The 48796-nt window shown below is 68.9% G+C and carries 56 protein-coding genes and 2 pseudogenes (1 of these 58 cut by a window edge); 29 read left to right on the top strand and 29 right to left on the bottom strand.

Features of this window, described 5'->3' with window-relative positions:
• Positions 1–640: DUF222 domain-containing protein (locus ACTWP6_RS15895; RefSeq protein WP_443188199.1), on the bottom strand; the 640-nt coding region annotated here is incomplete at its 3' end.
• Positions 641–1023: 383 nt separating this feature from the next.
• Between ACTWP6_RS15895 and ACTWP6_RS15890 the strand changes: the two genes are divergently transcribed.
• Entirely contained in the window at positions 1024–1650 is a 627-nt protein-coding gene (locus ACTWP6_RS15890) for a PaaI family thioesterase (RefSeq protein ID WP_443188198.1), read from the top strand.
• Here the strand turns inward: ACTWP6_RS15890 and ACTWP6_RS15885 are convergent.
• Positions 1622–3625, bottom strand: a complete 2004-nt coding sequence (locus ACTWP6_RS15885; protein WP_443188197.1) for an FUSC family protein — start codon at positions 3623–3625, stop codon at positions 1622–1624. The genes ACTWP6_RS15890 and ACTWP6_RS15885 overlap by 29 nt on opposite strands.
• Positions 3626–3656: 31 nt before the next feature.
• Between ACTWP6_RS15885 and ACTWP6_RS15880 the strand changes: the two genes are divergently transcribed.
• Positions 3657–4376 carry an EthD domain-containing protein gene (locus tag ACTWP6_RS15880; protein WP_260752754.1) on the top strand — a complete coding sequence of 240 codons (720 nt, stop codon included), beginning with the start codon at positions 3657–3659 and terminating at the stop codon, positions 4374–4376.
• Positions 4373–5131: an enoyl-CoA hydratase/isomerase family protein gene (locus ACTWP6_RS15875; RefSeq protein ID WP_443188196.1), complete on the top strand. Its 759-nt coding sequence runs from the start codon at positions 4373–4375 to the stop codon at positions 5129–5131. The genes ACTWP6_RS15880 and ACTWP6_RS15875 overlap by 4 nt, the downstream gene beginning before the upstream one ends.
• 3 nt (positions 5132–5134) lie before the next feature.
• Here ACTWP6_RS15875 and ACTWP6_RS15870 read toward each other — a convergent pair whose 3' ends face one another.
• Positions 5135–5323, bottom strand: a complete 189-nt coding sequence (locus ACTWP6_RS15870; protein WP_260752756.1) for a (2Fe-2S)-binding protein — start codon at positions 5321–5323, stop codon at positions 5135–5137.
• A gap of 5 nt (positions 5324–5328) precedes the next feature.
• Positions 5329–5961: a fatty-acid--CoA ligase gene (locus ACTWP6_RS15865; RefSeq protein WP_443188195.1), complete on the bottom strand. Its 633-nt coding sequence runs from the start codon at positions 5959–5961 to the stop codon at positions 5329–5331.
• Between the two features lie 241 nt (positions 5962–6202).
• Here ACTWP6_RS15865 and bfr point away from each other — a divergent pair, with 241 nt between their 5' ends.
• The 7 genes from bfr (at position 6203) to ACTWP6_RS15830 (ending at position 12704) form a co-directional block, all read left to right on the top strand.
• Complete coding sequence (gene bfr, locus ACTWP6_RS15860; protein ID WP_260752758.1) at positions 6203–6682, top strand: bacterioferritin; 480 nt, start codon at positions 6203–6205, stop codon at positions 6680–6682.
• A 109-nt stretch (positions 6683–6791) separates the two neighbouring features.
• Positions 6792–8846 (top strand): MDR family MFS transporter, encoded by a 2055-nt coding sequence (locus ACTWP6_RS15855; RefSeq protein ID WP_443188194.1) that lies wholly within the window; start codon positions 6792–6794, stop codon positions 8844–8846.
• Between the two features lie 19 nt (positions 8847–8865).
• Positions 8866–9348, top strand: coding sequence for a carboxymuconolactone decarboxylase family protein (locus tag ACTWP6_RS15850; protein ID WP_443188193.1), 483 nt, complete (start codon positions 8866–8868; stop codon positions 9346–9348).
• Between the two features lie 29 nt (positions 9349–9377).
• Positions 9378–10718: a glutamine synthetase family protein gene (locus ACTWP6_RS15845; protein WP_443188192.1), complete on the top strand. Its 1341-nt coding sequence runs from the start codon at positions 9378–9380 to the stop codon at positions 10716–10718.
• Positions 10719–11831, top strand: coding sequence for an amidohydrolase family protein (locus ACTWP6_RS15840; protein WP_443188191.1), 1113 nt, complete (start codon positions 10719–10721; stop codon positions 11829–11831). It begins immediately after the preceding gene.
• 40 nt (positions 11832–11871) lie between these two features.
• Positions 11872–12228 (top strand): ArsR/SmtB family transcription factor, encoded by a 357-nt coding sequence (locus ACTWP6_RS15835; RefSeq protein ID WP_443188190.1) that lies wholly within the window; start codon positions 11872–11874, stop codon positions 12226–12228.
• A complete protein-coding gene (locus ACTWP6_RS15830) occupies positions 12219–12704 on the top strand; it encodes an SRPBCC family protein (protein ID WP_443188189.1) in 486 nt (161 codons plus the stop codon). The genes ACTWP6_RS15835 and ACTWP6_RS15830 overlap by 10 nt, the downstream gene beginning before the upstream one ends.
• A 9-nt stretch (positions 12705–12713) precedes the next feature.
• Here the strand turns inward: ACTWP6_RS15830 and ACTWP6_RS15825 are convergent, their stop codons facing one another.
• Genes ACTWP6_RS15825 through ACTWP6_RS15815 form a run of 3 tightly spaced genes read right to left on the bottom strand, consistent with a single transcriptional unit; the run spans position 12714 to position 16747 of the window.
• Entirely contained in the window at positions 12714–14477 is a 1764-nt protein-coding gene (locus ACTWP6_RS15825) for an N-acyl-D-amino-acid deacylase family protein (RefSeq protein ID WP_443188188.1), read from the bottom strand.
• A 10-nt stretch (positions 14478–14487) separates the two neighbouring features.
• Positions 14488–14958, bottom strand: a complete 471-nt coding sequence (locus ACTWP6_RS15820) for a nuclear transport factor 2 family protein (protein ID WP_443188187.1) — start codon at positions 14956–14958, stop codon at positions 14488–14490.
• Positions 14948–16747, bottom strand: a complete 1800-nt coding sequence (locus tag ACTWP6_RS15815) for an N-acyl-D-amino-acid deacylase family protein (RefSeq protein WP_443188186.1) — start codon at positions 16745–16747, stop codon at positions 14948–14950. The genes ACTWP6_RS15820 and ACTWP6_RS15815 overlap by 11 nt, the downstream gene beginning before the upstream one ends.
• A 102-nt stretch (positions 16748–16849) precedes the next feature.
• Here ACTWP6_RS15815 and ACTWP6_RS15810 point away from each other — a divergent pair, with 102 nt between their 5' ends.
• The 4 genes from ACTWP6_RS15810 to ACTWP6_RS15795 all read left to right on the top strand — a co-directional run bounded on the left by ACTWP6_RS15810 (position 16850) and on the right by ACTWP6_RS15795 (position 19924).
• Positions 16850–17794 carry a dienelactone hydrolase family protein gene (locus tag ACTWP6_RS15810; protein ID WP_260752779.1) on the top strand — a complete coding sequence of 315 codons (945 nt, stop codon included), beginning with the start codon at positions 16850–16852 and terminating at the stop codon, positions 17792–17794.
• A gap of 83 nt (positions 17795–17877) precedes the next feature.
• Positions 17878–18984, top strand: coding sequence for a glycosyltransferase (locus ACTWP6_RS15805; protein ID WP_260752780.1), 1107 nt, complete (start codon positions 17878–17880; stop codon positions 18982–18984).
• 14 nt (positions 18985–18998) lie between these two features.
• Positions 18999–19397, top strand: coding sequence for a hypothetical protein (locus ACTWP6_RS15800; protein ID WP_443188185.1), 399 nt, complete (start codon positions 18999–19001; stop codon positions 19395–19397).
• Positions 19398–19489: 92 nt separating this feature from the next.
• Positions 19490–19924 (top strand): hypothetical protein, encoded by a 435-nt coding sequence (locus ACTWP6_RS15795; protein ID WP_443188184.1) that lies wholly within the window; start codon positions 19490–19492, stop codon positions 19922–19924.
• Here the strand turns inward: ACTWP6_RS15795 and ACTWP6_RS15790 are convergent.
• From ACTWP6_RS15790 to ACTWP6_RS15775, 4 genes are read right to left on the bottom strand one after another with little or no spacing between them, the layout of a single operon-like run.
• Positions 19921–21216: a cytochrome P450 gene (locus ACTWP6_RS15790; protein WP_443188183.1), complete on the bottom strand. Its 1296-nt coding sequence runs from the start codon at positions 21214–21216 to the stop codon at positions 19921–19923. The two genes, ACTWP6_RS15795 and ACTWP6_RS15790, sit on opposite strands and share 4 nt — an antisense overlap.
• 17 nt (positions 21217–21233) lie before the next feature.
• The gene (locus tag ACTWP6_RS15785) at positions 21234–21629 is read right to left on the bottom strand and encodes a hypothetical protein (RefSeq protein ID WP_260752786.1); all 396 of its coding nucleotides are present in this window, start codon (positions 21627–21629) and stop codon (positions 21234–21236) included.
• Between the two features lie 39 nt (positions 21630–21668).
• Positions 21669–22835 carry a serine hydrolase domain-containing protein gene (locus tag ACTWP6_RS15780; RefSeq protein ID WP_443188182.1) on the bottom strand — a complete coding sequence of 389 codons (1167 nt, stop codon included), beginning with the start codon at positions 22833–22835 and terminating at the stop codon, positions 21669–21671.
• Between the two features lie 40 nt (positions 22836–22875).
• Entirely contained in the window at positions 22876–23085 is a 210-nt protein-coding gene (locus tag ACTWP6_RS15775; RefSeq protein WP_443188181.1) for a hypothetical protein, read from the bottom strand.
• A 325-nt stretch (positions 23086–23410) separates the two neighbouring features.
• Here ACTWP6_RS15775 and ACTWP6_RS15770 point away from each other — a divergent pair, with 325 nt between their 5' ends.
• The gene (locus ACTWP6_RS15770; RefSeq protein ID WP_443188180.1) at positions 23411–24298 is read left to right on the top strand and encodes a cyclopropane mycolic acid synthase family methyltransferase; all 888 of its coding nucleotides are present in this window, start codon (positions 23411–23413) and stop codon (positions 24296–24298) included.
• On the opposite strand, the gene speB is transcribed toward ACTWP6_RS15770, so the two are convergent.
• Both speB and ACTWP6_RS15760 read right to left on the bottom strand, forming a co-directional pair.
• On the bottom strand, positions 24276–25298 hold the full coding sequence (speB, locus tag ACTWP6_RS15765; protein WP_396885497.1) for an agmatinase: 1023 nt from the start codon (positions 25296–25298) through the stop codon (positions 24276–24278). The two genes, ACTWP6_RS15770 and speB, sit on opposite strands and share 23 nt — an antisense overlap.
• 52 nt (positions 25299–25350) lie before the next feature.
• Complete coding sequence (locus ACTWP6_RS15760) at positions 25351–25779, bottom strand: acyl-CoA thioesterase (protein WP_443188179.1); 429 nt, start codon at positions 25777–25779, stop codon at positions 25351–25353.
• 50 nt (positions 25780–25829) lie between these two features.
• On the opposite strand from ACTWP6_RS15760, the gene ACTWP6_RS15755 reads away from it, so the two are divergent.
• From ACTWP6_RS15755 to ACTWP6_RS15745, 3 genes are all read left to right on the top strand, one after another.
• Positions 25830–26783, top strand: coding sequence for a threonine ammonia-lyase (locus tag ACTWP6_RS15755; protein ID WP_443188178.1), 954 nt, complete (start codon positions 25830–25832; stop codon positions 26781–26783).
• Positions 26784–26980: 197 nt separating this feature from the next.
• Positions 26981–27595, top strand: coding sequence for a Pr6Pr family membrane protein (locus tag ACTWP6_RS15750; protein ID WP_260752808.1), 615 nt, complete (start codon positions 26981–26983; stop codon positions 27593–27595).
• Between the two features lie 123 nt (positions 27596–27718).
• Entirely contained in the window at positions 27719–28465 is a 747-nt protein-coding gene (locus ACTWP6_RS15745) for a L,D-transpeptidase (protein WP_443188204.1), read from the top strand.
• A 9-nt stretch (positions 28466–28474) separates the two neighbouring features.
• Here ACTWP6_RS15745 and ACTWP6_RS15740 read toward each other — a convergent pair whose 3' ends face one another.
• The 3 genes and pseudogenes from ACTWP6_RS15740 to ACTWP6_RS15730 all read right to left on the bottom strand — a co-directional run bounded on the left by ACTWP6_RS15740 (position 28475) and on the right by ACTWP6_RS15730 (position 30246).
• A complete protein-coding gene (locus ACTWP6_RS15740) occupies positions 28475–28900 on the bottom strand; it encodes a lipoprotein LpqH (protein WP_260752810.1) in 426 nt (141 codons plus the stop codon).
• A gap of 11 nt (positions 28901–28911) precedes the next feature.
• Positions 28912–29439 (bottom strand): annotated as a pseudogene (locus ACTWP6_RS15735) (peroxidase-related enzyme).
• 72 nt (positions 29440–29511) lie between these two features.
• Positions 29512–30246, bottom strand: coding sequence for a helix-turn-helix domain-containing protein (locus tag ACTWP6_RS15730; protein ID WP_443188203.1), 735 nt, complete (start codon positions 30244–30246; stop codon positions 29512–29514).
• A gap of 148 nt (positions 30247–30394) precedes the next feature.
• On the opposite strand from ACTWP6_RS15730, the gene ACTWP6_RS15725 reads away from it, so the two are divergent.
• Entirely contained in the window at positions 30395–30700 is a 306-nt protein-coding gene (locus ACTWP6_RS15725; RefSeq protein ID WP_443188177.1) for a hypothetical protein, read from the top strand.
• Here the strand turns inward: ACTWP6_RS15725 and ACTWP6_RS15720 are convergent.
• Complete coding sequence (locus tag ACTWP6_RS15720) at positions 30690–31334, bottom strand: TetR/AcrR family transcriptional regulator (protein ID WP_443188176.1); 645 nt, start codon at positions 31332–31334, stop codon at positions 30690–30692. The two genes, ACTWP6_RS15725 and ACTWP6_RS15720, sit on opposite strands and share 11 nt — an antisense overlap.
• 55 nt (positions 31335–31389) lie before the next feature.
• On the opposite strand from ACTWP6_RS15720, the pseudogene ACTWP6_RS15715 reads away from it, so the two are divergent.
• Both ACTWP6_RS15715 and ACTWP6_RS15710 read left to right on the top strand, forming a co-directional pair.
• Positions 31390–31467: pseudogene (locus ACTWP6_RS15715) on the top strand (hypothetical protein); the annotation flags it as partial.
• Positions 31468–31526: 59 nt separating this feature from the next.
• On the top strand, positions 31527–32717 hold the full coding sequence (locus tag ACTWP6_RS15710) for an NAD(P)/FAD-dependent oxidoreductase (RefSeq protein ID WP_443188175.1): 1191 nt from the start codon (positions 31527–31529) through the stop codon (positions 32715–32717).
• On the opposite strand, the gene ACTWP6_RS15705 is transcribed toward ACTWP6_RS15710, so the two are convergent.
• Positions 32714–33967 (bottom strand): cytochrome P450, encoded by a 1254-nt coding sequence (locus tag ACTWP6_RS15705; protein WP_443188174.1) that lies wholly within the window; start codon positions 33965–33967, stop codon positions 32714–32716. The two genes, ACTWP6_RS15710 and ACTWP6_RS15705, sit on opposite strands and share 4 nt — an antisense overlap.
• 158 nt (positions 33968–34125) lie before the next feature.
• Between ACTWP6_RS15705 and ACTWP6_RS15700 the strand changes: the two genes are divergently transcribed.
• Positions 34126–34608, top strand: coding sequence for a hypothetical protein (locus ACTWP6_RS15700; protein WP_443188202.1), 483 nt, complete (start codon positions 34126–34128; stop codon positions 34606–34608).
• Here the strand turns inward: ACTWP6_RS15700 and ACTWP6_RS15695 are convergent.
• Positions 34605–36851 (bottom strand): molybdopterin-dependent oxidoreductase, encoded by a 2247-nt coding sequence (locus ACTWP6_RS15695; protein ID WP_443188173.1) that lies wholly within the window; start codon positions 36849–36851, stop codon positions 34605–34607. The genes ACTWP6_RS15700 and ACTWP6_RS15695 overlap by 4 nt on opposite strands.
• Positions 36848–37429: a TetR/AcrR family transcriptional regulator gene (locus ACTWP6_RS15690; RefSeq protein WP_443188172.1), complete on the bottom strand. Its 582-nt coding sequence runs from the start codon at positions 37427–37429 to the stop codon at positions 36848–36850. The genes ACTWP6_RS15695 and ACTWP6_RS15690 overlap by 4 nt, the downstream gene beginning before the upstream one ends.
• A gap of 220 nt (positions 37430–37649) precedes the next feature.
• Between ACTWP6_RS15690 and ACTWP6_RS15685 the strand changes: the two genes are divergently transcribed.
• On the top strand, positions 37650–37793 hold the full coding sequence (locus tag ACTWP6_RS15685) for a hypothetical protein (RefSeq protein WP_443188171.1): 144 nt from the start codon (positions 37650–37652) through the stop codon (positions 37791–37793).
• Here the strand turns inward: ACTWP6_RS15685 and ACTWP6_RS15680 are convergent.
• Together ACTWP6_RS15680 and ACTWP6_RS15675 are read right to left on the bottom strand one after the other, a co-directional pair.
• On the bottom strand, positions 37790–38920 hold the full coding sequence (locus tag ACTWP6_RS15680; RefSeq protein ID WP_443188170.1) for a nitronate monooxygenase: 1131 nt from the start codon (positions 38918–38920) through the stop codon (positions 37790–37792). The genes ACTWP6_RS15685 and ACTWP6_RS15680 overlap by 4 nt on opposite strands.
• Positions 38921–38974: 54 nt before the next feature.
• Entirely contained in the window at positions 38975–39739 is a 765-nt protein-coding gene (locus ACTWP6_RS15675) for an HAD family hydrolase (RefSeq protein WP_443188169.1), read from the bottom strand.
• A 207-nt stretch (positions 39740–39946) separates the two neighbouring features.
• On the opposite strand from ACTWP6_RS15675, the gene ACTWP6_RS15670 reads away from it, so the two are divergent.
• The gene (locus tag ACTWP6_RS15670) at positions 39947–40330 is read left to right on the top strand and encodes an STAS domain-containing protein (protein WP_260752829.1); all 384 of its coding nucleotides are present in this window, start codon (positions 39947–39949) and stop codon (positions 40328–40330) included.
• A gap of 45 nt (positions 40331–40375) precedes the next feature.
• A complete protein-coding gene (locus ACTWP6_RS15665) occupies positions 40376–40822 on the top strand; it encodes an ATP-binding protein (protein WP_260752830.1) in 447 nt (148 codons plus the stop codon).
• Here ACTWP6_RS15665 and ACTWP6_RS15660 read toward each other — a convergent pair whose 3' ends face one another.
• Positions 40823–41899 carry an NAD(P)H-dependent amine dehydrogenase family protein gene (locus tag ACTWP6_RS15660; protein WP_443188168.1) on the bottom strand — a complete coding sequence of 359 codons (1077 nt, stop codon included), beginning with the start codon at positions 41897–41899 and terminating at the stop codon, positions 40823–40825.
• A gap of 80 nt (positions 41900–41979) precedes the next feature.
• On the opposite strand from ACTWP6_RS15660, the gene ACTWP6_RS15655 reads away from it, so the two are divergent.
• The 3 genes from ACTWP6_RS15655 to ACTWP6_RS15645 are packed head-to-tail and all read left to right on the top strand — an operon-like array spanning position 41980 to position 44313.
• Positions 41980–42726: a glucose 1-dehydrogenase gene (locus tag ACTWP6_RS15655; RefSeq protein ID WP_260752833.1), complete on the top strand. Its 747-nt coding sequence runs from the start codon at positions 41980–41982 to the stop codon at positions 42724–42726.
• A 43-nt stretch (positions 42727–42769) separates the two neighbouring features.
• Positions 42770–44038 (top strand): competence/damage-inducible protein A, encoded by a 1269-nt coding sequence (locus tag ACTWP6_RS15650; protein WP_260752835.1) that lies wholly within the window; start codon positions 42770–42772, stop codon positions 44036–44038.
• Between the two features lie 50 nt (positions 44039–44088).
• Positions 44089–44313, top strand: coding sequence for a hypothetical protein (locus ACTWP6_RS15645; protein WP_260752836.1), 225 nt, complete (start codon positions 44089–44091; stop codon positions 44311–44313).
• Positions 44314–44332: 19 nt separating this feature from the next.
• Here ACTWP6_RS15645 and ACTWP6_RS15640 read toward each other — a convergent pair whose 3' ends face one another.
• The 3 genes from ACTWP6_RS15640 to ACTWP6_RS15630 all read right to left on the bottom strand — a co-directional run bounded on the left by ACTWP6_RS15640 (position 44333) and on the right by ACTWP6_RS15630 (position 46001).
• Positions 44333–45250 carry an alpha/beta fold hydrolase gene (locus ACTWP6_RS15640; RefSeq protein WP_260752839.1) on the bottom strand — a complete coding sequence of 306 codons (918 nt, stop codon included), beginning with the start codon at positions 45248–45250 and terminating at the stop codon, positions 44333–44335.
• A 138-nt stretch (positions 45251–45388) separates the two neighbouring features.
• Positions 45389–45748: a hypothetical protein gene (locus ACTWP6_RS15635; protein WP_443188167.1), complete on the bottom strand. Its 360-nt coding sequence runs from the start codon at positions 45746–45748 to the stop codon at positions 45389–45391.
• A 10-nt stretch (positions 45749–45758) separates the two neighbouring features.
• Positions 45759–46001 carry a hypothetical protein gene (locus ACTWP6_RS15630; protein ID WP_443188166.1) on the bottom strand — a complete coding sequence of 81 codons (243 nt, stop codon included), beginning with the start codon at positions 45999–46001 and terminating at the stop codon, positions 45759–45761.
• Between the two features lie 88 nt (positions 46002–46089).
• Here ACTWP6_RS15630 and ACTWP6_RS15625 point away from each other — a divergent pair, with 88 nt between their 5' ends.
• Positions 46090–46602 (top strand): hypothetical protein, encoded by a 513-nt coding sequence (locus ACTWP6_RS15625; protein WP_443188165.1) that lies wholly within the window; start codon positions 46090–46092, stop codon positions 46600–46602.
• 21 nt (positions 46603–46623) lie between these two features.
• Here the strand turns inward: ACTWP6_RS15625 and yaaA are convergent, their stop codons facing one another.
• The 3 genes from yaaA to ACTWP6_RS15610 all read right to left on the bottom strand — a co-directional run.
• A complete protein-coding gene (gene yaaA / locus ACTWP6_RS15620) occupies positions 46624–47370 on the bottom strand; it encodes a peroxide stress protein YaaA (protein ID WP_443188164.1) in 747 nt (248 codons plus the stop codon).
• A gap of 57 nt (positions 47371–47427) precedes the next feature.
• Positions 47428–47967, bottom strand: a complete 540-nt coding sequence (locus tag ACTWP6_RS15615) for an NlpC/P60 family protein (RefSeq protein ID WP_443188163.1) — start codon at positions 47965–47967, stop codon at positions 47428–47430.
• Positions 47968–48235: 268 nt separating this feature from the next.
• On the bottom strand, positions 48236–48796 hold the 3' portion of the coding sequence (locus ACTWP6_RS15610; protein WP_443188162.1) for an alkaline phosphatase family protein. It continues 573 nt past the right edge of the window; the window shows 561 of its 1134 coding nt (coding positions 574–1134); its start codon lies beyond the right edge, outside the window; its stop codon occupies positions 48236–48238.

Below are 48796 nucleotides of genomic sequence, written 5' to 3'. Positions count from 1 at the left end.
GTTCGGCGTCGAGGTAGCCGCTGATCTTGCGAAACCCGTCACGCTGCTGCTTGCCGACCTTGACCCACCGTTTCCGGGCCACCTCGTCGTCGGCGGGTTCGGGGCCGTCCTGATCGATCATCATCAACAACCGCCCCGCGGCCGCATCGAGCTCGTCAGGGCCCAGACCCGAGCCCAGGGCGGCCAGGTGCGCATCGGCGGCCGCGCGGGTGTCCACATCCACCCAGGCGGGCAGCTTCTGGTGAAACCTCGCGATCACCGTGATGTGCTCCTCATCCAGCAAGCCCTGGGCCTGGGCGGCGGCGGTGGCTTCCCACACCGGCGCAATCGGCTGGCCCGTCATCGCCCGCCGCGGCCCCAGCATTTTGGCCCGCCGCAACCGCCGTCCCGCTTCGGCGCCACTGACCCGCAGCGCGGTGGTCAAAACGCCCTTCCACGACGATTCCCCGAGCCGATGCGGCTCGGTCTCCTCGATCAACCGGGCCAACACCTTGTGCTCGAGGGCCGGGACCGACCGCAGCACCCTGGTCAACTCGGCCAGCAGCCCGACCAACTCACTATGGGTCAGCTCATCGGCGGCCTTGGACAGCACACCGATCTGCTCAGCGATCGCCCCCACCGCCTCCGACACCAACTCCATACATCGAACACTAGTTCGAAGGCCTGACAAGCGATTTTGTAAAAGTGACCAAAGATGCCGTAGTGACCAAAGAAAATTCTGAGGCGCAGATGCAATCCAGCGGTCCAGAAATCGTTCGAAGGGCAACGACGTTCGCACCAAATGCCGCGAGCCGTCCGGGCGCACCAGCGTCGAGCCGTCACCGCGCCCGGGTCGCACCGCGACGACGCCGGACAATCCGGCCACTCGGGCCGTGTTGATCGGATCGCTGGTGATCGGCATGGCGACCACTCGCTACCTGCTCGAAGCGCCCGCCGCGCGCTCGACGTGCCCGGTGATCGGAGACCTGCTCACCGGACCACCCCCGGCGTGACCCGTTTCTTGACACATGTTCTAGTCGAGGGGTGCTGGAGTACACCCAAGTCGACGGTATGAGCGCCACCGACGTCGCGCGGCTGCGGGCCGTGTACGAACCCCTGACCGAATCGGTGCGCGCCCTGATCGACGCGACCATCCGCACCGAGGCCGATGCCGACGCCGTCGTCGCAGCGAAAGCCGAAATCGACTCGGCGACCGCGCGGTTGCGTGCGGCACAGCTCGACGGCGCGTTCGGGGTGCAGTACGCCGCCGACGGAACCATGATGCCGTGGGGCAACGCGGTGATCGGCGTGCGCAACCCGAGCGCCCCGCCGGTGGTGATCCGCAAGGATCCCGACGGTTCGGTGCGCAGCGACTTCTACCTCGGCGCCGCCTTCGAAGGCCCACCCGGGCACGTGCACGGCGGAGTGTCGGCGATGATCCTCGACCACGTGCTCGGAGACGCGGCCAGTGCGCCCGGCGTGCACCGGCTCACCGGCACCATCTCGGTACGCTACCGGCGGTTGACGCCGCTCGGACGGCTGCGCTGTGAAGCCCGGATCACCCACACCGACGGGTTCAAGACCTACGCGGTAGGCCACATCGCCGACGGCACGGGTGTCACGGTCGAGGCCGAGGCCGTGTTCATCGAACCGAAATGGGCACGGGGCTGACGCTGATCGACGACACGCTGCGGGTGATGGCGCCGATCTCGGCGACCAGCATGCGTGCCGGACCCTCGCCGGCGCCCTGACGCGGCACGGCGTCGCGCAGCCGCTGTTCGGCGACCGCCAGCTCCGCCCCGTCGACCGTCCACGGCGACGCAGCCGTCGGCGGGTCCCCACGCAGCGCCTCGACGTATTCGTCGACGGCGATCACGAAGTCGCGGTCGTCGGTGATCGGGTGCCCGGGCAGCTGTTCTTCCAAGGTTGCGCAGGAACTGGTCACGGTGTTCAACGCGGTGCGGTAGGCGCGCAGCCAGTGCCGCAGTTCGCGGGACTCCATCCGCATCGCGCCGGAGGTCGCCTCGAATGACGCGCGCGCGCGAAACGCTCGCTGCCAGGCGGCTGTCATCGCTTCTCGAGGATTACCGTCGTCGTGCACATAACCCTTGATCACCGTTGCGGCGTAATCGATCTCGGTTTTCAGCAATTCCCCGGCACGCTGTGAGAGCCGCGTCATGGCATCGTCGGGCACCACCACGTGGGCGACCAGTGCCAGCGCCCCGCCGAAGAGAGTGGCCAGCAGCGGGTCGCCCAGCGCCGGAGGCACGTCGGGCCGGCCGGCATCGACGAGGAACATCGCTGCCGCGGCCACCGCGGCGGCCAGCGCGATATAGCCCGAACCCGACAGCACGCAACCCACCCCGATCGCCACCACGGCCAGCGCGGTCCCCATCGCGACCCCGGGGTCGAGGATCAGCAGCACCGTCGACGCGGCGAGGATCCCCACGACCGCGCCCGCCAGCCGGCCCACGGCCCGTGTGTAGGTGTGCGCGGTCTCGGGCCGGAGCACCAGCAGCACGGTCAGCGGAATCCACACGCCGTAGGCACCCTCGGCGTACCGGTCGATCGCGCAGCCGACGGCGACCGCGGCGGACAACCGCACCGCGTGCCGCAACACCTGTGACTGGCGGTCGAAGTGATCGCGCACCGCGGCTACGGCAGAACGCACAGAGGTGCGCAACTCGGGACGACGCAGCCGCACCGCGTCCGGCGCGGACGGCACGAAATCGCCGAGTCGCATCGCCACCGCCTCGTGCAACAGCACCGACAACCGGTGCCCGACTGCCCGTTCGGTGCCGCCGACCGCGGACGCGACGGTGTCGAACCGGCCGATGGCCACATCGGCACGTACCCGACCCAATCTGTCGGTGTCGGCCACGGCGGCCAGCGTGTCCGCCGCCTCGGCGAGCGCGAGATTCAGCGCCTCGGACCGGTCCGGCATGTTCGCCGTGTCGGTCAACACCGCGGCGATGCGTTCGGGCAGGGCGTACCACCCGCGGTAGGACACGGGGCGGCGCTGATGACCGACGGCGGTGAACACGTCGCGCAACAGTGTCAGCGGTGCGGTGTCCACCACCGGCCCCTGCGCGCCGCCGCTGATCGTGCGGGCGTCGGCGGCCAGCGCACGATAGGCGCCGACCAGTGCGTCGCGCTGCCTGCGCCAGCGCACCGGCGGCCACAGCGCGATCACCCACACCTGGAGCAGCCCTCCGGCGACGGCCAGCAGCGTCGTGACGAGCGCCGAACCCGGCCCCGCGGCGACCGGCGGGGCCGCCACCACCAGCGCCACCGACGCTGCGCCGATCAGCCCCGCGTTGGCGCCCAGGGTCCACAGCATCGACGCGAAGAAGCACCACAGGGCCGCCACCGCGACGAAGACGGGCGAGAACCCGGCTGTCAGAGTGCCCAGGGCCACCGCCGTCCCCGTCACCGCAGAGACCAGCAGCAGCACCGTGACCCGTCCACGCGGACGGTCCTGCAGCGCGGTCGCGCATGTGACCGCGGCGGCGCCCACGACAGGGGTCACCGCCCCCGGCGGTCCCCACTGCACGGCCGCCACCGCCACCACCGCGACACACAGCAGGCTGCGCAGCACCGCTGCGAGGTCCGGCATCGCCCACCGCAGCACCAGCCCTCTGATCACGGATCCATTCTGACCCGGCTATGTTCGCCGGGTGGAGAAAGTCATGTTCGCCCTGCGTGGCGCGTCCGGCGACGACGACTGGTGCACCAGGCTCCGCACGGACGTCGCCGAGACCCTGCTCGGGACGGGGGTGCCGGGGCTGACGGTCCACGTCCGGGACGCATCGGTACGGGATTCGCTGATGACGCTGACCACGCTGGATCCGCCGGCGCTGGCATTCGTCACGCTGTGGACGCAGCAGTATTACGGCGATCAGATCCGCACCGCGACAACGCTGTTGAGTCAGCACTGCGATCTGCTCGCCGCATACCTGGTGACCGAGTCGGTGCCGCTGGCCGCTCCTGCCACCGAGCCGGGCGAGCGCACCCCGGGCCTGGCCAACATCGCGCTGCTGCGCCGGCCCGCCGAGATGGACGAGGCGACGTGGCTGCACCGGTGGCATCGCGATCACACCCAGGTCGCCATCGACACCCAGTCGACGTTCGGCTACACCCAGAACTCGGTGGTGCGGCCCCTCACCGACGGGGCGCCGGCGATTTCGGCGATCGTGGAGGAGCTGTTCCCGATCGAGGCGACCGCGGATCTGCATGCGTTCTTCGGCGCGGCCGACGACGCCGACCTCGACGACCGCATGCGCCGGATGGTGGCCAGCACCACGGCGTTCGGAGCCAACCGGAACGTCGACACGGTGCCGACGAGTCGCTACGTGCTCCGCGACCCGTTCACCGCGGCGGATAGGCTGCGGCCGTGACACTGCAGATCAGCGACGAGAACCGGGTTCGGACCCTGGTCCTGAACCGTCCTAAGGCGCTCAACGCGTTCAATCAGGAGCTCTATCTCGCCACCGCGACCGCGCTGCGGGACGCCGACGCCGACCCCGACGTTGCGGTCGTGCTGCTCACCGGCGCCGGGCGGGCGTTCAGCGCGGGCAACGACCTCAAAGAGATGCAGGCGGGTATTGCCGACGGGTCGCTGACCAACGAGGGCAGCCACTTCACCACGATGATCGACGCGCTGACCGAACTGTCCAAACCGCTGATCTGCGCGGTCAACGGCGTCGGGCTGGGCATCGGTGCCACGATCCTCGGCTACGCCGACTTGGTGTTCATGTCGACGACCGCGCGGTTGAAGTGCCCGTTCACCAGCCTCGGCGTCGCACCGGAGGCCGCGTCGTCCTATCTCCTGCCGCAGCTGATCGGCCGGCAGAACGCCGCGTGGCTGTTGCTGTCCTCGGAGTGGGTGGACGCCGCCGAGGCGAAGCAGATGGGGATCGCGTGGAAGGTCTGCGAACCCGAGGAGCTGCTGGCTGACGCTCGCAGGCACGCGGAAATCCTTGCGTCCCGGTCGATTCCGAGTCTGGTCGCCGTCAAGAAGACGATCGTCGCACCGCTGCGCGCCGAGATCGCGGCCGCCACGCAGCGGGAGAACGCGCACTTCCAGGAGCTGCTCGGCGGAGCCGCCAACGCTGCGGCGCTCGCGGACTTCACCGGCCGGCGCAACAGCTGAAAGCTACTGCGCGACCCGCTCCGGCTTCCCGGCGAAATGCGCCTCGATGATGGCCCGCAGCGTGCGCCTGCAGCGCCCGCAGTCGCCTCCCGCGCCGCACGCCTCGGCGATCTCCTTGGATGTCCGGGCGCCGTTGGCCACGACCTCGCCGACCACGTGACTGGTGGCTCCGGTGCAGAGGCAGACGAACATGACGGCTAACCCGATTCGCCGACGCTCATCAGGTGGGCGAACCGGCCCACGAAGCGGGTCGGATAGGGCCCCATGCCTGCACTGGTCATCCATTCGGCGGCGGCGTCGGGATGCTCGATCCACTGCCTGGCACTGGCCTCGTCGGCGATCTCCTGCAGGATCAGCACCTCGTGACCGTCGTCGAGCGCGCGGTACACCCAGATCTTGCGCACGCCGCCGCTCTTGAAGCGCTCGAGGCCGTCGTGCACCTTGATCATGAGCTGCGAGACATCCTCGACGGAGGACATCACGCCGACGACCACCCGTCCGATCCGGCCCTCGGATTCGGTTCCGTCCATATCGATCTTCTCGACGACCTCACCCCCGAAGATCGGCGGGATGTCGTCGGCGCCGGAGATGTCGAACCATTCGAATATCGCGGTGGAGCGCAGCACATCGCGGATCGAATGAGCGTTTCGAATTCCGATCGTGACGAGCACGCGCCGCGGTTCCCAAATCGATTCATAGACCACCACGTGATGGGCGCCGATCGAGGAAAGTCCGTCGCGGTGCTTTTTCAGCCATTTCCACATACGGTCGAGGTCGTCCACGCGAAAATCACAGGCAAGGATGAATGAGTGCAGATCGTACTCACCCATGTGGTCACCCTTACCTCGGAACGGCCGCAGACACTTAGCGCAGTCTAACCTTACTTAGCGTAGGCAGTCCAGATCTCGGCCTCGATCCGAGGCCCGTTCCCGCGCCGGCACGCCGACAACACGTCTCCCACACCGAGGTTCGCGCTCACTCGAGGCGTGAAGTGGACTAAGTTGGAGGTGCTCGTACACAGCCCGTGCAGATATCGCACGCCTCAGCCCGCTAGGCCTTTAGGAGCAAGTCATGCAAGGCGATCCCGAAGTGCTCAAATTGCTCAACGAACAATTGACGAGCGAATTGACGGCGATCAACCAGTATTTTCTGCATTCCAAGATGCAGGACAATTGGGGCTTCACCGAATTGGCCGAACACACTCGGAAAGAATCATTCGAAGAAATGGTTCACGCCGAGGAGATCACCGACCGCATCCTGCTCCTGGACGGGCTGCCGAATTATCAGCGGCTGTTCTCCCTGCGGGTCGGACAGACGGTGCGGGAGCAGTTCGAGGCCGACCTGGCGATCGAGTACGAGGTGGTGGCCCGACTCAAGCCGGGCATCATCATGTGCCGGGAGAAGGGCGACTCGACCTCGGCGAATCTGTTCGAGAAGATCCTCGCCGACGAGGAACAGCACGTCGACTACCTCGAGACCCAGCTGGAGCTGATGAACAAGCTCGGCGAGGAGCTGTATCTGGCGCAGTGCGTGTCTCGCCCGCCGTCCTGACGGTTCGGCTCCCACACCCGCGGGAATGACACCTGCCGGACAAGCGTAACTTTCATAGCTCATCTAACGATGTCCTATGCGGAGTTCTCGCTCGACCAGAAAGGCAGGCATGGCGTCCCCTGCAGCGCACCCAGAGACCACCGAGCCGGCGGAACCGGCGCCGGTCAGCCCGCAGCGCCGCAACGTCATCTTCATCGCGGTGGCGCTCGGCATGCTGCTCGCGGCGCTGGATCAAACGATCGTGGCGACCGCGCTGCCGACCGTGGTCGCCGATCTGGGCGGTGCGGGACATCAGTCCTGGGTGGTCACCAGCTACCTGCTGGCCTCGACGATCGTCACCGCGATCGTCGGCAAGCTCGGTGACATGTTCGGCCGCAAGGTGATCTTCGCCGCGGCCATCCTGTTCTTCCTGGCCGGTTCGGTGCTGTGCGGCATCTCCTCGTCGATGGAGATGCTGGTGGCCTCGCGCGCGCTGCAAGGCGTCGGCGGCGGCGCGCTGATGGTCACCGCCGCGGCGCTCATCGGCGAGGTGATCCCGCTGCGCGACCGCGGTCGCTACCAGGGCGCGCTCGGCGCCGTCTTCGGCGTCACCACGGTCATCGGCCCGTTGCTCGGCGGCTACTTCACCGATCACCTGAGCTGGCGCTGGGCGTTCTGGATCAACGTGCCGATCGGGATCGTGGTTCTCCTGGTGGCGCTGACGGCGATCCCGGCGCTGGGCAGGCGCGGCAGGCCCGTCATCGACTACGCCGGCATCGTGCTGATCGCGCTGGGCGCCTCCGGCCTCACACTGGCCACCAGCTGGGGCGGCAGCACCTATGCCTGGTCCTCGCCGACGATCATCGGTCTGTTCGTCGGCTCGGCCGTCGCGCTGGCGTTCTTCGTGCGGGTCGAGATGCGCGCCACCGAGCCGATCCTGCCCATCCGGCTGTTCGCCAGCCCGGTGTTCACCGTGTGCTGCATCCTGTCGTTCATCGTGGGTTTCGCGATGCTCGGAGCGCTGACGTTCCTGCCGACGTTCATGCAGTTCGTCGACGGGGTGTCGGCGACCGAATCCGGCCTGCGCACCCTGCCGATGGTCGGCGGCCTGCTGCTGACCTCGATGGGCAGCGGCGTGCTGGTCAGCCGCACCGGCCGCTACAAGATCTTCCCGGTGGTCGGCACCGCGGTGATGGTGCTGGGCTTCGTGCTGCTGTCGCGGATGGACGCGACGACGCCGATGCTGCAGCAGAGCGCGTACCTGTTCATCCTGGGCACCGGCATCGGCATGTGCATGCAGGTGCTGGTCCTGATCGTGCAGAGCACCGCGAAATTCTCCGATCTCGGTGTCGCCACGTCCGGCGTGACGTTCTTCCGCACCATCGGAAGCTCGTTCGGCGCCGCCATTTTCGGCTCGCTGTTCGCCAACTTCCTGGACGCCCGCATCGCCCCGGCTCTGGCCGCGGGCGGAGCACCGCCCGAAGCAGCGCAGTCGCCGCAGGTATTGCACCGCCTTCCGGACGCCGTCGCCGCGCCGATCGTGACCGCCTACGCGGACTCATTGGGCCTGGTCTTCCTGTGCGCGGCGCCCGTCGCGGCGATCGGTTTCTTCGTAGCGCTGACACTCAAGCAGGTGCCGCTGCAGGAGCTCGAGACGTCCGCGGCACTGGACATGGGAGAGGGCTTCGCGATGCCCTCGAGCGGCACTCCCGAAGAGATGCTGGAGACCGCCGTGGCCCGGATGGTGCGCCAGTCACCCGAGATCAGGTTGCGCAGCATCGCGGGCACCCGCGGATGCGAGTCCGACGTGGCGCTGTTGTGGGCGCTGATCCAGATCTACCGGCAGAGCCAGGTGTTCGGCTCGGCGCGACTGAGCGAGATGGCCGAGCGGCTGCGCGTACCGCCGGAGGTGCTCGAGCCGACGTTCGACCGGCTGGTCGCGTCCGGCCACGCGCTGCGCACCGGCGACCAACTGTGGCTGACGCAGTCGGGGGCCCGTCAGGTCGACGCCGCGTCCACGGCACTGGTCAGCCGGATCGTGGCGAAGCTGGAAAGTTCACCGAGTTTCGAGGGCCGTCCGGACCGCGCCGAGGTGGAGGCCGCGCTGGAGAAGATCGCGCAGCGCCTGCTGGTGCAGCGCGACTGGGACGACGAGCGGACGCAACTCGCCACCGCGGCAAGGTGACCCGGCTACGATGCGGGCCATGAGCCGAATCGGAGATTTCGCCGACGACGACGTGACCGGCTTCGCGGTGAAGTCACCCGAGTTGGGCACCGCGATGGCACAGTTCACCAACGCCGTCTACACCAAGAACCGGCTGCCCATGCGGGTGCGGGAGGCCGCGCGGATCGTGATCGCCTATGCCAACGAGTGCGTGGTGTGCCAGAACACCAGGGACTCCGAGGGCGAGGCCAACGGCATCAGCGAGGAGTTCTACGACTACGCCACGCAATGGCGCACCTGGCCGGGCTACAGCGATCAGGAGCGCATCGCGATGGAGTATGCGCACCGCTTCGCCACCGATCACACCGGGCTGCGCGACGACGAAGACTTCTGGGAGCGGGCCGCGGTCCACTTCGACGACGAGTTGCTCACCGACCTGGCGATCTCCTGCGCCATGTGGGTCGGCATGGGCCGGATGCTGCGCACCCTCGACATCGGTCAGGCCTGCAAGATCACCCTGTAAGGAACCCGGATCGGCTGCAGAATGGCGAGATGGCAGCCAAACCCCTGGCCGCTGCGGCCATCGCCCAGTTGGAGGCCGACGGCGTCGCCACCCTGATCGGCACCGTCGTCAATCCCGCCGGCCTGATCCACGCCAAGACGGTGCCCCTGCGGCGCATGGGATCGTTCGCCGACCCCGGTCTGGGCGCCAGTCCGGTGTGGCACGTGTTCGCCATCGACCAGACCGGCATCGTGTTCAGCGACGCCACCGGCGTCGTCGGCGATCAGCGGATCCGTATCGATCTCGCGGGGTTGCGCATCCTCGGGGACGGATTGGCCTGGGCCCCGGGCTCGTTCTTCGGTCAGGACGGCTCGCCCGATCCGTACTGCACCCGCGGCGCGCTCCACCGGGTGCAGGAGGCCCTTGCCTCGGCCGGGATCGAGGCACTGGTCGGGCATGAGATCGAGTTCGTCCTCGTCGGTCCCGACGGCGCACCGCTGCCCGGGCACCTCTGGGCGCAGTACGGCCTGGCGGGGGTCCTGGAGTTCGAGGGTTTCGTCCGGGACGTGACCGCCGCGGCGACGGCCTCCAGCGTCAGCATCGAGCAGTTCCATCCGGAGTACGGCGTCAACCAGTTCGAGATCTCACTGGCACCACAGCCGCCGGTCATCGCCGCCGACCAGGTCACGCTGATGCGCATCATCGTGGGCCGGATCGCCAGAAAGTACGGCATGCGCGCGAGCCTGTCCCCGGTGCCCTTCGCGGGTAGCGTGGGAAATGGTGCGCACCAGCACTTTTCGCTGAGTCGTGAAGATGGGCCGATGTTCTCCGGTGGCGACGGACCCGCCGGCATGACGGCCGAGGGCGCCTCGGCCGTGGCCGGTGTGCTCGCCGGGCTTGCGGACGCCCAGGGCGTGCTGGGCGGCTCGGTGCTGTCCGGAATGCGGATGCAGCCCGGACACTGGGCGGGCGCCTACGCGTGCTGGGGAACCGAGAACCGGGAGGCCGCGGTGCGGTTCCTGACCGGCGGGGAGGCCAACCCGTACGGCGCCAACGTCGAGGTCAAGATCATCGATCCGTCGGCGAACCCGTACCTGGCTTCGGCGGCGATCCTGGGGCTGGCACTCGACGGCATCGAGCGCGGCCTCACCCTGCCCGGGGAGGTGACCGTCGACCCGTCCAGCCTGGCCGGTGACGCGGGTGTGGCCCTGCTGCCCACCGACCAGCCCGAGATCCTCGACGCGCTCGACGGTTCGGCGCGGATGCGCGCCATCCTGGGCGACGCGGTGGTCGATGCCGTCGTCGCGGTGCGGCGCTACGAACAGCGCAACTACGGGCAGCGCAGCGCCGACGAGCTCGCCGACAAGTTCCGGCTCGCCTGGAGCGTGTAGGTGACGGCACTGGTTGAGCACGCCGCGACCGTCCGGCTCGTCGACCACCATGTGCACGGCTGCCGGCTCCGATCCGGCGACCGGTCGTGGTTCGAGAACGCCCTCAACGAGGCGAACACCGAGCCGGTGGCGGCGTTCGACTCCGCGTTCGACACCCAGCTCGGCTTCGCGGTGCGCGCCCACTGCGCGCCGTTGCTCGAGCTCGACCGGCACCCCGATGCCGACGTGTACTGGGCGGCGCGCTGCGCATTGCCTGAAGATGTTCTGGCGCAACGGTTCCTACGTGCGGCTGGGGTGTCGGATTGGCTGGTGGACACCGGGTTCGCCGGCGGGGTGGCCGATCTGTCAGAGCTGGGCGCCCTCGGCGCCGGGCGGGTGCACGAGATCGTGCGGTTGGAGACGGTCGCCGAGCAGGCCGCCGCAGCGCCGGGGGATTACGCCGCCGCGTTCGACGAGCTGCTCTGGCAGCAGACCGCAACCGCGGTGGGCACCAAGTCGATCCTGGCCTACCGCGGCGGCTTCCTGGGCGAGCTGTCCGACCCGTCCCCGGCGGAGGTGGCCGACGCGGCCGCCCGCTGGCGCGACGCGGGCGGGACCCGGCTGACCGATCGGGTGCTGTTGCGCTTCGGGCTGCACCGGGCGCTGCGACTGGGCAAGCCGCTGCAGTTCCACGTCGGGCTCGGCGACCGCGACTGTGATCTGCACGCCGCCAACCCCGTTCACCTGCTGGACTTTCTGCGAGTCAGCGGGGACACGCCGGTGATGTTGCTGCACTGCTACCCGTATGAACGGGAGGCCGGTTACCTGGCGCAGGCGTTCAACAACGTCTACCTCGACGGCGGATTGTCGATCAACCATCTCGGCGCCCGCTCGGCGGCGTTCGTGGCCCGCCTGCTGGAGCTGGCGCCGTTCCGCAAGATCCTGTACTCGTCGGACGGGTTCGGTCCGGCCGAACTGCACTTCCTCGGCGCCCGGCTGTGGCGCGACGGAATCGCCGCGGTCCTGCAGTCTTTCGTCGACGCCGACGAGTGGAGCCAGAGCGACGCGATCCGGGTGGTCGACTTGATCGCGCACCGCAACGCCGAGCGCGTGTACCACCTGGACCGGCGCTGACCCTTGACAACATACAACCAATTGGTTGTATGTTGTAGGCGTGATCGACCTGGACGACGACCGGACCGACGCGCTGTTCCACGCGCTGGCCGACCGCACCCGCCGCGACATCCTGCGCCGGGTGCTGACGGGGGAGCACTCGGTCTCGTCGCTGGCGTCCAACTACGACATGAGCTTCGCCGCGGTGCAGAAGCACGTCGCCGTACTGGGTAAGGCCGGTCTGATCACCAAGCGGCGCAACGGCCGTGAGCAGTTGGCCAGTGGGGACGTCACCGCCGTGCGGTCGGTGGCGTCTCTGCTGGCCGAGTTGGAACAGATCTGGCGCGGGCGCGTCGCACGCATCGACGAGCTCGTCGCCGCCGACCCGGAAAAGCAGGAGGAACCACCATGCCCGTGACCGACGTCCACCACGACCTCGACACCGCGACGCTGACCATCATCGCCGACTTCGCGGCGCCCGTGGAACGGATCTGGCAGATCTACGCCGATCCGCGTCAGCTCGAAAAGATCTGGGGTCCACCGGAATACCCCGCGACGGTGGTCGACCACGACCTGCGCCCCGGAGGTCGCGTCACCTACTTCATGACCGGCCCGGAGGGCGACAAGCACGCCGGGTACTGGCACGTCACGGCGGTCGACGCGCCTAACCGGTTCGAGTTCGACGACGGGTTCGCCGATCTGAACTTCGATCCGAACCCCGATCTGCCGGTGTCGAAAAACGTGTTCACCTTCACTGCCCATGACGGCGGGACCCGGTCGACGTTCGTGAGCACCTACGCGTCCGCCGAAGCGCTGCAGCAGGTGCTCGACATGGGCGTGATCGAGGGCGCCTCGTCGGCGATCAACCAGATCGACGGCCTGCTCGCCGGCTGACCGCAGAACTCAGCGCACCCCGCGGATGAGCCTGCCCGGCCGGGCGCCGGTGTCGACGCCGTGGCGCCGGGTCACCACGCCGCTGACCACGGTCGCGTCGTACCCCGAGGCGCCCTGGAGCAGGTGGCGTCCTCCGGCGGGCAGGTCGTAGACCATCCGCGGCACGTCCAGCCGCAGTGCGTCCATGTCGATGACGTTGAGGTCGGCCTTCTTACCGGTCGCGATCACCCCGCGGTCGGACAGCCCGAACAGCGTTGCAGTGTCCAAGGTCTGCTTGCGCACCACGTATTCGAGCGAGAACTTCGGGCCGCGGTGGCGGTCCCGGGCCCAGTGGGTGAGCAGGAACGTGGGGTAGGAGGCGTCGCAGATCAGGCCGCAGTGGGCGCCGCCGTCGGACAACCCCGAGACCGCAGCCGGGCTCTGCATCATCTGATGGATCGCGCTGTGGTCGCCCTCGGCGTAGTTGAAGAACGGCAGCATCAGCATCGCCCCGGCGTCGGCCTCGAGCATCAGGTCGTACATCGTCTCCAGCGGGTTCTGGCCGCGGGCCGCCGCGATGGCCGCCACTGTCCTGTCCGGCGTCGGTTCATAGTCCGGGGGATCGCCGATGGCGTAGATGCGGTCGGTGCTGTACTGCGCTAGCGCGAACAGACCGTCGAGCAGGGCACCGGGCGTCGGAGGCAGATCCTCCTCGGCGAGGATTGCCGCCTTGACCGCCGGTTCGGCCAGCCGCGCCGCGAGTTCGTCGCGGGCCGACCCTGCCGACACCGCACGGAACGTGGGCCGGTGGGTGAAGGCGTGGTAGCCGGGAAAGCCCAGCAGCATGCCGAACGGCCGCGCCGCGAACTGTGCATAGAGTTCGACGCCGTTCTCGTGAGCCTTCTCGGCCCGATCGAGCTGCTGACGCCACAGATGCGGTGCGTGGGAGGCCTGGATCAGCGTGAACGACACCGGCCGGTCGATGTCCTCGGAAAGCTTTGCCATCCATTCCATCTCACGCATGCACGCGTCGGCCGGACTCTCGCCTGCGGTGCCCTGCGGTGCCACCTCGAAGACCGCCCGGCCACCGGCGGCCATGGCACGACCCAGCCCGAACAGCTCGGCCTCGGCGGCGTAGGTACCCGGCACGGCCTGGCCGTCGACCGCGCGGTGCGCCTCGGTGCGCGAGGTCGAGAAGCCCAGCGCGCCGGCCTCGATCGCGTCCTGCACGATGCGCGCCATCGCTGCGATGTCGTCGGCGGTGGCTTCCTCGTTGTTGGCCCCGCGCTCACCCATCGCGTAGCCGCGGACCGCGCCGTGCGCAATCTGGCTTCCGTAATCGACTGCCAGAGTGCGCTTCTCGATCGCGTCAAGGTATTCGGGAAAGCTCTCCCACCGCCAGGTGATGCCTTCGGCCAGCGCGGAGCCCGGGATGTCCTCCACACCTTCCATCAGTTCGATGAGCCACTGCTCGCGGCCGGGACGCACCGGCGCGAACCCGACGCCGCAGTTGCCGCTGACGACCGTGGTGACGCCGTGGCGGCTCGACGGCTCCAGCGTCTCGTCCCAGCTGACCTGCCCGTCGTAGTGGGTGTGCACGTCGACGAAGCCCGGTGCGACGATGCGTCCCGTCGCATCGATCTCGTGTGCTGCTCCGGTCTGCAACCCCGGGTCGTCACCGTCGCGGCGGCGCACCTCGACGATCACGCCGTCCTTGACGCCGATGTCGGCTCGGAACCGGTCGGCGCCCGTGCCGTCCACGACCGTGCCGCCGGTGATCTTCAGATCCAGCATCGATCGCCCCTCACACCAGTCCGGTCGCGTCGAAGACCCACGACATGTCCGCCTCGGCGAAGTCCGCCAACCAGCTCGGCGGGGCATGGTCGGCCAGCGCGGCCATGTCCCAGTAGTCCTTCCACAGCGTGATCGCACCGTCCTGCACGCGGTGCACGCTGACGAACTTCAACAGCGCGAATTCTCCTGTGGCCCAATGCCACTCTTCGCTGTGCTCGTACATCACGTCGACGCCGTCGCTGACCATCAGCCCGGGGAAGTTCCGGTAGGCCGCCAGCGGCTCGATGCCGATCTTCAGCCGTTTGACGATGTCCTCGGGGCCGCGGGCGGCCACGGCCGGGCCGACCGGCACGTCGAGATAGATACACCCGGGGGCGAGGAAGGTCTTGAGCGCATCCCAATCGCGATCCGACAGCGCGGCCCACATGCCGTGCACGGTGGCTTCGACCTCTGCGGTGCGCGCCGCCTGGTCAACCGGCATGCGCCAGCGCCTCTTCCTGTGCGGCCGGTGCGGGCGCCCTGTGCGCTGCGCGCAGGAACCGCCCCGTGCGCCGGGTACCGACCAGGGCGGTGGCTTCACTGTTGAGGAACACCGCGCGGCCCCCGACGAATACGGCGTTGACGGTGTCGTCGTTGCGGTTCACCATCCGCGACAGCCCGCCGTACTGCGCGACCGGCTCCTCGGCATAACGGTTCAGCGTGTCGTCGAGCTTCGCGGGATCGACGATCACCACGTCGGCACGGTCCCCGAGGCGCAGGTGGCCGGCGTCGATGCGGTACCAGTCGGCGAGTTCACCGGTGAGCCGGTGCACCGCCTGCTCGACGGTCATGAACGGCCGTCCGGTCCGCTCGGCGTCGTGGACGTGACGGAGCAGTCGCAGTCCCATGTTGTAGAACGCCATGTTGCGCAGATGCGCGCCCGCGTCCGAGAAGCCCATCTGGATACCGCCGTCGGCGGCGAGCTTCTTGAGCATCTCCGGCCGGTGATTCGAGATCGTGGTGCGCCACCGCAGCGCCTTGCCGTGCTCGAGCACGAGGTCGAGAAACGCGTCCACCGGGTGCAGGCCGCCGCGGTCACGTCCCACGTCGCCGAACGACTTGCCGACCACCGACGCGTCGGGGCAGGCGACGATCTCGGCGTCGAAGAAGTCGCGGTGCCATACCCGCATGCCGAACTTCGCGTCGTAGTCCTTGCGGAACCGGCGGCGGTAGGCCTCGTCGCGCAGCAGCGCGTTGCGCTCCACCTCGTCGGCGAGGTGCAGCGCCGCCGCACCCGACCCGAACTCCTCGAAGATGACCAGGTCGATGCCGTCGGCATACACCTCGAACGGCACCGGCAGGTGTTGCCAACGGAAATTGCCGCCCAGCCGGTTCACCAGCCGGGCAAGGGGTCCGAGCGTCTTGACCGCCACCGGGTTGGACTTGATGTCGGCCGCCGAGAGCAGGCTCGTCTTGAGCGGGTTGCGGAACAGGCCGAGGGACTGGAAGACCTGCGAGCCCACGTTGACCGGGTTCGTGATGTCCGGTCCGGCCTGCAGCACCCGGCCGGACCGGCGCAGCAGCGATTTCAGCCGGCGCAGTTCGCGGGCGCTGGCATAGGTGGACGGAAGTGTGCGCGACCGGCACACCTGGCCGTCGAGCTTGTCGAAAAGCAGTTGCTGCGAAGACATCCCGACGAACCCCGCACGCAGCGCCTCGGTGAGCATCTGCTCCATCCGTAGCTGTTCACCACTGGTCGGCCGTTCGTCCTTGCGGGTGGCCCGGTCCAACCCCATGACCGCCGTGCGCATGTCGGAATGCCCGAGAAACGCCGCGACATTCGGGCCGAGCGGACGCGATTCCAGTGCCGCGATGTACTCCTCACCGCTCGACCAGTTCTTGTTGCGGTCCACCGCGTCGATCACGTGCTCGCGGGGGATCGCCTCGACCCGGCCGAAGATGTCGCCTGCGTCCACGCCGTCGACGTACACGGTGGACAGCGAGCACGATCCGAGCATCACGGTGGTGACACCGTGCCGCAGCGACTCTGACAGGGCCGGCCCGTCGAGCACCTCGATGTCGTAGTGGGTGTGGATGTCGATCAACCCGGGCAGCACCCACTTGCCGGCCGCATCGATCACCTGCGGGCACCCTGTCTCGTCGAGGTCGTCCTCGCTGATGGCGGCGACGTGCCCGGCCCGCATGCCGAGGGTGCGCACCGCCGAGGGCGCACCGGTGCCATCGAACCACCGGCCGTTGCGGATGATCGTGTCGTAAGTCACAACGCTCATCGAACAGCCCCCGCAGACGGGTGTCAACGAAATCGGTGAACAGAATTTTCCGAGTGTCTACTCGCGGTCGCCGAGCTGGCCGAAAGCGCATAATCAGGGCTTGTGACGCCTCTGCAGCGCTACATCGCCGAAGAGATCGCGACCGACCACGTGGACGGTCTGATGTCCCGACGCGAGGCGATGCGCCGGCTGGCACTGCTGGGGGTGAGCGCCGCGGCGGCCTCGGCGCTGATCGCGGCGTGCGGGGAGAACAGACAGGAGGCCGAGAGCGCGGCGGCGCCCCCCGAGTCCGGCACGCCCCCGGCCACCCCGCCGCCCGGCATGGACCGGGCCCTGCCCACCACGCCGGTCACCTGGGCCGGCCCGCGCGGGGAACTGCAAGGGGCCTGGGCGCCGGTCGGAGGGGACCAGGCGACGGCATCTGACACCACGCCCGGCGCCCGCGGCGGCATCCTGGTCATCCACGAGAACAAGGGGCTCAACGACTGGGTGCGCTCGGTGGCGGGTCGGCTCGCCGGGGCCGGCTATTCCAGCCTGGCCATCGACCTGCTCTCGGAGCAGGGTGGCACCGCGACCTTCGCCGATCCGGCCGAGGCCACCGCCGCGCTGGGCAACCGGCCACCCGAGGACATGGTGGCCGATCTGAAATCCGGGATCGCCGAGGTGGCGCGCCGCACCCCCGGGAAGAACACGGCCGTGATCGGCTTCTGCATGGGAGGTGGGCTGGTGTGGCGACTGCTCGCTGCCGGCTCACCCGAACTGGCGGCGGCCTTTCCGTTCTACGGGCCCACACCTGACAATCCGGACTTCGCCGGGTCGAAAGGCGTGGCCGTTCTGGGCTTCTACGGCGAACTCGACCAGCGCGTCAACGCCACCGAACCGGTCGCCGCTGCCGCGCTGCAGAAGGCCGGCCTGGTTCACGAGCTCGTCACCGAACCGGGCGCCAACCACGCCTTCTTCAACGACACCGGTGACCGCTACGATCCGGCCGCCGCAGCCGACGCCTGGTCACGCACCCTGGACTGGCTGGCCGCCCACGTCGGCTAGCGGCACCGGCACGACACCGCCTGTTCGGCCCGCGGCCGACCTGACGTTGCTCCCCGAACACCCGTACACGCTCTGATGCAGCCATGCGGGTGGTCCAGGTGGCGAACTTCTACGGTCCACGATCCGGGGGGCTGCGCACCGCGGTGGATCGGCTCGGCGCCGAATACCGCGCGGCCGGGCACACGGTGTTCCTCGTGGTGCCCGGACCCCGGCCGGACCACACCGTCCTGCCCTCCGGTGTGGTCCGAATCGGCGTGCCCGCGCGACTGATCCCCGCCACCGGCGGCTACCGCGCGGTTCACCCGCGGCCGGTGGTCGAGCTGCTGGAGCGGCTGCGACCCGACGCTCTGGAGGTGTCGGACCGGTTGACCCTCAGGTCGCTGGGCACGTGGGGGCGCGGGCGCGGCGTGTCGACAGTGATGATCTCTCACGAACGCCTGGACCGTCTTGTCGGGCAGGCACTTCCGGGCGCTGTCGCGCGGGCGGTGGCCGATGTCGCCAACCGGCGCACCGCGGCCGGTTACGACGCCGTCGTCTGCACGACGGCGTTCGCGCGGGAGGAGTTCGACAGGATCGGCGCGACCAATGTGGTGACGGTGCCGCTGGGCGTCGACCTCGACCAGTTCCACCCGCGCCGGCGCTGCGCCCAGACCCGGCGTCGCTGGGCAGCGCCCGACGAGCTGCTGCTGGTGCACTGCGGACGGTTGTCGGTCGAGAAACAACCACACCGCAGCGTCGACGCTGTTGCCGCGCTGAGGAATTCGGGCGTAAATGCCAGGCTCGTGGTGGTCGGCGAGGGGCCGCTGCGCGCCCGGCTGCAGCGCAGGGCGGCTCGACTGCCGGTCGAGTTCGCCGGGTTCATCGGCTGCCGCGACACCGTTGCGACGATCATGGCCAGCGCCGACGTCGCCCTGGCTCCCGGGCCGCACGAGACGTTCGGCCTTGCCGCGCTCGAAGCGCTGGCGTGCGGCACGCCCGCAGTGGTGTCCCGCACCTCGGCGCTGGCTGAGATCCTCACCCACGACAGCGGCGCCACCGCCGACAACCACGCCGACGCGATCGCCGCCGCCGTGGGCACCGTGCTGACCCGCCCCGAGCACCTTCGCAGGCACAGCGCACGACGGCGCGCCGAACACTTCACCTGGCCCCGAGCAGCCGCCGGAATGCTGACCGCTCTCGGCGCCGGGTGACCTACGATCCATAGATGTTCCGGACGTTCGCAGCGCTGGCCGCCACCGCGTCGCTGCTTGGATCGACGGTGGTCTCCGCCGCCGCGCAACCCGCTCCGGTCTCTGCCTGCGCCTATGAGCTCAGCTCCCCGGCCGTGGTGAACGTCTCCGGCACCGACATGGTGGCCGCCGCCCTGACAATCGGGGCCTGCGACGGCGCAGTCACCTACGCCACGACCGTCTGTATCCAGATGCAGGGCGACGCCGGACCCGGGCAGTGCGCGCGGGGCTTCGGCCTCGTCCCCGCGCAGGTGTTCTTCCAGCCCTATCGACCGGGGCTCACCTACACCGCCACCGGCCGCGGGTGCGCGTCGAAGGGCAATCCGCCGCAGCAGCACTGCCAGGAGAGCGGTCCGCTCACCGCCACCCTCTGAGCCGGCCCCCGGTTTAGCGCCGGCACCGCCCGGGCACCCGACGAATCAACGGGGCCGTCAGTCGCGGCGTCCCGCGAGCTAAGGAGCCGGGCATGGACACCAACAACGTCGTCTGGATCGTGATTGCCGTGATCGCGATCATCGCCATCGGGGTCATCGTCTTTCTGGCGCGCAAGACCCGAAACCGGCGCCGCGCCGAGGAAGCCGACCGCATCCGCGAGGAGGTCCACCACGACAGCAGGCGTGTGCAGCGGCAGGCCTCGATCGTGGAAGAGACGGAGGCCAAGGCCCGTGCTGCCAAGGCCGAGGCCGAGGCGAAGGCCGCCGAGGCGGCGCGTCTGGCCGACACGGCCGCCAGCCGACGCGACGCGTTGAGCCACTCGCAGGAGCACCTGGACGCTCGCCGCGAGCACGCCGACCAGCTGGACCCGCGGAACACCTCGAACGACAAACTCGACGACACCGCGCGCGATGGAAAGCACTCCGGCACCGCCCAGCAGATGCATCCGGACGTGCGCGGCCGCTAACGGCGCCAGGAAACCGGCAGCCGCTTGATGCCGTGGATGAAGGCCGAGTGCAACCGGTCCGGTTCCGCCACGGCGTGGATGTCGGGCACCATCCGGTGTAGTTCCTCGAATGCGACCGTGATCTCGCGGCGCGCGAGATTGGCGCCCAGACAGAAGTGGGCTCCGCCGCCGCCGAAACCCACATGCGGATTCGGGTTCCTGCCGACGTCGAACAGCCACGGATCCGCGAACTTGGCCTCGTCCCGGTTCGCGGATCCGTACCACAGTGAGACCTTGTCTCCCGCGGCGATTTTCACGTTCCCCATGTCGACGTCGCGGGTGGCGGTGCGCCGCATGTAGGCCACGGGGGAGGCCCACCGGACGATCTCCTCGACGGCGGTGGGCGCCATACCGGCGTAATCGGACCACCACCGGTCGCGCTGCTCGGGATAGCGGCTCAGCGCGAGCACGCCGTGGCTGATCGCGTTGCGGGTGGTCTCGTTGCCGGCCACGACCAGCAGGATGAAGAACGACGCGACCTCGGCGGAGGTCAACCGCTCACCGTCGAGCTCGGCGCGGACCAGACTGGTGGTCAGGTCGTCGCCGGGACGGTCCCGGCGATCGTCGGCGAGGGCCGTCGCGTAAGCCCCGATATCCATTGCGACGGAGACGAACTCGTCGAAGTCGGTGGCGATGTCGGGGTCGCCGAACCCGAGGATCACGTTGGTCCAGTGGAAGACCTTCTGGTGGTCCTGCTCGGGGATGCCCATCATGTCGCAGATGATCTGCAGCGGTAGCGGCCCGGCCAGTTCGGCGACGATATCGCCCCGGCCGTCGGGATGGGCGGCCACCATGTCCTCGACGAGGCTGCGGGCCCGCTGCCGCACCGAGTCCTCGATCAGGGCCAGCACTCGCGGGGTGAACGCGCTGCGCACGATGTTGCGCAGCCGGGTGTGGCGGGGGTCATCCATCGCGATCATCGAGCCGAAATACTCGGCCAGCTCAGGGGTTTGATCGCCGACGGTGATCCCCAACGCGGAACTGAAGATCTCCGGATGCCTGCTGGCGAAGAAGACGTCCTCGTGTCGGGTCAGCGCCCAGTGTCCGGCGACTTCGGAGTCGGTGTCGACCACGTAGGCGGAGTGGAACGAGATCGGCGCCTCGCGGCGCAGCGTCGCGAACGCGCCGTCGCGGTAGTCGTCGTCAAGACCCCAGAAATCCCATGACCCCAGATCGATGTCGGCCAGCGGCACCGGGGGCGGTGCCACCCCGTTCGGCCGGATGACCGCCGCGTCGTCGATGCCCAGGCCCATACGGCCCCAGCGTAGCTTCAGGGCAGGCGTTCATGACCCTTTCTGCCGTGCGTGCGCCGTTGTTCCTTCATGCGGGCTTCGTGCGTATGCCGTTCGCCGCCCACCAGTTCGTCGCGGACCCGGCGCACGTGCTCGCCGAACAGCGACCAGTATTCGTCGTCGAACTCCTCGACGATCTGGAAGGTCCACCGCCCGTGAAGCACGTTGCGTCCCACCAGGTCGGATTCAAGCCGCTCGGCGATCGCGTCGTGGCCGGCCGCACGCAGCGCCTCCGCACCTTCACCGAGCAGAAGATCGGCCCGGCCGATCAGCTGATGGAACGAGTACAGATGGCCCCGGGCCCGTTCCACGTACTCCAGAGCTTCACTCACCTTGCCGACGGCATCGACCGTCTCGTCACTCGCGTCAGTCACCGAGGCGAGATACCCGCCGGGAGGCCCCGGCAACCGCGCTCAGTCCGTCCAGTACACGTGGTCGGGGGTCAGTTCGGCGGTGACCGCGGTGGCCAGCAGCGCGCTTGGCTGAGCGCCCCGGAACGCGATGTCGGTGTTGGTCATGATGACCAGTGTGGTCTGCCGTCCGGGCAGGTGCACCGACACGCACTGGTAGCCGGGCACGCTGCCTGCGTAACCCACCCACCCGGCGAAGTTGGACACTCCGAGCCCGTAGCCCTCGGGGGCGGGCCCTCCCGAACCGTCCACCAGCCGCTGCCGCTGCATCGCGGGGCTCAGGAGCGTCCCGTTCGCCAGCGCCGGGGCCCAGATCCGCATGTCGTGCAGTGTGGAGATCATATTGCCGGCGGCCCACGACCGGGACGGATTCCAGTCGGTGGCGGTGGTCTCTCCGTCATCGGGCGTCTGAGCGGTGTAGCCGGCGGCATGAGGCCTGGGAAAACTGGCGTCGGTCGGGAAGCTGGTCGCCTCCATACCCAGTGGCGCACTGATGTGCTCGCGGATGTAGCCCGCCAGCGACTGTCCGCTGACCTTCTCCACCACGAGGCCGAGCAGCACGGTGTCGGTGTTGCTGTGGTGGTAGCCGGCACCGGTGGCGAACACCGTCGGTGGGAAGAACGCGAGCTCGAGCAGTTGCGCGGGTGTGGACGCCCGTGCAGGATCGGCGAACGCCGCGGACACGAACTCCGGGTTCGTCGTGTAGTCGGGCAACCCGCTCCGCATCCCCGCGAGCTGGCGCAGCGTGACGGCCTCCCCACCGGGGATGCCGTCGAGGTGTTCGGCGATCGGGTCGTCGAGTCCGAGCTTGCGCTGATCGGCCAGCAGCAGCACCGCGGTGACAGTGAAAGTACGTGTCAAGCTTCCGATCCGGCTGTAGAGATCGGTCTTCATCGGCGCCCGGGTCGTCTTGTCGGCCACTCCGAACGCGCGGACGTAGTCTCCGTCGGGGGTCCAGATCCCGATGATCGCCCCCGGTATGCCGGCCTCGGCCATCACCCGCTCGACCGCACCGTCGAGCCGGTCGGCGAGTGGGGCGGCCATCGTGGCCGCGGTCGCGGTGAGGCCGGGACGCTCCCGGTGCGCCGGGTGCGGCGCCTCTACCGGCTGTGCGCACCCCGCCGCGCCGAGGGCCACGGCGAGCGCGGCGGTGGCGACACGGGTGATCATCGGGCTCAGGGTATTGGCCGCGACACCGTCGCCGTGCCGGTCAGCGATCGAATTCCGGCTCGTCCTCGGGCACGGGGATGGACTGCTCGATCAGATCCGCCTCGCTGGCCTGCCAGTCGCGCTCGGCGCCGACCCGCTCGGCGTCCGGCCAGGTCTCCTCGTCGACGTCGACGTCGACGGCCGGGGTGAGTTGTTCGACCACGTCGGCCTCGGCGGCGTCTATGAACTGGTCGTCGTCGGGGGTGGTCATCGGCGATCTCTCCCAAGAATGGTCGGGGACTTTCGGGGGACGTTGAGGACGTTGAGGACATGACGCGCTGTCTCCACCATAGGCGCGTCCGGGCGCCGGCGGCTGCCGGACCCGACCCGATTACCCGCTTGCACCCGCCGCACACGGGGGCGGCCCGACAAGATCACCCGCTTTCGTTCCGGTCTTGCTCTGGGGGTGTGGCTGGTGATTCACGGGTCCGTGGGGCTCTCGGGTACGCTACGTAAACTGCGACAACGGGACAGGCCCTCAAGCCCGGTGGGGCCGCCCCACCCGATCAGCTTCTGAGAATCTAAGGGCCTGTATTTTGCCAGAAACCACGAGCGGCTCTTCGGAACTGCAGCCTCACTTCGAGGACGTCCAGTCCCATTACGACCTGTCGGACGATTTCTATCGGCTGTTCCTGGACCCCACCCAGACCTACAGCTGCGCCTACTTCGAGCGCGACGACATGACGCTCGAAGAGGCGCAGCTCGCCAAGATCGACCTGTCGTTGGGCAAGCTCGGCCTCGAACCCGGTATGACGCTTCTCGACATCGGATGCGGGTGGGGTGCGACGCTACTGCGCGCCATCGACAACTACGACGTCAACGTCATCGGCCTGACGCTGAGCCGCAATCAACAGGCGCACGTGCAGAAGCGACTTGATGCGCACCCGAGCCCGCGCAACAAGCGCGTCCTGCTGGCCGGTTGGGAGCAGTTCGACGAGCCCGTCGACCGGATCGTGTCGATCGGGGCGTTCGAGCATTTCGGCCGCGACCGCTACGACGAGTTCTTCAAGAAGGCCTATCAGGTGCTTCCTGAGAACGGTGTGATGATGCTGCACACCATCATCAAGCCCAGCGACGAGGAGTTCGCCGCGAAAGCGCTGCCGGTAACCATGAAGCTGATCCGGTTCTCGAAGTTCATCATGGACGAGATCTTCCCGGGCGGTGATCTGCCCAAGCCGGAGACCGTCGAGGAGCACGCGACCAAGGCCGGGTTCACCCTGACGCGGCAGCAGCGTCTGCAGCCGCACTACGCCAAGACGCTCGACATCTGGGCCGAGGCGCTGAGCAAGCGGGAAGACGACGCGGTGGCCATCCAGTCCCGCGAGGTCTACGACCGGTACATGAAGTACCTGACCGGCTGCGCGGATCTGTTCCGTGACGGCTACACCGACGTCTGCCAGTTCACTCTGGAGAAGAAGGCCTGATTTCCCGGTAGGAACGCGCCGGCTGGCCCGGCTCGGCTCCCGCCACGTCGCGCCGCCGGGCCGCCATCCCGGCCAGCGCCTCGAACACCACGCGGTGCGCGGCATTGACGGTCAGTTCGGCGTGGTCGTAGGCGGGCGCCACCTCGACCACGTCCACTCCGACGACGTCGTGTTCGCGGCACAACTGCCGCACCATCCGGAGCAGGTCGGCGCTGGTGATGCCACCCGGTTCCGGGGTGCCCGTGCCGGGCGCGTGCGCCGGGTCGAGCACGTCGATGTCGACCGACACATACAACTTCTCGGCCTTGGCCAGCGCCTCGCCCACGGCGTCGGCCATCACCGCCTTGAACCCGCGCTCCCAGATCTCCTGCATCGTGTGCCAGGTCATCCGCTGTTCGAGCATCCACTCGAAGGTGTCCTGCGGCGGCCAGTAGCCGCGCAGACCGACCTGAACGAACTGCGATCCGGGCACCGCGCCCGATTCGATCAGCCGGCGCATCGGGGTGCCGTGGCTGGCCAGGTTGCCTTCGATCTCGTCGGCGGTGTCGGCGTGGGCGTCGAAATGCACGATGCCGACGTTGCCGTAACCGTGGACGTCGGCCACCGCCGTCGCCGCCGGCCAGGTGATCGAGTGATCACCGCCCAGGATCACCGGGACGATGCCGCGGCTGGCCACCGCGTGCACACGCTCGCGGATGTTGCGGTGGGACACCTCGGTCTGGCCGTGCGGACAATAGGCGTCACCGAAGTCCACAACCTCCAGCCAGTCAAAGATCTCCAGGCCCAAATCCAAGTGGTAGGTGCCCGGCTCGTAGGCCGTGGCCCGGATCGCCCGCGGCCCGAACCGCGCACCGGGACGGTTGGTGGTCCCGATGTCGAACGGCGCCCCGACGATGGCGGCGTCGGGCTGCCAAGCGTCGAGTTGTTCGGGCTCGGTCAAAAACGGGCGGTGCCCGAAAGAAGCCACGCCCGCGTAGGGCAGATCCAACTGCTCCGCCATCCCCGGCGGGAGCTCACGTCGAGGTCCGTGCTCGTGGCCCATGCGAACGACGCTACCGGTCACTCGCCGCGCTCACATCCAGCGCCGACCGCAGCCTGTCGGGGATCGTCCGCTTGGCCCAATCCGTCGTGGACACCAGCACATAGACGTTGTGTCCCCGCACCGCGACCCGCTCCGCGTCGGTGCCGGAGCGGGCCAGCACGGTGAAGCCGATGGTGAAGCTCGTCGTGCCCACCCGGGTGCAGCGTGCCTCGACCCGCACCTCGTCTCGCCAGCGCACCGGCGCCGCGAAGTCGATCTCGGCGTGCACCACCTGGAAGTCGTACCCGTCGGCGTTCAACGCGGGATAGCCGATGCCGAGCGAGTCGAGCAGCCCGGTGCACGCCTCGTCGAACCACGTCAGGTAATGGCCGTTGAACACCACGCCCTGCTGGTCGATCTCCGCGTAGCGCGGCGCGATCGCCAGCGAGAAGTCCGTCACCCGACTCACCCTAGAGATCGGGACGGGCGGTCTGCAGGACACTGGGATCCATGAAGCTGGTGACGATCGACGATGTCCGGGCGGCGGCTGACCGGGTCCGATCGCATGTGGTGCGTACGCCACTGCTCGCCGCCCGCTGGGGCGACCCGGACCGGCCGCTGTGGATCAAGCCGGAGAACTTGCAGCCCATCGGCGCGTTCAAGGTCCGTGGCGCCTTCAATGCCGTGGCGGCGTTGACGTCGGCCGGCGAAGGCGCCGTCACCGACGTCGTCGCCTATTCCAGCGGCAACCACGCGCAGGCCGTCGCGTACGCCGCGGCGGCGTTCGGGTTGCGGGCCCACATCGTGATGCCGGAGGAGACGCCGACGGTCAAGGTGCAGTCCACCCGTGATCTCGGCGCGCGGGTGGTGTTGTGCGCGGCAGGGCAACGCGAGGCGGTCGCCGAGCAGGTGCGCAGCGACACCGGCGGGGCGATGATCCCGCCGTTCGACCACCCGGATGTGATCGCCGGACAGGGCACGATCGGCCTGGAGATCGCCGAGGACCTGCCGTCGGTGCGCACCGTGCTCGTCCCCGTCAGTGGCGGGGGACTGGCTTCGGGCATCGGCACCGCGATCCGTGCGCTGTGCCCGGACGCCGCGGTCTTCGGGGTCGAGCCCGAGCTCGCCGCCGACACCACCGAGGCATTGCGCCTCGGCCACCGGGTCAACTGGTCGATCGAAGACCGTAACCGCACGATCGCCGACGGGCTGCGGTCGCAGCCCTCGGAGCTGACCTTTGTCCATCTGCAGCAGGTTCTCGACGGGATGCTGACGGTGTCCGAGGACGAGATCCGCGCGGCGGTGCGCGAGTACGCGTACCGCGCGCACCTGGTCAGCGAGCCGAGCGGTGCGGTGCCCCTGGCGGCCTACCGGCAGGGCATGACACCGCCGGGGCCGACCGTGTTGATCCTGTCCGGGGGCAACATCGACGCGCGCATGCTCGCGCAGATTCTCGGCGGGTAGGGTCCACCGGGTTTTCGATTCAGTGGTGTGTGGGCGCGGCGCTGGCGTGCTCCGGCAGCGAAGGACTCGACCCGTCCCGACCCTTCGAGCCCTTCGAGCACGACGAGCGCAGGGCGTACCGGGCAGGTCCGCCGGCCGACCGTGGCCCGGTCGCGCTGCTCGCCGCTGCGGCTGCCGCAAGTCATATCCTGGCGGGAATGAGCCTCCCCGTCGCCCCCACGCACCCGTCGCTCGTGCGCACCGTTCTCAGGCTGGCGATCGTCGGCTGTGTCGCGGCCGCGCTGCTGCTGGTGGAACTGACCTCCACCCGGGGAGTGGGATGGCGGCTGATCACGTTCACCTACCAGGCCAATCTGCTGGCCGCCGGATACTACCTGTGGACTCTGTGCTCACCGCGGGCCGACAGTCGGATCGGGCTGCGGGGCGCGGTGGTGCTGTATGTCGTCATGGCCGGGGTGATCTGGAACCTCCTGTTGACCGAGCACAGCATGGGGTACACGCCGGCGAACTTCCTCCTGCACGTCGCGGTCCCGGTGCTGGTGCTCGGTGACTGGCTGCTCGTCGGTCGCGGCGCGATCCCGATGGCGTGGTGGCAGCCGGTGGCGTGGCTGACGTATCCGGCGGCATATCTCGCGCTGGCCCTGCTGGTGCTCAACGATGCCGGCCGGCGCCCGCCCTATTACTTCCTCGATCCGGACAGCGTGGGCACCGCCACGGTGGCGATGAACGTCGCCGCGCTGTCGGCGTGCGTGCTCGCACTGGGATACACGCTGCTGGCGCTCAACCGCGCGGCGTCCGAGGCCCGGGCCTGAAACATCGCCGCCTGCGGGACCGATAGAAGGGGAGACAGTTGTCGTTTGCCGGGCCCGTGTTCGGCCGCGGCACCCGCCACGACCAATTAGGATGGCAACGTGCTGAGACGTCGTCTGCAGCAAATGGTGAGCGCGCTCGGGTGCGCTGCGCTGCTCACGGGCGGCTCGCTGCTCGGGCCGCTTCCCGCGGGCAATGCCGGGTCAACCGCCGGAACGCGGGTCGCCGGGGTGACCCCCGCGCCTGGCCAGACGGTCGGCGTCGCGCATCCGGTCACCGTCAGGTTCGCCGGGGAGGTGCCGAACAGGTCGGCCGCGGAACGGTCTGTGGCCGTGGTCCCGGCCGGGTCGCCGGTCCCGGCGTCCGGATCCTTCACCTGGCTCGACGACCGAGTCTTGGAGTGGACACCCACCGACTTCTTCCCCGCCCATACGCCGATCTCGGTCACGGTGGGCGGCTTCACGACGAGCTTCCAGACCGGATCGTCGGTCGTCAGCGTGGCCGACATCGGCGACTACTCGTTCACGGTCAGCATCGACGGTGAGGTGGCGCGCCGGATGCCGGCATCGATGGGCAAATCGAAGTTCCCGACGCCCACCGGCCGGTTCACCGCGCTGGAGAAGCAGCGCAACGTCACCTTCGACTCCCGCACGATCGGCATCCCTCTCGACGATCCCGAGGGCTACCTGATCAAGGGGGAGTACGGCGTCCGGGTGACCTGGGGTGGCGTGTACGTCCACTCCGCACCGTGGTCGGTCGGATCCCAGGGCTATGCGAACGTCAGCCACGGCTGCATCAACCTCAGCCCCGACAACGCCGCGTGGTATTTCGACACCGTCCGGGTCGGCGACCCGATCATCGTGCAGGCCTGAGGATCCCGGTCAGCAGTTGGTCTGAATCCGGAAGTCTGCGGTGACGGCGTCGCTGGGCTTGTCGTCGAACGCCCCGTCGGCCTTTCCGGTGATCGTGTAACGCCCGTTGTTGCCGCTGACCTCCGCCTGGCCGATGTTGTCGCTCCAGAACGTGCCACTGAAACCGCCGACGCCGCGGAATTCGACGGACTCGGCGGTGAGATCGCCGTCGGTCGACAGCACCGCGGTGAAGCCGTTCTCTTCCCCCGGGGTCTCGATGTACCACGACCATCCGGTCTGCCGGCATTGCACGGCCTGCGCGCCGCCGGTGTCGTTGCCGTCGATCGTCACGGTCGCCGTGGTACCGCCCAGGGCTGGCTCGGGTGTCGCGCAGCCGGCCACGCCGAGTACCGCGACGCCGCCGACGACGGTCGCCATGAAGTGTCGAGTCCCCATGGCGCCCGACTCTATTCGCTCGACCGCCCGTTCCCGGCCGGAATGCCGGTGTATTCGGGATTGGGCGGTAACGACAGTGCGATCCCGATGCGGTTGGTGGCGCCGATGAACGCCGCGATCGAGATGCCTTTCAGGATCTGGTGATCGTCGAGGCCCGTGCTCCGCAGCCGGTCGACGTCGGCGTCCCGTATCGACTGCGGATCGTTGTTGACCGCCACCGCGAGATCGGCCAGCGCGCGCTCTCGGTCGGTCAGCTCAGGCACCTGATGGTGGTCGATCGCGACCCGGTGGCCGAACGACCAGTCGCCGGCGACCTTGCCCAGCTTGTTCGCGTGGTTGGTGTGGCAGTACGCGCAGCGGTTCTCCCCGGAGACGACAGGGCGCGAAACCAGTTCGAGGTGAGGCCCTCGTCGCGCAGCTGGCGGTTGAAGAAGCCGCGCACGCCCGGGGAGCTGAGCCCGTCGAGTTCGGGCACCGCCCGAGATGGGGGCGGGGGTCAGCCCGGCGCCCTGTACCGGGGCGTCTCTGGTCGCTGTCATGGCCACGACCCTCCCGCACGTACGGGCGGCGGCCAACAGTTCGGCACGCCGAGATGCGAACCCTTGCGCGGGTCAACGCAATGCGGCGTCGGTGGCGTCGTCGGCGGGCAGGAACGCTTCGATGCTCAGCTCGGCCGCCGTGAGGTCGAGGGCGGTGCCGAATGTGGTGACCGTGCTCAGAAACCTCAGCACCCGGCCGTCCGCGGCCTCCAGCTCCAGCGGCACGGCGACGCCGCCGAGGTCGAGGGAGTCCTCGAAACCTCCGGGATAGGACTCGATTTCACACAACAGCTCACCGAGTTCTGCATCTCCGGCGCTGCCGACCTCGCGGCGGAGCCGCTCGACGAGGTGGGTCCGCCACTGCCCGAGGTTGCTTATGCGGGGGGCCAGCCCGCCGGGGTGCAGCGCGATGCGCAGCGCATTGGGCCGCTCGAGCAGCTCCGGCGCCACGCCGTCGAGCAGCACGCCGGCCCCTGCGTTCGCCTGCAGGATCCACCAGCCACGGTCGACCACCACGCACGGGTACGGCTCGTAGGCGGTGAGCACCCTGCGCACCCCGTCCCGCACCGCGACCATCTCGGGCGCGTCCAGAGAGCGCTCGGCGTACACCGGGGCCAGGCCCGCGGCGACGAACAGCCGGTTCTGTTCTCGTTGCGGCACACCGAGAGCCGTGGCCAGCCGCAGCACCATCGCCCGGCTCGGTGAGGAGCGGCCTGTCTCGATGAAGCTGACGTGGCGCGCGGATACGCCGGCGGCCAGCGCGAGATCGAGCTGGCTGAGCCGGCGCCTACGCCGCCATTCACGCATCAGCGCCCCGAACGGAGCCGGCCGCTCGACAGTGGTCACTTCTTCAGTTTGACCGGTGCTGCGCGGCCGGGCCATGACCTCCGAGGTAATTGCGGTGGTTACCTCCCTGGGCGCACGGTGAAGGTAGGCACCCGAGGAGGCGAGCGACATGACAACCGCACACCCGAACGCCGACCCGATTCCCCGGTGGTTGCGCTTCGTGCTGATCTGCGACCGCGCCGGGTCGTCCTGGTACATCGGTACCGGATTCTTCTTCGCGCCGGTGCTGGCGCTGGTGTCTCCGTGGCCGGCACTGACCGCTGCGCTGTGGGTGTTCATCGCGCTGGCCGGGCTGTGGCTGGGCCTGCTCGGTGTCGCGATGGCCACGGGTCTGGCCATGGTGCTCCGCTCCGACGCCGAGATCCCGGAGGACTACTGGCGTTCGCTGCTGGATTACCCGAAGCTCACCCGGTGAGCAGTTGGTGGGCGAGTGTCGCGGCCAGCCAGCTCTCGAAGCGGCTCCCGGACCAGCCATGGCCGGCAACGAGATGACGGTGCATCGCGGGATCGCTGAACAGACACGCCAGATCGATTGCGGCCGAACGACTCAACCCGGCCTGTAGCGCATCCCGCGCGGTCAGCGCATCGACCACCGCACGGGCGCCGGCGCGACGCTGGGCGTGCAGCTTCTCCAACAGCTCCCGCGCGCTGTCGTCCTCCGACGCCGCGGCCTCCAGCGCGGCGAACAGCGCTGAGACCCGCGTGTCGATGTCGGCGATCATCCGTGCCCACGCGGTCAGCAGAGCACGGGCATCGTCCAGCTCCAGCAGCGCGGCCACCTCGGGCCGCTCGGCCAACGGCAGCGGCTCGTCGTCTCCGGCGATGGCGAAGTTCAGTGCCGCCGAGAGTAGTTCGGCTTTGCCGCCGACCGCGGAGAACACCGTCTTACGGCTCACCCCGGCCGCCGTAGCGATCGCGTCGACCGAGGTGCCTCCGTAGCCGGTGGCGACGAACAACTCGGCCGCCGAGGCGACGATCCGGCGCCGGGTGCCGCGCGCCTGCGCGGCGCGCAGATCCGACCGATACCTGCGCTTGACATCCTCACCCATTTGGAGTGACCCTCAGTGTATTCATTACATATGACGGTACCTGAAATGAGGCACGATGCGCATAGTCGTCGTCGGCGCGGGAACGGCCGGCCTGTTCACCGCAGTCGCACTGGCCCGTCGAGGTGGGCACGTCACCGTCGTCGAGCGCGACGCCGGCCCCGGCCGGGACGGCGGCTGGCCGCGCAGGGGGTCATGCAGTTCGACCACCCCCACACGTTCCGCGGGCCGGTGGTCGACGCGCTGCAAGCGGAGATCCCCGATGCCCTGCAGGCAATGCTGCGCGTCGGGGCCTCGGTCGAGACCGACCCGGGCGGCGCCCCGGCTGCCCTGCGCATCCGGCGGGTGACGTTCGAACGGGCACTGCGCGACGTCGCGCTGGCCGAACCCGGGCTGACGCTGCTGCCCGGTTGTCACGTCGACGGGGTGTTGCGCGACTCCGGACGAGTGGCCGCTGTCGATGCGGGGGGCCGGCGCCTGACGGCCGACCTGGTCATCGACGCGTCCGGGCGGTCGAGCCGGGTGATGCGCGCGCTGTTCGGCGCCGGGGAGGTGCGACCGTGTGGCGCGACGTACGTCAGCAGGCAGTACCGGCTGGCTGACGGCGCCGCGCCGGGCCCGGTGAACTCGCCGGTCGGTCTGTCGCTGCAACTGGCCGGATATTTCGCGGTGGTGTTCCTCCACGAGGCCGGGATCTTCTCGGTCACGATCACCCACGCCGGCACCGATGACCGGCTGCGACTTCTGCGGCACCGTCGGGTCTATGACGCCGCGGCCGAGGCGATCCCGATGCTCGCCGACTGGGTCGATCCGCGCCGCGCGCAGCCGCTGACCCCGGTGCTCGTCGGCGGCCGCGTGCACAACACCTTCCGTTCCCCACTCGGCGTGGACGGCCGTCCCGCGGTTCCCGGGCTGATCGCCGTCGGAGACTCCGTCTGTACCACGACGCCGTTGGCCGGCAGAGGCGTCACGCTGGCGTTCCGCCAGGCACAGGCTCTGGTGCGCGTGCTGGCTGCAGACGACGTCCCGGCCGCCACGGTGCAGTTCGCCCGGTGGTGCGCCGCCGAGGTGCGTCCGTGGTTCGTCGACCATGTGCACTGCGACGATGACCGGATGCGGCGGTGGGCCGGTGGCGATGTGGATCTGGGCAGGCCGCTGCCCTCGGACCTGGTGGTCGCTGCGGCCGTGGCCGACCCGGCGCTGCGGCCGGCCGTCCGCGGGTACGAGCAGATGACTGCGCTGCCGTCGAGTCTGGACGCGGTGCGGGAGGGGGCCCGCGCCGTCTACGCCTCCGGCTGGCGACCCCCGGTGGCCGAGGGTCCCGACCGACAACAACTGGCTCAGTTGTGCGTCACCGTCGGCAGCCGAACGCTGGCCACGGTCTAGTGCGCCACCGGGCAGCCGCCCGAGTAGTCGACCTGCCAGTGCTTGATCCCGTTGAGCCAACCGGACCGCAGCCGTTCGGGAGGGCCGGCCGAGGTGAGATCGGGCAAGTGGTCGGCGATCGCGTTGAACATCAGCTCGATGGTCATCCGCGCCAGGTTGGCGCCGATGCAGTAGTGCGCACCGGTGCCGCCGAAGCCGACGTGCGGGTTCGGATCGCGCAGGATGTCGAACCTGAACGGGTCGTCGAAGACCTCCTCGTCGAAGTTCGCCGACCGGTACGACATGACCACGCGCTGCCCCTTCTTGATCTGCACGCCGGACAGTTCGTAGTCCTGCAGCGCGGTGCGCTGGAACGAGGTGACCGGGGTGGCCCAGCGCACGATCTCGTCGACGGCGGTGGTGGGGCGCTCGCGTTTGAACAACTCCCACTGGTCGGGGTGCTCGGTGAACGCGATCATGCCGTGGGTGATCGAGTTGCGCGTGGTTTCGTTGCCTGCGACAGCCAGCAGCACCATGAAGAAGCCGAACTCGTCGTCGGTCAGCTTGTGTCCGTCGACGTCAGCCTCGATCAGCGTGGTGACGATGTCCTCGCCGGGATGCTCGGCCCGGGCCGCGGCCAGCTGCATCGCATACATGATCAATTCGGTTGCGGCATTGCGGTTGTCGTGATGGGCGAACTCAGGGTCGTCGTCGCTGACCATCTGATTGGACCAGTCGAAGAGCTTCTTGCGGTCTTCCAGAGGCACGCCCAGCAGACCGGCGATGGCCTGCAAGGGCAGCTCGCAGGACACCTGTTCGACGAAGTCGCCGACTCCGGCGGCCGCCGCGCCCTTGGCGATGCGCTGCGCGCGCTGGTCGAGGTCCTCGCGCAGACGTTCGACCGCACGGGGCGTGAATCCGCGCGAGATGATCTTGCGGAGGTGGGTGTGCCGTGGCGCATCCATGTTGAGCAGCACCAGACTTCCGGTCTCCACCTGCTCGCCGGTAGAACCCTCCGGGTAGCGCGGCAGGGCGGTCTTCTCCTGGCTGGAGAACACGTCGCTGCGCTTGGAGATCTCCTTGACGTCTTTGTGTTTGGTCACCACCCAGTAGCCGCCGTCGCCGAAGGGACCCGCGCCGCCGGAGGTCTGCGCGTTCCACCAGATCGGGGCGCAGCGGCGCAGTTCGGCGAGTTCCTCCACAGGCAGACGCTCGCGGTTCAGGTCGGGGTCGGTGAAGTCGAATCCGGGCGGGAGCGTGGGAGTCGCCATACATTGGCTCCTAAACGTCAATTGGCCGTACCTCATTGCTACACCACCGGTCGGTTACGGCGAGCGCAGATGAGCGAAGAAAATCCGTCCCTCCTGTAACGAATCCGCTGCGAAGGCGGATGGATCCTGTGACCATGAAGAAACCGGGAGGGTGCATCGTGAGGTTCGGTTTCCACGCAAAGACCGCGTCCATCATCGGGGCGGCAGCGGTTGCGACACTGCTCGCAGCCGCACCGTCGGCTGCCGCCGACCCGGCAGCACCACCGCCGGTTCCCGCGCCGGCGCCCGCACCCGCGCCTGCCCCGATGCCGTCACCCCCGCCGGCCGAAGCCGCGGTGGTTCCGCTCGCCGCCGCCCCCGCCGCTGAGGGCGTGCCCCACCTGGCCAGTCCGGAGAACCTGCCGCCGGGTACGTCGACCACTCCGACGCAGCAGTCGCGGCTGGGTTACCTGCGCGACCTCTGGCATGCGATGCAGACCCAGGAAGTCAGCGGGAGCAACGCGCTGCTGCTGCTGACGCAGCGTCCGTTGAGCTCGTCGGCGCCGATGGGCATGCCCTCGGGCCCGCAGCCTGCGGCGCCTCCCGCCGCGGCCCCCGCACCCGCCGCGGTACCGGTAGCGCCCGCACCGGTCGCCCCTTAGCCCGACAGCACTTTCTCCAGCCGCGCCGGCACATGCTTGTGCCACGGCGTCCCGGCGTACGTGTCACGCCAGCCGGTGGAGGTCAGCGCGTTCGGCGCGACACCCGGGGTCACCACGCCACCGACCCCGTCGGCGAAGTCGACGCCGTAGCCATTGGGTAAGGACGCATGACCGGCCAGCATCGCGTCGCTGATCTCGACGGTGCCCTCCGCGCTGCCCGCGGCGGTGGTGATCCGCACGCGGTCGCCGTCTCGCAACCCCAGTGCCGACGCGTCGGCGACGCTGATCCGCAAAGCGCCGTCGGCATCGCGCTGGCGCCAGGCCGGGTCGCGCATGATGTCGTTGGCCGTGTACGCCCGCCGTTCCCCGGCCGACAACACGATGGGGTAGTCGGGTGAGGTCAGCTCGGCCGGCGCCGCGGCCAGCGCCCGGACGTCGGCGAGCAGTTCCGGGATCTCGATCGCGATCTTGCGGTCGGCGTGGGTGATCAACGCGAAGTCGTCCTCGTAGTCGTGGACGGTGAACGTCACCCCCGACCGGCCTTCGAGAATCGCGTCGAACAGCGCGTTGCCGTCCGCGTGGCCGGCCCGCCGCACCGCGTCGGGATAGGTCATCGCGGCCTTCTGGGCCAGACCCCACAACGCGGCGGCGCCGGCCAGTCCGTCGGGCAGAGTCGGCCCGAGCGTCTCGTACAACACGAACGGCAGCACCTTGCCCAGCCCCGGGTTGGCCCCGACCGCGGCCAGGAACGCCTCGGTGAACGCCGGGCGTCCCTGTTCGGCGGCGCGGCGCAGCGGCGCCAATTCGGCATCGTCGACGACGCCCAGGGCCCGCGTCAGCCGGGCCCAGATCTCGGGTTCGGGCAGGGTGCCCGACATCGGCTCCATCAGCCGGTGCCGCAGATGGAAGGTGTTGTGCGGGAACTCGAGGTTGAAGAACGTCGCCTCCGGCTTCTCGAACTGAGTCGCCGCGGGAAGCACGTAGTGTGCCAGCCGTGCGGTCTCGGTCATCGCCACGTCGATGACCACGATCAGTTCCAGCCGCCCCAGAGCCGTTGCGACGGCGGCCGAGTCGGCGACCGAATGCGCCGGGTTACTGCTCTCGACGATCATCGCGCGGAACCGGTCCGGATGGTCGGTGACGATCTCCTCGGGAATGACGTTGCTGGGAATCAGCCCGCCGATGATCGGGGCGCCGGTTACCGGGGTGCGGCCTACCCCGCCGGGTCGGAACAATGGGGCGAACGACGAATGAAGGTGCTGCGCACCGCGTTTGGCGAAATTGCCGGTCAGGATCCACAGCATCTTGTTCAGGTACGAGCACAGGGTGCTGTTCGGTGACTGCTGGATTCCGAGGTCTTCGAACACCGCGACGCCGGCGGCTCCGGCTATCCGGCGTGCGGCCGAGCGCAGCAGTTCCTCGTCGACGCCGCAGCGCCGGGCGTAGTCGGAGACCGGCACCTCGGCGAGCACCTCGCGCACCGCGTCGCCGCCGGTGACGTGCGCGGCCAGGAAGGCTTCGTCGCACAGGTTCTCCTGCACCAGCACCGCGGCCAGCGCGGCCAGACACCACGCGTCGGTGCCGGGCCGGACCCGCAGGTGGTAATCGGCCATCTTCGCGGTTTCGGTGACCACCGGATCGATCACGATCATCGACCGAGCCGGGTCCTTGGCGATCTCGTGGAGCACCACGCGGGCCCGCGGAAAGCTCTGGGACATCCACGGGTTCTTGCCGACGAACACCGCGACCTCGGCGTGCTCGAATTCGCCGCGGGTGTGCCCGCCGTAGAACTGTGCGTCGACCCAGTGCTCCCCGGTCTTCTCCTGGGCCAGCGCGTTGGAGCGGTAGTGCGAGCCCAGTGCCTTGAGGAACGCGCCGCTGTAGGCGCCGCCCAGGTGGTTACCCTGCCCGCCGCCCCCGTAGTAGAGGATCTTGTCGCCGCCGTGCGTGTCGGCGATCGCGCGGAAGCCCGCGGCGACCTCGGAAATCGCGGTGTCCCAGTCGATCTCCTCATACGTGCCGTCCGGCCTGCGCCGCATCGGCGACGTGAGCCGGTTGCGGCTGTTCTGGTAGTGATCCAGCCGTAGCGCCTTGTTGCAGGTGTAGCCGCGCGAGGCGGGATGGCTCTTGTCGCCGCGGATGCGGACCAGCGATCGGTCCTCGACCTGAACCACGATGCCGCAGTTGCACTCGCACAGGATGCACGCGCTGGGATGCCATTCACCGTCCCGGCCGCTCGTCACTTCCGCCCACCCGTCCGCGCACCGATCACCTGGCGCAGTTGTTCCTGGACCAGAGTCAGCGGTTGCACATCGCGTGAGGCGCGCGCGACGACGAGGGCGCCCTCGAATGATGCGAGCACGAGCATGGCCAGTGCGGCGGCATTCTCCTTGTCCACACCGTCGGCGATCAGACGCTGCCTGATCACCTCGCGCCAGCGGTCGAAAGCCGCCGCGGCACGCTCGATCACCGGCGCCGACTGGTCGGGCTTGCCCGGATCACCGGCCTCCACGGCGACAGCGACAACAGGACAACCTGCCCGGAAGTCGCTGTCGCGCAGTAGTTTCCGGTAATCGTCGAAAAGCCTGTCCAGCGCTTCACGGCCCGAAGACGCCTGCGCCAGTCGGTCCGCCATGAAGTCGGCCGCGTAGTCGACCGCCTCGCAGAGCAACTGGGTGCGGCCGCCGGGAAAGTAGTGGTAGGCCGAACCGCGCGGCGCGCCGCTGTGCTCGAGCACGTCGGCGATGGCGGTCGGGTGCGCGCCGCGCTCCCGGATCAACAAAGCAGCGGAGATGATCATCCGCTCGCGGGGAGTCGTCACGACGCGGCCCCTTTCACCCGGCTATGTATGCAACTCTACATAATCTCGGGACGCCCGTATAGCCCGTCCGTAGATTCCCGGGTTGCCGTCACCGGCTCGGCCCGGGGGGCGATCAACGCCATCGACCTGAACGCCCCCTACGACGACACCAAATCGCTCAACGGCCGATCCTGGACCGGATGTCCGATGTCGGGCTGGGCTATCTCACGCTCGGCCGGCCATGGCCCACGCGGACTGGATCATCGAGCTGAGTCCAGGGGCGGGCCACGACGGTGGCCGCATCGTCTTCGCGGGCACCCCACGCGAATTGGCCGATTCGGCGTGCACTCTCACCGGCCAACACCTCGCGCCGGCGATCTGCTAAACGCTGGCGGCCTCGTTGAGCTCATTGAGCGTGTTGGTGGCCTCCAAATACTCCTGCACCCAGCGCTCGATCACCGTCGCGGTCTTCTCGACCTTGGTGAACTGACCGACGACCTGGCCGATCGGGTTGAACGCGACGTCGACGGTCTCGTTCGGGTACTTGTGCGTCGCGGCCACGGCCATCCCGGAAACCATGTACTGCAACGGCATTCCGAGCGGCTTCGGGTTGTTCGGATCCTCCCACGCCTCGGTCCAGTCGTTGCGCAGCATCCGTGCCGGTTTGCCGGTGAACGACCGGCTGCGGACGGTGTCGCGGCTGGTCGCCTTCGCGTAGGCGGCGTGCTGGACTGCAGTGTTCTCCGACTCCTCGACCATCACCCACTGCGAACCGGTCCACGCGCCCTGCGCGCCGAGCGCCAGCGCCGCGGCGATCTGCTGCCCACTGCCGATACCGCCGGCGGCGAGCACCGGAACCGGCGCCACCTCCTTCACGACCTGCGGCCACAGCACGATCGAGCCGACCTCACCGCTGTGCCCGCCGGCCTCACCGCCCTGGGCGATGATGACGTCCACCCCGGCGTCGGCATGCTTGCGGGCCTGCGACGGCGAGCCGCACAGCGCGGCGACCTTGCGGCCCTCGGCGTGGATGTGCTCGATCATGTCCTTGGGCGGCGTGCCGAGCGCGTTGGCGATCAGTGTCATCTTCGGGTGCCGCAGCGCGACCTCGACCTGAGGGGTGGCCGTGGCCTCGGTCCAACCGAGCAGCTGCAGGGCGTTGTCGTCGCTGTCGTCGGTGGGCACCCCGTGGTCGGCCAGGATCTTCTTGGCGAAGTCGAGGTGCTCCTGCGGGACGAGCGCGTTCAGCGTCGACTTCAGTTCCTCGGCGGACATGTTGGAGTCCATGCCCTCGTACTTGTTCGGGATCACGATGTCGACGCCGTAGGGGTGGTCGCCGATGTTCTCGTCGATCCAGTTGAGCTCGATCTCCAGCTGCTCGGGGGTGAAGCCCACCGCGCCCAGCACGCCGAAGCCCCCCGCCTTGCTGACCGCGACGACCACGTCACGGCAGTGGGTGAACGCGAAGATCGGGAACTCGATGCCGAGCTGATCGCACAGGGGAGTATGCATAGTTGGCTCCTGGTATGGCCATGGGGACACAAAGGGTCAAAACTGAAACGTGTTCTACTTTAGTACACCGAGTAGGCCGCCCGTGTTGCCCTTTCCCGGCGTGCTGACCCGAAGCACCGGCCAACCCCGCTCCACGGCCACCGCCGCGAGTTCCCGGCGCGGATTCACCGGCCGCGGATGGCCCACCAGCGACATCAGCGCAATGTCCTCGTTGCCATCGGCATAGAAGTAACTACGCGCCAGGTCGACCCCGCCGCTGGCGCAGAACCGCACCACCGCGGCTGCCTTCTGTCTGCCCCAGATCACCGGCCGGGCGATGCGGCCGGTGAGCCGGGCGTGCTCGTCGAGCTCGAAGTGGTTGCACAGCACGTGATCGATCTCCAGATAGCGGGCGACCGGTTCGGCGTGGATGGTCAACGCCGACGAGCTGAGCACCACCGTGTGGCCGCGGCGCTGATGGGCCAGCACGATCTCGTGCATCACCGGGAAGACCCGGGACCTGACCCGCTCGGTGAACAGCCGCTCACCCACGACGTCGAGGTCGGCCAGCGATTCATCCCGCAGGTACCCGGCGGCGCGCTCCAGGAGTTTCCCGAAGTTGACCCGACCGATCTTGTAGCGCATCGCGGCCTCGATGACTCCGGTGACCTCGCCGATGCGGGCCTGGCGGCGCCGGATCCGGTCGCCCGCGTGCGCCGTGGCGGTGAACCCGTCGACGAGTGTGCCGTCGAGATCGAAGAACGCCCCGACCTGCGGCCCGGGCGCGGAAGCGGCGATGTCGGCGACCGGGTCCCCCGGAGTCGCGGCGTCGGCGGTCACATTCCGCTCCTCATATCACGGGGTCGCACGGGTGCTGACAAGCCATGCTACGGGCGGCGCCCAAACTCCTGGTTTAATCTGTGGCCTGGTCGCTGCAGCAGCCGACCACGGTACTTTGGTCTTGCCGGGTTCAGGATGCAGCCTGCGTGAGAAGCACTGATGTGCCCTCGCAGTATGCGAAGAGCGGCCTGACATGGAAGGTGAACCTTGGACGAACAAGCAGCCGAAGGCACGGGCGCCGCAGGAGCGTCGAACTGTGTCGTCACTGAACACTGGGTCGATCGAACGGCCGTCGTCGGTGTGTCCGGGGTCGTCGACATGCTCACATCGCCCCAGTTGGAGACGGCGATCGACTCCGCGCTCAAGCAGCAGCCCGCCGCGGTGGTGATCGATTTCACCGAGGTCGAGTTCCTGGCCTCCGCCGGCATGGGCGTGCTCGTGGCCGCACACGACAAGGCCGGCTCCGATGTGACGATCAGCGTGGTCGCGGACGGTCCGGCGACGAGCCGGCCGCTCAAGTTGGTCGGCATCGCCGACATCGTCGCGCTCTACCCGAACCTCGACGAAGCCCTCGCCGCGCGCGACACGTAGGAAGCCCGCTTAAGAAGAAGCTTTGTGGGGTAGCCACCGACTGCCATGATCGATTCCATGCCTCCGGCGCAGGTAGCCAATGCCGAACGTTTCGAGCGGTTCGGCCTCGATGCTGATGCTGGCGCGGTTGCGCGGGTGCGCCAGGAGTTCTCCGAATGGTTGCGCCAGTTCTTCGCGCTCGATGACGTCCGCACCAGCGACGTGGTGCTCGCGATCAACGAAGCGCTGGCCAACGCCGCGGAGTTCGCCTACGTCCAGGCCGAGCAGCCCGGCACCATCGACATCCGCGCAAGCCACGATCCGCAGGCACAGACGCTGATGGTGTGCATCGAAGACCGCGGCATCTGGCGGAAGCGCCAGACCGAGCCCGCACCCCGCACCCGCGGCCGGGGCATCCCGCTGATGGAGACGCTGTCCGACTGCGCAACGATCGAGCCGTCGGCCGGCGGCACCACCGTCCGGCTCGAGTGGCGCGACGTCAGCCGGAGCTGATCAGGACGCCCGGTAGGTGCCCTTGCCGGTGACCAGCGGAAGGTCCAGCGTGCTGTGGATTCCCGGCTCGGCGGCGACGACGTCCGGGATCGCGTTGACGATCCGGCCGGCCGCCGCGAGGATCGCTGCGTAGTTGTGGTCGCCGTTGCGGCTCGTCGGGCAGATGTCCATCACATAGGACGGTTCGCCGGTGATCTCGACCCGGTACGAGCCTCCGTCCTGGGCGGGTTGCGCCCAGTCGGGACGCAGATCCCCGCGCAGCCGGGTGATGTGTTCGACGACCACCGCCGATCGCCCCTCGACCTTGCCTTCGATCAGGAACCGCACGGCGGCCACGGTGCCCTTCTTGATGGTGCCGACCGCGACGTCGAAGTCCTCCGGCGCCGGTTCCTGCTCGACCGAGTCGGTGATCTCGTCGACCTCGATACCCAGTCCGGCGGCCAGCTGACGGATGCCCACGCCCCACGCCAGGCTCAGCATGCCGGGCTGGTACAGGAAAGGCAGGTCGCCGATCTCGTTCCCGAAACCCATCACGTCGAACATCACCGTCGCGCCGTCGTAGGTGGCGTAGTCGGCGATCTCCATCGTCCGGATCTGTTCGATTCTCTGGCAGGTGCCTGCCAGCGCCAGCGGCAGCAGGTCGGTGACGAAGCCGGGGTCGACGCCGGTGATGAAGACGCTCGCATTGCCTTGGCGCGCAGAGGCTTCCACCCGTTCGATGGAGTGGTCGGGAATCACGCCCCACGGGTACTCCAGTACGCCGGGAGCGGAGCCTACGACGTTGATGCCCGCCTCGAGGAGGCGGCGGACGTCGGCGAGGGCCTCGCGGGTGCGGATGTCAGCCATCGCGCAGTACACGACGCAGTCCGGTGCGGCCGCGATGATCTCGTCGAGGTCGTTGACCGCGGACACACCGGTGGTGACGTCCAGCCGGGCCAGCTCGCCGGCGTCCTTGCCCACCTTGGCCTCCGAGGACACCCAGACCCCGGTCAGCTCGAACCGCGCATCCTCGATGAGCTGACGCAGGGCCAGGCTGCCGCAGTTGCCGGTTCCGATGAGCCCCACACGAATTGCCATGCGCAGCAGTATGCGGGCTCCGATGGAAAATTGGAACAGGTTCTAATTCATCTCCGCGGCGTGCGGTACCCTGACGCCCCATGGGACGCGTGGACGGAAAAGTGGCACTGATCAGTGGCGGCGCTCAGGGAATGGGCGCCGCCGACGCACGGGCGCTGATCGCCGAGGGTGCCAAGGTGGTGATCGGGGACATCCTCGACGAGAAGGGGCAGGCGCTGGCCGACGAGATCAACGCCGAGACACCGGATTCGATTCGCTACGTCCATCTCGATGTGACCCAGGCCGACCAGTGGGAGGCAGCGGTCGCCACCGCCGTCAACGACTTCGGCAAGCTCAACGTGCTCGTCAACAACGCCGGCACGGTCGCACTGGGGCAGATCGGCCAGTTCGACATGGCCAAGTGGCAGAAGGTCATCGACGTGAACCTGACCGGGACGTTCCTGGGGATGCAGGCGTCGGTGGAGGCGATGAAGGCCGCCGGCGGCGGGTCGATCATCAACATCTCCTCGATCGAGGGCCTGCGCGGGGCGGTGATGGTGCATCCCTACGTCGCGTCGAAGTGGGCGGTGCGCGGTCTGACGAAGTCTGCGGCCCTGGAGCTCGGCGCGCACAACATCCGCGTCAACTCGGTGCATCCCGGGTTCATCCGCACCCCGATGACCAAGCATTTCCCGGACAACATGCTGCGCATCCCGCTGGGCAGGCCCGGCCAGCCCGAAGAGGTCGCGACGTTCGTGGTGTTCCTGGCCAGCGACGAGTCGCGGTACTCGACCGGCGCCGAGTACGTCATGGACGGCGGCCTGACCAACGACGTCCCGCACAAGTAGCACGCCGCAGGCCCACACCCGGGCCTGCGTAAGGTCGTCTCTCGTGAGCGCACGCGCCGGCATTGTGGTGACGGGGACCGAGGTCCTCACCGGACGAGTACAGGACCGCAACGGTCCCTGGCTGGCCGACCGGCTGCTCGAACTCGGTGTCGAGCTGGGCCACATCACGCTGTGCGGCGACCGTCCCCCCGACATCGAAGCCCAGCTGAATTTCCTTGCCTCCCAAGGGGTGGACCTCATCATCACGAGCGGAGGCCTCGGGCCGACCGCCGACGACATGACGGTCGAGGTCGTGTCCCGGTTCTGCGGTCGCGAGCTCGTGCTCGACGCCGGGCTGGAAGCCACGATCGGCGACATCGTGACGGGCATGATGGCACGCTTTCCCGGCGTCGACGCCGAGGCGGTGCTGGAGGCCAACCGCAAGCAGGCCCTCGTCCCGGCCGGCGCCGTGATCCTGGACCCGGTGGGCACCGCGCCGGGGGTCGTCGTACCCGGCACGCCGACGATCGTGGTCCTGCCCGGCCCGCCCCGCGAACTGCAGCCGATGTGGCAGGCGGCCGTGGCCACCGAGGCCGTGCAGGCCGCGATCGCCGGCCGCACCCGGTATCGGCAGCAGACGATCCGGATGTTCGGCCTGCCCGAGTCCGGGCTGGCCGACACGCTGCGCGACGCCGAGAAGACGGTCGCCGGATTCGACCGGCTGGAGATCACGACCTGCCTGCGGCGCGGCGAGCTGGAGATCGTGACCCGCTACGAACCCCGGGACGCGACGGCCTATGCCGACCTGGTCGCGGTGCTGCGCGACCGGCACGCCCGTGAGATCTTCTCCACCGACGGCGCTTTCGTCGACGACCAGGTTGCCGCGCTGCTCGCCGGGCGCAGCATCGCCACCGCCGAATCCTGCACGGCCGGCCTGCTGGCAGCCCGACTGACCGAACGTGCCGGCTCCTCGGCGTACGTCGCAGGCGGGGTGGTGGCGTACTCGAACGCGGCCAAGACCGAACTGCTCGGGGTCGCCGCGACGCTGATCGAGCAGCACGGCGCGGTGTCCGAACCGGTCGCCGAGGCGATGGCCGCCGGTGCACTGCGCCGGTTCGGGGCCGACACCGCCGTGGCGATCACCGGTATCGCCGGACCGGGTGGCGGCAGCGAGACCAAACCCGTCGGCACCGTGTGCTTCTCGGTGGCGCTGGCCGACGGCGCGACGTTGACCAGGACCACCCGGCTGCCCGGAAACCGCTCCGATGTCCGGGAGCGCTCCACAACCGTGGCGATGCATCTGCTCCGAAGGGCACTCACCGGCGAACGCTAGGGTGGTCGACAGCATGGACGACCCGCCCGAGACAGTTGGAGAACTCACCGATGGTTGACACCGACGAGCGGCAGGAGGTCTCGGCGCTCGCCGAGCAGGCCGGCTGGAATCACCGCGTAGCCGATCGCAGCGACTACTTCGACAAGGGCGTGGTGCGGATCCACGTGGTCTGGCAGGGCGACGCCACGATCAGCGGCGGCACGCTCTACCACGACGACTTCATGCAGACCTACAGCAAGGATCTGCCGACCGTGCGGGGCTGGCTCAAGCGCTGAGCCGCGGCCGGCACCGAAGCTACGCCTTATCGGCGCTGTCCCAGAGGTCGCTCATCGCCCGCATGATCGTCTCGGCCTCGCCCAGCCCGCCGAGATGACTCTCGCCGGGCAACGGGTAGAACTCGGCGTCGGGCAGCAGTGACACGACGTGCTTGCCGTGGGCGAACGGCACGATGTGGTCGCAGTCGCCATGCCACCAGCGCACCGGCACCTTGACCTCGTCGAGCCGGAAGCCCCAGTCGCGCGCGAACACCACGACGTCGGCGAATGGCGCGGCCAGCTGGCGTCGGCTTCCGTTGAGCAGATCGTCGAGGAACATTGCCTTGAACTCGGGGCGAACCAGCAGCCGGCGGTCGCCTTCGGGCGAGATGCTGGCGTACAGGTACAGCGCCGGTTCGGCGACCGGTTTGATCAACCGGATCAGGCCCGTGGCGACGATGCTGAGCGGGGCGCCGAGGTGTTCGAGCACCGGCGCCACGGGCAGACCGACATTGCCCATGATGCCGCCGCCGATGGCGTCGGACCCCTGCGTCGGGGCCACCCCGCCGAGCACACCCACCGCGACCACCCGGTCCGGCATCGCGGCGGCGCAGCCCAGCGTATAGGGGCCGCCGCCGGACAATCCGATGATCTCCATTTTGTCGATGCCCAGCGTGTCTGCGACGGTACGCAGGTCGTCGGCGAAGTCGATGACCCGGTGATATTCGTACGGGGTGGACGACCCGATGCCGGGGCGGTCGACGCCGATCAACCGGATGCCGTGGCGTTCGGCGAACACCCGCGCCTCGACCGGGATCTGCCGGCGGGCGCCGGGAGTGCCGTGCAGCCAGAAGATCGCCCGGCCCTGCGGGTCGCCGAACTCGGCGAATCCGAGCTGGCGATCCGAACCGACGAGGACCTTGCCTTCGAGTTTGGGGCGAGCGATGTCGACAGCCATGCGCGAAAGTGTCGCACGCCTCAGTCAGCCGACTGATCGGCTCTGGCGAACAGGTATGACCCGACTGTGGTGGGTCTGTCCTCGGCGCCTTTGTCGTTCCCGGATGTCTCGCAGCGTCCGCGTCCTCTCTGTCACGGGTCAGCCCACTGCCGAGGAGTAGCCGACGACGCCCAGGCCGACCGCCAGCACGCACAGCACGAACGTCCCGACGGCGAACGGCCAGGCGGTCTTGCGGCGCACCAGCGCCACCAGGGTCGCCACGAGTCCGGTCACACCAACGGCGGCGGCGGCCAACAGAGAGGTGAAGACGGCGTTCACCGCACCGTCGATGCTGCAGGCCGGCGGTGGGCAGTGGTCGAGGAAGGCCAGTGAGAACAGGCCGAAGAACGCGGCGACGGCGCCGAAGAGCACCGTGAGAACCAGCAGCACGATCGAGATCGCGATGTCGGCGCCCGATCTCCGCGCAGCGGCGGGCACCGGGTATCCGGGGTATCCCATCGCGTCAGTATCACCGGGACGACGACGGCGCGGCGGAATTCGCGGCGAGGTCGCGAGGACGACTGACCATCGAGTCGGTGATGGCAAGCGCGATCAGCACGTCGGCGGCGGTGATGAGCAAACCCCACCAGTACATCCAGCGCACGGTGGGATCAGGCTGGAGCACGAAATACACGACGAGAAAGATGGGCCCGACGATCCCGAAGACCAGGGTCATTCCCTGGATCCGCGCGTAGAGCCACAATGTCGACATCGGGGCGAAGTCTCCCGTGTCGGCATTCGGACGTCAACGGTTGGGCCGAGGTGGTCCGCTCCCGCGGGTGGGGTGAGAGAATCCACGGATGCGCCGTCTGGACAGAATCTCCCTCACCGTCGCCGCCGTCGTCGCCGCCTCCGGGTTGGGTGTGATTCCGGGCGGGTCCGGAACCGCCGGGGCCCGGCCGGACATGTCGGCGGGCACCATCACGGCGCCGTTCAGTCAGACGTGGCGGCGGTGCGACTTCAGCAAGTTCGCCTACACCGGGCCCACCTCCTACGGTCGGCTCGTCGGCCAGTTCCGGACCGAGGGCGGCACTGTGGTGGCCGACCTGCAGATGGCGACCGGTGCGCCGAACGCTCAGTACGAGGTCCGAGTGGTGCAAATGCCGCGAGCCTCCGCGGAAGGCTGCGGTGCCGGTGACCCGGGGGTGATCGCCGCGACGCTGTTCACCGACGCCGCAGGAGGGGGAGCGGTCAGCGTGCGCGGGCCGATCGCGTCCGGCGCCACCGGGGTGTGGGCTTCGGTGAGCCGGCCGAGCCCGATGTCGCAGACCCCCGCGGAGTTCTATACCACCGACTTCGTGATCTCGATCTAACCTCTGCCGCAACGACTCTCGTCAGGCGGGCACCACGACCGTCAGATGGTCGCCGTGACGCTCGACACGCATGTCGGCCCGTCGGGCCACCGCGGCGACGGCCGCGGCATCGGCAGGCTCGGAACGGGTGCTCGCCAATACGCGGGCCAGCCGTCCCTTGTGTGCCTTGTTGAAGTGGCTGACGGTCGTGCGCCGGCCGTCGTCGTGTTCGGCCACCACGTCCACTGATACGGCGTGGGGCAGCTTGCCCAGCGCGGCGTAGGACCCCGACCGCAGGTCGACGACCAACTCATTTGCGGCGATCTCGGCGAGCACGGGTTCGAGCACCGGTTTCCAGCGGGCCGCCAGCGTCGGGCGTCCCGGTAGCTTCGAACCGGCCGACAGCCGGTAGGCCGGGATGTGGTCTCCGGCCCGCAGCAGCCCGAACAACGCAGATCCGACGGCCAGCCTCGCCTCGGCGCGGGCTGCGGCCGCCCCCTTCAGCGATTCGGCATCCAGTGCGTCGTAGAGCACGCCGGTGTATCGCCGGATGGCCGGCAGCGTCGGCGCGGTCCGCAGCGCGGCGTTGCGGTCGATCTCGCCGTCCTGGGACGGCGAGATCGAGAGGGCCTTGCGGCTGGCAGGCCGATCGGCGGCCAGGTCGACCAGTTCGTCGACGAGCTCGGCGCGGAGGCCACGCAGCTCTGGTGAGCTCATCGACTCCAGCGACAGCGGCGGTCCGTCCCCGCCGGAACGCTTGGTCTCCGAAGGCGGCAGCAGCACGATCACCGCACAGAGGCTAGTGCCCGTGCCGTCGGTCCCGGCTCAGGGTGTCGGTGCGCTGACTCACGGTGCCGGCGGCGCCGCGATCTCCTGGCCGGCCAGCATCACCGGTTGCGCCGGCGGGGGCGGGGGCGGCACGGCGCCCGGCGGGGCCATCGGCGGGGGCGGCACGGCGGCCGGCGGCGGGGCCATCGGCGGGGCGAGCATCGGGTCCGGAACCGGCGGCACCTCGGCCGGCATCGGCAGGAACATGTGATTGGTGAACTGGTCCTGGTAGGCGCCGCCGCCGCCGACCTTCACGCCGCCGCCCTCGCCCGAGGACACCGGCGTGCCGTCGGGCAGCGTCACCGCGGTGTGCCCACCATTCCAACCCACCACCAGCGCGCCGGGCTGGCTGCCGTACTGGAAGCCGCGGGCCAGCAGAGCGCTCTCGATGTTGCCGGTGTGGAACCTGTCTCCATAGACCGGCCTGCCGGTCGCGGCATTGGTCACCCAGGACACCAGGCCCGAACAGTCGGTGCCCGCGGGGGAGTCCCCGCCGGACACGTACGGCGTGCCCGACACCTGGCTGACAAGCGTCAAGAGTGTTGCGATGGCAAACATGCGGACGCACGTTAACAGAGGGTCTCTAATACACCCAAAATCTGTGACGGCAGGCACAATACACGTTCAATCGGCCCACATCTCACGAAAAACGTTGTGCAGCGCCCGTATTCGCAGGACATCTCGGTAGCACTTTTCGGTTCTCAATCCCATTGCAGTTCAGGGCATTACGCGAATTTCCAGGGAATGCGAGAGCACTCGCGCATTCTCCGGCGCGGATGGTGTGCGGGTTTGCTGCAGGATGGACCGCGAGGTGCTGTGCGGCCGCTCAGCGATGCGCCAGCAACAGCGGGATCCGCTGCTCGGCGTCCGTCAGCGACCCATGCTGTCCCACCAGCGACGACTCTAGGGGTTCGGCACTGCGGCGCAGCAGACCCGAGCAGCCCCGGGCGGCGGCCACCACGTCACCGATCCGCGGTCGGACCTCATCGGTGACGCGTTCGCCGAACCAGCCCGCCGCCACCGCCTCGTCGCGGGTGACGACCCACGCCCTGTCACCGAGAGCGGTGCGCCAGGTCGCCAGCACCTCGTCGGTGGCACCGGGCCGGGTATAGATGTGGCGGGCCCGCACCTCGCCGCCGAGCGCGTCCACCCCGTCGGAGAGTTCGGAGACTGCGTCGAGATCCACTGCGCTGTCGTCGAGCTCGACCATGCCGTGGTCGGCCACCACCGCGAGCAGACCCCCGACGGGCAGATTCTCGACGATCGATTCGACCATGGTGTCCACCTGCCGCAACTGCAGGCGCCACGCCGGCGAACCGGGCCCGTGCAGATGTCCGACCAGGTCGAGGTCGGCGTGGTACCCGTAGCAGAAGCCCCGACCGGTGAT

Origin of the sequence: Mycobacterium sp. 4D054, assembly GCF_052245755.1 — a bacterium.
GTDB lineage: Bacteria > Actinomycetota > Actinomycetes > Mycobacteriales > Mycobacteriaceae > Mycobacterium.
The sequence above is the reverse complement of the archived record's forward strand: the minus strand, read 5'-3'. Positions and strand labels throughout refer to the sequence as shown.

What these genes read in the sequence shown, in the direction of transcription:
- ACTWP6_RS15660 (WP_443188168.1), bottom strand. Translation starts at nt 41,899, where the DNA reads ATGGCAATTCGTGTGGGGCTCATCGGAACCGGCAACTGCGGCAGCCTG.
- ACTWP6_RS15685 (WP_443188171.1), top strand. Translation starts at nt 37,650, where the DNA reads ATGGCCCACGCGGACTGGATCATCGAGCTGAGTCCAGGGGCGGGCCAC.
- ACTWP6_RS15750 (WP_260752808.1), top strand. Translation starts at nt 26,981, where the DNA reads ATGAGCCTCCCCGTCGCCCCCACGCACCCGTCGCTCGTGCGCACCGTT.
- ACTWP6_RS15630 (WP_443188166.1), bottom strand. Translation starts at nt 46,001, where the DNA reads ATGTCGACATTGTGGCTCTACGCGCGGATCCAGGGAATGACCCTGGTC.
- bfr (WP_260752758.1), top strand. Translation starts at nt 6,203, where the DNA reads ATGCAAGGCGATCCCGAAGTGCTCAAATTGCTCAACGAACAATTGACG.
- speB (WP_396885497.1), bottom strand. Translation starts at nt 25,298, where the DNA reads ATGGCGGAGCAGTTGGATCTGCCCTACGCGGGCGTGGCTTCTTTCGGG.
- ACTWP6_RS15640 (WP_260752839.1), bottom strand. Translation starts at nt 45,250, where the DNA reads ATGGCTGTCGACATCGCTCGCCCCAAACTCGAAGGCAAGGTCCTCGTC.
- ACTWP6_RS15725 (WP_443188177.1), top strand. Translation starts at nt 30,395, where the DNA reads ATGACAACCGCACACCCGAACGCCGACCCGATTCCCCGGTGGTTGCGC.
- ACTWP6_RS15625 (WP_443188165.1), top strand. Translation starts at nt 46,090, where the DNA reads ATGCGCCGTCTGGACAGAATCTCCCTCACCGTCGCCGCCGTCGTCGCC.
- ACTWP6_RS15745 (WP_443188204.1), top strand. Translation starts at nt 27,719, where the DNA reads ATGGTGAGCGCGCTCGGGTGCGCTGCGCTGCTCACGGGCGGCTCGCTG.
- ACTWP6_RS15775 (WP_443188181.1), bottom strand. Translation starts at nt 23,085, where the DNA reads ATGACCACCCCCGACGACGACCAGTTCATAGACGCCGCCGAGGCCGAC.
- ACTWP6_RS15680 (WP_443188170.1), bottom strand. Translation starts at nt 38,920, where the DNA reads ATGCATACTCCCCTGTGCGATCAGCTCGGCATCGAGTTCCCGATCTTC.
- ACTWP6_RS15740 (WP_260752810.1), bottom strand. Translation starts at nt 28,900, where the DNA reads ATGGGGACTCGACACTTCATGGCGACCGTCGTCGGCGGCGTCGCGGTA.
- ACTWP6_RS15850 (WP_443188193.1), top strand. Translation starts at nt 8,866, where the DNA reads ATGAGCCGAATCGGAGATTTCGCCGACGACGACGTGACCGGCTTCGCG.
- ACTWP6_RS15635 (WP_443188167.1), bottom strand. Translation starts at nt 45,748, where the DNA reads ATGGGATACCCCGGATACCCGGTGCCCGCCGCTGCGCGGAGATCGGGC.
- ACTWP6_RS15705 (WP_443188174.1), bottom strand. Translation starts at nt 33,967, where the DNA reads ATGGCGACTCCCACGCTCCCGCCCGGATTCGACTTCACCGACCCCGAC.
- ACTWP6_RS15755 (WP_443188178.1), top strand. Translation starts at nt 25,830, where the DNA reads ATGAAGCTGGTGACGATCGACGATGTCCGGGCGGCGGCTGACCGGGTC.
- ACTWP6_RS15730 (WP_443188203.1), bottom strand. Translation starts at nt 30,246, where the DNA reads ATGCGTGAATGGCGGCGTAGGCGCCGGCTCAGCCAGCTCGATCTCGCG.
- ACTWP6_RS15780 (WP_443188182.1), bottom strand. Translation starts at nt 22,835, where the DNA reads ATGATCACCCGTGTCGCCACCGCCGCGCTCGCCGTGGCCCTCGGCGCG.
- ACTWP6_RS15665 (WP_260752830.1), top strand. Translation starts at nt 40,376, where the DNA reads ATGATCGATTCCATGCCTCCGGCGCAGGTAGCCAATGCCGAACGTTTC.
- ACTWP6_RS15805 (WP_260752780.1), top strand. Translation starts at nt 17,878, where the DNA reads ATGCGGGTGGTCCAGGTGGCGAACTTCTACGGTCCACGATCCGGGGGG.
- ACTWP6_RS15830 (WP_443188189.1), top strand. Translation starts at nt 12,219, where the DNA reads ATGCCCGTGACCGACGTCCACCACGACCTCGACACCGCGACGCTGACC.
- ACTWP6_RS15795 (WP_443188184.1), top strand. Translation starts at nt 19,490, where the DNA reads ATGGACACCAACAACGTCGTCTGGATCGTGATTGCCGTGATCGCGATC.
- ACTWP6_RS15615 (WP_443188163.1), bottom strand. Translation starts at nt 47,967, where the DNA reads ATGTTTGCCATCGCAACACTCTTGACGCTTGTCAGCCAGGTGTCGGGC.
- ACTWP6_RS15720 (WP_443188176.1), bottom strand. Translation starts at nt 31,334, where the DNA reads ATGGGTGAGGATGTCAAGCGCAGGTATCGGTCGGATCTGCGCGCCGCG.
- ACTWP6_RS15865 (WP_443188195.1), bottom strand. Translation starts at nt 5,961, where the DNA reads ATGGGTGAGTACGATCTGCACTCATTCATCCTTGCCTGTGATTTTCGC.
- ACTWP6_RS15855 (WP_443188194.1), top strand. Translation starts at nt 6,792, where the DNA reads ATGGCGTCCCCTGCAGCGCACCCAGAGACCACCGAGCCGGCGGAACCG.
- ACTWP6_RS15820 (WP_443188187.1), bottom strand. Translation starts at nt 14,958, where the DNA reads ATGCCGGTTGACCAGGCGGCGCGCACCGCAGAGGTCGAAGCCACCGTG.
- ACTWP6_RS15845 (WP_443188192.1), top strand. Translation starts at nt 9,378, where the DNA reads ATGGCAGCCAAACCCCTGGCCGCTGCGGCCATCGCCCAGTTGGAGGCC.
- ACTWP6_RS15815 (WP_443188186.1), bottom strand. Translation starts at nt 16,747, where the DNA reads ATGAGCGTTGTGACTTACGACACGATCATCCGCAACGGCCGGTGGTTC.
- ACTWP6_RS15790 (WP_443188183.1), bottom strand. Translation starts at nt 21,216, where the DNA reads ATGGGCCTGGGCATCGACGACGCGGCGGTCATCCGGCCGAACGGGGTG.
- ACTWP6_RS15825 (WP_443188188.1), bottom strand. Translation starts at nt 14,477, where the DNA reads ATGCTGGATCTGAAGATCACCGGCGGCACGGTCGTGGACGGCACGGGC.
- ACTWP6_RS15710 (WP_443188175.1), top strand. Translation starts at nt 31,527, where the DNA reads ATGCAGTTCGACCACCCCCACACGTTCCGCGGGCCGGTGGTCGACGCG.
- ACTWP6_RS15655 (WP_260752833.1), top strand. Translation starts at nt 41,980, where the DNA reads ATGGGACGCGTGGACGGAAAAGTGGCACTGATCAGTGGCGGCGCTCAG.
- ACTWP6_RS15800 (WP_443188185.1), top strand. Translation starts at nt 18,999, where the DNA reads ATGTTCCGGACGTTCGCAGCGCTGGCCGCCACCGCGTCGCTGCTTGGA.
- ACTWP6_RS15870 (WP_260752756.1), bottom strand. Translation starts at nt 5,323, where the DNA reads ATGTTCGTCTGCCTCTGCACCGGAGCCACCAGTCACGTGGTCGGCGAG.
- ACTWP6_RS15645 (WP_260752836.1), top strand. Translation starts at nt 44,089, where the DNA reads ATGGTTGACACCGACGAGCGGCAGGAGGTCTCGGCGCTCGCCGAGCAG.